This is a genomic window from Bacillus sp. KS1, from assembly GCF_020075515.1.
GTDB lineage: Bacteria > Bacillota > Bacilli > Bacillales > Bacillaceae > Bacillus > Bacillus velezensis.
In genome coordinates this window covers 920,847-978,093 of the sequence record NZ_JACAWW010000004.1, presented here as the reverse complement: position 1 = coordinate 978,093, position 57,247 = coordinate 920,847, and the positions used below count along the sequence as shown (strand labels likewise).

60 protein-coding genes and 3 pseudogenes (2 of these 63 only partly in view) are annotated in these 57,247 nt (G+C 43.5%); 40 read left to right on the top strand and 23 right to left on the bottom strand.

Annotation, left to right across the window (positions count from 1 at the left end; genetic code table 11):
- From rsmG to HWY38_RS05300, 4 genes are all read left to right on the top strand, one after another.
- Nucleotides 1–374: the 3' portion of a 16S rRNA (guanine(527)-N(7))-methyltransferase RsmG gene (rsmG, locus tag HWY38_RS05315; protein WP_014306213.1), read on the top strand. The gene continues 346 nt to the left of window position 1, outside the view; only the last 374 of its 720 coding nucleotides appear in the window; the start codon falls outside the window, past its left edge; its stop codon occupies nt 372–374.
- 121 nt (nt 375–495) lie between these two features.
- Nucleotides 496–1,347, top strand: coding sequence for a nucleoid occlusion protein (noc, locus tag HWY38_RS05310; protein ID WP_007409900.1), 852 nt, complete (start codon nt 496–498; stop codon nt 1,345–1,347).
- Nucleotides 1,348–1,645: 298 nt separating this feature from the next.
- Nucleotides 1,646–2,407, top strand: coding sequence for a sporulation initiation inhibitor protein Soj (gene soj / locus HWY38_RS05305; protein ID WP_007409899.1), 762 nt, complete (start codon nt 1,646–1,648; stop codon nt 2,405–2,407).
- Nucleotides 2,400–3,251: a ParB/RepB/Spo0J family partition protein gene (locus HWY38_RS05300; RefSeq protein ID WP_004392966.1), complete on the top strand. Its 852-nt coding sequence runs from the start codon at nt 2,400–2,402 to the stop codon at nt 3,249–3,251. The genes soj and HWY38_RS05300 overlap by 8 nt, the downstream gene beginning before the upstream one ends.
- A gap of 29 nt (nt 3,252–3,280) precedes the next feature.
- Here the strand turns inward: HWY38_RS05300 and yyaC are convergent, their stop codons facing one another.
- Together yyaC and HWY38_RS05290 are read right to left on the bottom strand one after the other, a co-directional pair.
- A complete protein-coding gene (gene yyaC, locus HWY38_RS05295) occupies nt 3,281–3,895 on the bottom strand; it encodes a spore protease YyaC (RefSeq protein ID WP_004392969.1) in 615 nt (204 codons plus the stop codon).
- Between the two features lie 175 nt (nt 3,896–4,070).
- On the bottom strand, nt 4,071–4,412 hold the full coding sequence (locus tag HWY38_RS05290; protein ID WP_253249846.1) for a GNAT family N-acetyltransferase: 342 nt from the start codon (nt 4,410–4,412) through the stop codon (nt 4,071–4,073).
- A 289-nt stretch (nt 4,413–4,701) separates the two neighbouring features.
- Here HWY38_RS05290 and HWY38_RS05285 point away from each other — a divergent pair, with 289 nt between their 5' ends.
- The 12 genes from HWY38_RS05285 (at nt 4,702) to HWY38_RS05230 (ending at nt 14,053) form a co-directional block, all read left to right on the top strand.
- Nucleotides 4,702–5,727 carry a hypothetical protein gene (locus HWY38_RS05285; protein ID WP_088037176.1) on the top strand — a complete coding sequence of 342 codons (1,026 nt, stop codon included), beginning with the start codon at nt 4,702–4,704 and terminating at the stop codon, nt 5,725–5,727.
- A gap of 85 nt (nt 5,728–5,812) precedes the next feature.
- Complete coding sequence (locus HWY38_RS05280; RefSeq protein WP_004392973.1) at nt 5,813–6,019, top strand: DUF951 domain-containing protein; 207 nt, start codon at nt 5,813–5,815, stop codon at nt 6,017–6,019.
- Between the two features lie 46 nt (nt 6,020–6,065).
- Nucleotides 6,066–8,069, top strand: coding sequence for a molybdopterin-dependent oxidoreductase (locus tag HWY38_RS05275; RefSeq protein ID WP_224181405.1), 2,004 nt, complete (start codon nt 6,066–6,068; stop codon nt 8,067–8,069).
- Nucleotides 8,070–8,195: 126 nt separating this feature from the next.
- Nucleotides 8,196–9,296: a redox-regulated ATPase YchF gene (ychF, locus tag HWY38_RS05270; protein WP_004392975.1), complete on the top strand. Its 1,101-nt coding sequence runs from the start codon at nt 8,196–8,198 to the stop codon at nt 9,294–9,296.
- A 111-nt stretch (nt 9,297–9,407) separates the two neighbouring features.
- The gene (gene rpsF, locus HWY38_RS05265) at nt 9,408–9,695 is read left to right on the top strand and encodes a 30S ribosomal protein S6 (protein WP_004392977.1); all 288 of its coding nucleotides are present in this window, start codon (nt 9,408–9,410) and stop codon (nt 9,693–9,695) included.
- 39 nt (nt 9,696–9,734) lie between these two features.
- A complete protein-coding gene (ssbA, locus tag HWY38_RS05260) occupies nt 9,735–10,253 on the top strand; it encodes a single-stranded DNA-binding protein SsbA (RefSeq protein ID WP_007615071.1) in 519 nt (172 codons plus the stop codon).
- Nucleotides 10,254–10,296: 43 nt separating this feature from the next.
- Entirely contained in the window at nt 10,297–10,536 is a 240-nt protein-coding gene (gene rpsR / locus HWY38_RS05255; RefSeq protein WP_004392983.1) for a 30S ribosomal protein S18, read from the top strand.
- 188 nt (nt 10,537–10,724) lie between these two features.
- Nucleotides 10,725–11,306 (top strand): bifunctional transcriptional activator/DNA repair enzyme AdaA, encoded by a 582-nt coding sequence (locus HWY38_RS05250; RefSeq protein ID WP_069449132.1) that lies wholly within the window; start codon nt 10,725–10,727, stop codon nt 11,304–11,306.
- Nucleotides 11,303–11,860 (top strand): methylated-DNA--[protein]-cysteine S-methyltransferase, encoded by a 558-nt coding sequence (locus HWY38_RS05245; RefSeq protein WP_088037178.1) that lies wholly within the window; start codon nt 11,303–11,305, stop codon nt 11,858–11,860. The genes HWY38_RS05250 and HWY38_RS05245 overlap by 4 nt, the downstream gene beginning before the upstream one ends.
- A complete protein-coding gene (gene xth, locus HWY38_RS05240) occupies nt 11,857–12,615 on the top strand; it encodes an exodeoxyribonuclease III (protein ID WP_015387411.1) in 759 nt (252 codons plus the stop codon). The genes HWY38_RS05245 and xth overlap by 4 nt, the downstream gene beginning before the upstream one ends.
- A gap of 62 nt (nt 12,616–12,677) precedes the next feature.
- On the top strand, nt 12,678–13,616 hold the full coding sequence (locus HWY38_RS05235) for a LacI family DNA-binding transcriptional regulator (protein WP_088037179.1): 939 nt from the start codon (nt 12,678–12,680) through the stop codon (nt 13,614–13,616).
- 56 nt (nt 13,617–13,672) lie between these two features.
- Complete coding sequence (locus tag HWY38_RS05230; RefSeq protein ID WP_004392999.1) at nt 13,673–14,053, top strand: VOC family protein; 381 nt, start codon at nt 13,673–13,675, stop codon at nt 14,051–14,053.
- A gap of 31 nt (nt 14,054–14,084) precedes the next feature.
- Here the strand turns inward: HWY38_RS05230 and HWY38_RS05225 are convergent, their stop codons facing one another.
- Nucleotides 14,085–15,416, bottom strand: coding sequence for an MFS transporter (locus tag HWY38_RS05225; protein WP_088037180.1), 1,332 nt, complete (start codon nt 15,414–15,416; stop codon nt 14,085–14,087).
- 214 nt (nt 15,417–15,630) lie between these two features.
- Between HWY38_RS05225 and HWY38_RS05220 the strand changes: the two genes are divergently transcribed.
- The gene (locus HWY38_RS05220) at nt 15,631–16,527 is read left to right on the top strand and encodes a CPBP family intramembrane glutamic endopeptidase (RefSeq protein WP_046560183.1); all 897 of its coding nucleotides are present in this window, start codon (nt 15,631–15,633) and stop codon (nt 16,525–16,527) included.
- Here HWY38_RS05220 and HWY38_RS05215 read toward each other — a convergent pair.
- The 8 genes from HWY38_RS05215 to HWY38_RS05180 form a co-directional block, all read right to left on the bottom strand.
- Nucleotides 16,524–18,593: a thioredoxin domain-containing protein gene (locus tag HWY38_RS05215; protein ID WP_224181404.1), complete on the bottom strand. Its 2,070-nt coding sequence runs from the start codon at nt 18,591–18,593 to the stop codon at nt 16,524–16,526. The genes HWY38_RS05220 and HWY38_RS05215 overlap by 4 nt on opposite strands.
- Before the next feature lie 168 nt (nt 18,594–18,761).
- Nucleotides 18,762–18,959, bottom strand: coding sequence for a restriction endonuclease (locus HWY38_RS19225; protein ID WP_224181425.1), 198 nt, complete (start codon nt 18,957–18,959; stop codon nt 18,762–18,764).
- 486 nt (nt 18,960–19,445) lie between these two features.
- A complete protein-coding gene (locus HWY38_RS05205; protein WP_224181403.1) occupies nt 19,446–19,952 on the bottom strand; it encodes a hypothetical protein in 507 nt (168 codons plus the stop codon).
- The gene (locus HWY38_RS05200; RefSeq protein WP_025650112.1) at nt 19,945–20,616 is read right to left on the bottom strand and encodes an ATP-binding cassette domain-containing protein; all 672 of its coding nucleotides are present in this window, start codon (nt 20,614–20,616) and stop codon (nt 19,945–19,947) included. Before HWY38_RS05200 ends, HWY38_RS05205 begins: the two co-directional genes overlap by 8 nt.
- Before the next feature lie 14 nt (nt 20,617–20,630).
- Nucleotides 20,631–21,443: a hypothetical protein gene (locus HWY38_RS05195; protein WP_224181402.1), complete on the bottom strand. Its 813-nt coding sequence runs from the start codon at nt 21,441–21,443 to the stop codon at nt 20,631–20,633.
- Entirely contained in the window at nt 21,430–22,236 is an 807-nt protein-coding gene (locus tag HWY38_RS05190; protein ID WP_025650110.1) for a hypothetical protein, read from the bottom strand. Before HWY38_RS05190 ends, HWY38_RS05195 begins: the two co-directional genes overlap by 14 nt.
- Nucleotides 22,237–22,338: 102 nt before the next feature.
- Nucleotides 22,339–22,776 (bottom strand): hypothetical protein, encoded by a 438-nt coding sequence (locus HWY38_RS05185; RefSeq protein WP_025650109.1) that lies wholly within the window; start codon nt 22,774–22,776, stop codon nt 22,339–22,341.
- A gap of 10 nt (nt 22,777–22,786) precedes the next feature.
- The gene (locus HWY38_RS05180; RefSeq protein WP_224181401.1) at nt 22,787–23,362 is read right to left on the bottom strand and encodes a hypothetical protein; all 576 of its coding nucleotides are present in this window, start codon (nt 23,360–23,362) and stop codon (nt 22,787–22,789) included.
- Nucleotides 23,363–23,506: 144 nt separating this feature from the next.
- On the opposite strand from HWY38_RS05180, the gene HWY38_RS05175 reads away from it, so the two are divergent.
- On the top strand, nt 23,507–24,340 hold the full coding sequence (locus HWY38_RS05175) for a hypothetical protein (RefSeq protein ID WP_224181400.1): 834 nt from the start codon (nt 23,507–23,509) through the stop codon (nt 24,338–24,340).
- A gap of 407 nt (nt 24,341–24,747) precedes the next feature.
- Nucleotides 24,748–24,960: pseudogene (locus tag HWY38_RS05170) on the top strand (PLP-dependent aminotransferase family protein); the annotation flags it as partial.
- A 4-nt stretch (nt 24,961–24,964) separates the two neighbouring features.
- Here the strand turns inward: HWY38_RS05170 and HWY38_RS05165 are convergent.
- Together HWY38_RS05165 and HWY38_RS05160 are read right to left on the bottom strand one after the other, a co-directional pair.
- Nucleotides 24,965–25,536, bottom strand: a pseudogene (locus HWY38_RS05165) (HD domain-containing protein); the annotation flags it as partial.
- Between the two features lie 133 nt (nt 25,537–25,669).
- The gene (locus tag HWY38_RS05160) at nt 25,670–26,551 is read right to left on the bottom strand and encodes a DMT family transporter (RefSeq protein ID WP_224181399.1); all 882 of its coding nucleotides are present in this window, start codon (nt 26,549–26,551) and stop codon (nt 25,670–25,672) included.
- A 128-nt stretch (nt 26,552–26,679) separates the two neighbouring features.
- On the opposite strand from HWY38_RS05160, the gene HWY38_RS05155 reads away from it, so the two are divergent.
- Nucleotides 26,680–28,128, top strand: coding sequence for a PLP-dependent aminotransferase family protein (locus tag HWY38_RS05155; RefSeq protein ID WP_224181398.1), 1,449 nt, complete (start codon nt 26,680–26,682; stop codon nt 28,126–28,128).
- Nucleotides 28,129–28,431: 303 nt separating this feature from the next.
- Here HWY38_RS05155 and HWY38_RS05150 read toward each other — a convergent pair whose 3' ends face one another.
- On the bottom strand, nt 28,432–29,217 hold the full coding sequence (locus HWY38_RS05150; RefSeq protein ID WP_224181397.1) for a 3-hydroxybutyrate dehydrogenase: 786 nt from the start codon (nt 29,215–29,217) through the stop codon (nt 28,432–28,434).
- 118 nt (nt 29,218–29,335) lie between these two features.
- Between HWY38_RS05150 and HWY38_RS05145 the strand changes: the two genes are divergently transcribed.
- Both HWY38_RS05145 and HWY38_RS05140 read left to right on the top strand, forming a co-directional pair.
- Entirely contained in the window at nt 29,336–30,244 is a 909-nt protein-coding gene (locus HWY38_RS05145; protein WP_032875365.1) for a LysR family transcriptional regulator, read from the top strand.
- Between the two features lie 104 nt (nt 30,245–30,348).
- Complete coding sequence (locus HWY38_RS05140) at nt 30,349–30,750, top strand: carboxymuconolactone decarboxylase family protein (protein ID WP_007615035.1); 402 nt, start codon at nt 30,349–30,351, stop codon at nt 30,748–30,750.
- 181 nt (nt 30,751–30,931) lie between these two features.
- Here HWY38_RS05140 and HWY38_RS05135 read toward each other — a convergent pair whose 3' ends face one another.
- Together HWY38_RS05135 and HWY38_RS05130 are read right to left on the bottom strand one after the other, a co-directional pair.
- Nucleotides 30,932–31,798 carry a DUF1259 domain-containing protein gene (locus HWY38_RS05135; RefSeq protein WP_004393029.1) on the bottom strand — a complete coding sequence of 289 codons (867 nt, stop codon included), beginning with the start codon at nt 31,796–31,798 and terminating at the stop codon, nt 30,932–30,934.
- A 133-nt stretch (nt 31,799–31,931) separates the two neighbouring features.
- Nucleotides 31,932–32,315 (bottom strand): annotated as a pseudogene (locus HWY38_RS05130) (GNAT family N-acetyltransferase).
- A 110-nt stretch (nt 32,316–32,425) separates the two neighbouring features.
- On the opposite strand from HWY38_RS05130, the gene HWY38_RS05125 reads away from it, so the two are divergent.
- From HWY38_RS05125 to HWY38_RS05095, 7 genes are all read left to right on the top strand, one after another.
- Nucleotides 32,426–32,878, top strand: a complete 453-nt coding sequence (locus tag HWY38_RS05125) for a MarR family winged helix-turn-helix transcriptional regulator (RefSeq protein WP_014306189.1) — start codon at nt 32,426–32,428, stop codon at nt 32,876–32,878.
- A gap of 182 nt (nt 32,879–33,060) precedes the next feature.
- Entirely contained in the window at nt 33,061–33,939 is an 879-nt protein-coding gene (locus tag HWY38_RS05120) for a YitT family protein (RefSeq protein ID WP_015387425.1), read from the top strand.
- 137 nt (nt 33,940–34,076) lie between these two features.
- Nucleotides 34,077–34,511, top strand: coding sequence for a MarR family winged helix-turn-helix transcriptional regulator (locus tag HWY38_RS05115; protein ID WP_004393037.1), 435 nt, complete (start codon nt 34,077–34,079; stop codon nt 34,509–34,511).
- Nucleotides 34,512–34,524: 13 nt separating this feature from the next.
- On the top strand, nt 34,525–35,163 hold the full coding sequence (locus HWY38_RS05110; RefSeq protein WP_057080367.1) for a nitroreductase family protein: 639 nt from the start codon (nt 34,525–34,527) through the stop codon (nt 35,161–35,163).
- A gap of 30 nt (nt 35,164–35,193) precedes the next feature.
- Nucleotides 35,194–35,562 carry a DUF1304 domain-containing protein gene (locus HWY38_RS05105; protein WP_004393040.1) on the top strand — a complete coding sequence of 123 codons (369 nt, stop codon included), beginning with the start codon at nt 35,194–35,196 and terminating at the stop codon, nt 35,560–35,562.
- A 260-nt stretch (nt 35,563–35,822) separates the two neighbouring features.
- Nucleotides 35,823–37,040, top strand: coding sequence for an MFS transporter (locus tag HWY38_RS05100; RefSeq protein WP_014306187.1), 1,218 nt, complete (start codon nt 35,823–35,825; stop codon nt 37,038–37,040).
- A gap of 50 nt (nt 37,041–37,090) precedes the next feature.
- Nucleotides 37,091–37,600 carry a DinB family protein gene (locus tag HWY38_RS05095; protein ID WP_088037184.1) on the top strand — a complete coding sequence of 170 codons (510 nt, stop codon included), beginning with the start codon at nt 37,091–37,093 and terminating at the stop codon, nt 37,598–37,600.
- Nucleotides 37,601–37,677: 77 nt separating this feature from the next.
- Here the strand turns inward: HWY38_RS05095 and HWY38_RS05090 are convergent, their stop codons facing one another.
- From HWY38_RS05090 to HWY38_RS05070, 5 genes are all read right to left on the bottom strand, one after another.
- Entirely contained in the window at nt 37,678–38,340 is a 663-nt protein-coding gene (locus HWY38_RS05090; protein ID WP_088037185.1) for a GntR family transcriptional regulator, read from the bottom strand.
- Nucleotides 38,341–38,419: 79 nt separating this feature from the next.
- Nucleotides 38,420–39,979 carry a glycoside hydrolase family 32 protein gene (locus tag HWY38_RS05085; RefSeq protein ID WP_088005528.1) on the bottom strand — a complete coding sequence of 520 codons (1,560 nt, stop codon included), beginning with the start codon at nt 39,977–39,979 and terminating at the stop codon, nt 38,420–38,422.
- A 61-nt stretch (nt 39,980–40,040) separates the two neighbouring features.
- Complete coding sequence (locus HWY38_RS05080; protein ID WP_014306184.1) at nt 40,041–41,462, bottom strand: glycoside hydrolase family 68 protein; 1,422 nt, start codon at nt 41,460–41,462, stop codon at nt 40,041–40,043.
- A gap of 347 nt (nt 41,463–41,809) precedes the next feature.
- The gene (locus HWY38_RS05075) at nt 41,810–42,727 is read right to left on the bottom strand and encodes an EamA family transporter (protein WP_317986210.1); all 918 of its coding nucleotides are present in this window, start codon (nt 42,725–42,727) and stop codon (nt 41,810–41,812) included.
- 181 nt (nt 42,728–42,908) lie between these two features.
- Nucleotides 42,909–43,838, bottom strand: a complete 930-nt coding sequence (locus tag HWY38_RS05070; RefSeq protein ID WP_004393053.1) for a manganese-dependent inorganic pyrophosphatase — start codon at nt 43,836–43,838, stop codon at nt 42,909–42,911.
- Between the two features lie 206 nt (nt 43,839–44,044).
- Between HWY38_RS05070 and HWY38_RS05065 the strand changes: the two genes are divergently transcribed.
- Nucleotides 44,045–44,416 (top strand): winged helix-turn-helix transcriptional regulator, encoded by a 372-nt coding sequence (locus HWY38_RS05065; RefSeq protein WP_007615010.1) that lies wholly within the window; start codon nt 44,045–44,047, stop codon nt 44,414–44,416.
- A 37-nt stretch (nt 44,417–44,453) separates the two neighbouring features.
- Here HWY38_RS05065 and HWY38_RS05060 read toward each other — a convergent pair whose 3' ends face one another.
- Nucleotides 44,454–44,939, bottom strand: coding sequence for a spore coat protein (locus tag HWY38_RS05060; protein ID WP_007407913.1), 486 nt, complete (start codon nt 44,937–44,939; stop codon nt 44,454–44,456).
- Nucleotides 44,940–45,072: 133 nt separating this feature from the next.
- Between HWY38_RS05060 and HWY38_RS05055 the strand changes: the two genes are divergently transcribed.
- The 10 genes from HWY38_RS05055 to HWY38_RS05010 all read left to right on the top strand — a co-directional run bounded on the left by HWY38_RS05055 (nt 45,073) and on the right by HWY38_RS05010 (nt 55,181).
- Nucleotides 45,073–45,225, top strand: a complete 153-nt coding sequence (locus tag HWY38_RS05055; protein ID WP_004393059.1) for a hypothetical protein — start codon at nt 45,073–45,075, stop codon at nt 45,223–45,225.
- A 243-nt stretch (nt 45,226–45,468) separates the two neighbouring features.
- Nucleotides 45,469–46,404: a YybS family protein gene (locus HWY38_RS05050; RefSeq protein WP_224181396.1), complete on the top strand. Its 936-nt coding sequence runs from the start codon at nt 45,469–45,471 to the stop codon at nt 46,402–46,404.
- 30 nt (nt 46,405–46,434) lie between these two features.
- The gene (locus tag HWY38_RS05045) at nt 46,435–48,414 is read left to right on the top strand and encodes a DHH family phosphoesterase (RefSeq protein ID WP_007407911.1); all 1,980 of its coding nucleotides are present in this window, start codon (nt 46,435–46,437) and stop codon (nt 48,412–48,414) included.
- Nucleotides 48,411–48,860, top strand: a complete 450-nt coding sequence (rplI, locus tag HWY38_RS05040; RefSeq protein ID WP_004393063.1) for a 50S ribosomal protein L9 — start codon at nt 48,411–48,413, stop codon at nt 48,858–48,860. Before HWY38_RS05045 ends, rplI begins: the two co-directional genes overlap by 4 nt.
- 6 nt (nt 48,861–48,866) lie before the next feature.
- Complete coding sequence (locus tag HWY38_RS05035) at nt 48,867–49,565, top strand: kinase (RefSeq protein ID WP_317986209.1); 699 nt, start codon at nt 48,867–48,869, stop codon at nt 49,563–49,565.
- A gap of 87 nt (nt 49,566–49,652) precedes the next feature.
- Complete coding sequence (locus tag HWY38_RS05030) at nt 49,653–50,309, top strand: PIG-L deacetylase family protein (protein WP_007407908.1); 657 nt, start codon at nt 49,653–49,655, stop codon at nt 50,307–50,309.
- Nucleotides 50,306–51,634 (top strand): glycosyltransferase family 4 protein, encoded by a 1,329-nt coding sequence (locus tag HWY38_RS05025; protein WP_224181394.1) that lies wholly within the window; start codon nt 50,306–50,308, stop codon nt 51,632–51,634. The genes HWY38_RS05030 and HWY38_RS05025 overlap by 4 nt, the downstream gene beginning before the upstream one ends.
- Nucleotides 51,631–52,818, top strand: coding sequence for a carbamoyl-phosphate synthase (locus tag HWY38_RS05020; RefSeq protein WP_007614989.1), 1,188 nt, complete (start codon nt 51,631–51,633; stop codon nt 52,816–52,818). The genes HWY38_RS05025 and HWY38_RS05020 overlap by 4 nt, the downstream gene beginning before the upstream one ends.
- A complete protein-coding gene (locus tag HWY38_RS05015) occupies nt 52,811–53,866 on the top strand; it encodes an ecdysteroid 22-kinase family protein (RefSeq protein WP_224181393.1) in 1,056 nt (351 codons plus the stop codon). Before HWY38_RS05020 ends, HWY38_RS05015 begins: the two co-directional genes overlap by 8 nt.
- 22 nt (nt 53,867–53,888) lie before the next feature.
- Nucleotides 53,889–55,181: a glycosyltransferase family 4 protein gene (locus tag HWY38_RS05010; RefSeq protein WP_224181392.1), complete on the top strand. Its 1,293-nt coding sequence runs from the start codon at nt 53,889–53,891 to the stop codon at nt 55,179–55,181.
- An 80-nt stretch (nt 55,182–55,261) separates the two neighbouring features.
- On the opposite strand, the gene HWY38_RS05005 is transcribed toward HWY38_RS05010, so the two are convergent.
- Nucleotides 55,262–57,247: the 3' portion of an ArnT family glycosyltransferase gene (locus tag HWY38_RS05005; protein WP_224181391.1), read on the bottom strand. The gene runs 57 nt beyond the window's last position; only the last 1,986 of its 2,043 coding nucleotides appear in the window; its start codon lies beyond the right edge, outside the window — the gene reads right to left on this strand; its stop codon occupies nt 55,262–55,264.

Here is a 57,247-nt window from a genome sequence, read left to right as displayed (position 1 = left end):
TACAATTAGAGCATACAACATTTGTCCATGACAGAGCGGAGACATTCGGACAGCGGAAAGACGTCCGGGAAAGCTTCGATCTCGTGACGGCCCGTGCGGTGGCGCGTCTGTCGGTCCTGAGTGAGCTTTGTCTGCCGCTGGCCAAGAAAAACGGTATATTTGCGGCACTAAAAGCTGCAGCCGCTGATGAAGAGCTGAAAGCGGGGCAAAAGGCGATTAAAGTATTGGGAGGAGAGCTTGAACAAGTTCATTCCTTTACACTTCCCGTTGAAGAAAGTGAACGGAACATTATGATCATTCGCAAGACGAAAAGCACTCCGAAAAAATATCCGAGAAAACCGGGTACTCCAAATAAATCGCCAATTGAAGGGTAATTTAGACAGCCTGATGTGACAATTCCATCATATTTTCTGCAAAATTGATGAAGATACAGCAGGAAAAACCATGAGAAAATAGAATTATAAAAATGGCAGTTTTTAAAGGTGGTGTAGGTACATGAAGCATTCATTCTCTCGTTTCTTCGGGTTTGGTGAGAAGGAAGAGGAACCGGAGATAGCTGAGCATGATACAAACAAAGAAGAGATACTCGAAATACCGGTACATGCTATCGTTCCCAACCGTTTTCAGCCACGCACCATTTTCTCAGATGAAAAAATCAAAGAGTTAGCAATGACTATCCATACACACGGCATCATTCAGCCGATTGTTGTCAGACATACAGAAGATGAAGGACAATATGAGCTCATTGCGGGTGAAAGGCGCTGGAGAGCGGTACAGACGCTTGAATGGGAGAAGATTCCCGCAATTATTAAAGATTTTTCTGATACGGAAACAGCATCTGTCGCTTTGATTGAAAACCTGCAAAGGGAAGAATTGTCCTCCATTGAGGAAGCTCATGCGTACGCAAGACTGTTAGAACTTCATGATTTAACACAGGAAGCCTTGGCGCAGCGCTTAGGAAAAGGCCAGTCAACGATTGCGAACAAGCTCCGATTGTTAAAGCTCCCGGAACCCGTCCAGGATGCGATTATGGAGAAAAAAATTACGGAACGTCATGCAAGAGCACTGATTCCGCTCAAACAGCCGGAGTTTCAGGTCACATTGCTTGCGGAAATCATTGAGAAAAGCTTAAACGTCAAGCAGACAGAAGACAGAGTGGTGAAAATGCTTGAACAGAATAAGCAGAAACCAAAGCCGAGACGCAAAGCGTTCAGCAGGGATACAAGAATTGCGATGAATACGATTCGTCAGTCACTGTCCATGGTGGAAGACAGCGGCGTCAGGCTGAACACTGAAGAAGAAGAATTCGAAGAGTACATCCAGCTTACCATTCGGATACCTAAATAAAAACTCTCCTGATCAGCAGGGGAGTTTTTATTTTAATCAAAAAACTATTTTGAGATAATAATAGATTTATTGTGCACTATACATTATATATGTAAAATTTTATCTTTTTGTGTCGTGAATTGTCTTTTTACAGTCAAAAAAGTCACTTTATCGGAGAACTTATATTAGAAAGTGTCTTTTTCGTTTACATTTTTTTCACTTGCTGATAAACAAATTATGAAAAAAATAAAACGCTTTACTCTTTTTTTGATAAGATAGAAACAAGACAGTACATGTTCATGTGAAGGTAGGTGACATCGTGGGAAAAATCATAGCAATTACGAACCAAAAAGGCGGAGTCGGGAAGACGACGACTTCTGTTAATCTGGGGGCTTGCTTGGCTTACATAGGTAAAAGGGTTCTTCTTGTTGATATTGATCCGCAGGGCAATGCAACGAGCGGATTAGGGATTGAAAAAGCCGATGTGGATCATTGTGTGTACGACATTTTAGTAGATGATGCAGATGTTACAGATATTATTAAACCGACTTCAGTAGAGAACTTAGATGTCATTCCGGCCACGATCCAGCTTGCGGGAGCGGAAATCGAATTGGTTCCGACGATCTCACGGGAGGTCAGGCTGAAAAGAGCATTAGAATCTGTGAAACAAAATTACGATTACATGATTATTGATTGTCCTCCGTCTCTCGGGTTATTAACGATTAATGCGCTTACCGCTTCAGATTCAGTCGTTATCCCGGTTCAGTGCGAATACTACGCTCTTGAAGGATTGAGTCAATTATTAAATACAGTTCGGCTTGTGCAAAAACATTTAAATACCGACTTAATGATAGAAGGAGTGCTTCTGACGATGCTTGATGCCAGAACGAATCTTGGCATTCAAGTGATAGAAGAGGTAAAGAAATACTTTAGAGATAAAGTGTATCAAACCATTATTCCTCGCAATGTCCGTTTAAGTGAGGCGCCGAGTCACGGCAAGCCGATCATATTATACGATCCGCGTTCGAGAGGTGCGGAAGTATATTTAGATTTAGCAAAGGAAGTGGCAGCGAATGGCTAAAGGCGGGCTCGGAAAAGGGATTAACGCGTTGTTTAATCAGGTTGATTTGTCTGAAGAGACAGTGGAAGAAATTAAAATCAGTGATTTACGCCCCAATCCTTATCAGCCAAGAAAACAATTTGATGATGAGTCATTAGCTGAACTGAAGGAATCCATCATTCAGCATGGCATTCTTCAGCCCATTATCGTGAGAAAATCATTGAAGGGCTATGATATTGTAGCCGGCGAACGCCGTTACCGCGCCGCAAAACTTGCCGGTAAAGAGACAGTGCCGGCTATCGTGCGGGATTTATCTGAATCGCTGATGCGGGAAATCGCTCTTTTGGAAAACCTTCAGCGTGAAGACTTATCACCGCTTGAAGAAGCTCTGGCATATGACTCACTGCTGAAGCATTTGGATTTAACCCAGGAACAGCTCGCTAAACGGCTCGGGAAAAGCAGGCCTCATATTGCCAACCATTTAAGACTGCTGACGCTGCCGGAAAGCATCCAGAACCTCATTGCAGAAGGTACGTTATCCATGGGACACGGCAGAACCTTGCTTGGCTTGAAAAATAAAAACAAGCTTGAACCGCTTGTGAAGAAAGTGGTTGAAGAACAGCTGAACGTCCGCCAGCTTGAGCAGCTGATTCAGCAGTTAAACAACAATGTTCCACGTGAAACAAAGAAAAAAGAACCTGTTCAAGATGTTGTGTTAAAAGAGCGGGAATCGTATTTGCAAAATTACTTCGGAACAACAGTCAATATTAAGAGACAAAAGAAAAAAGGGAAGATTGAGATTGAGTTTTTCTCAAATGAAGATCTTGAACGTATCCTGGAACTATTGTCCGAAAGAGAAGCGTAAAAACCATCTTTTTAAAAAAAGATGGTTTTTTATATACGTCTTGTCAGCTTATGAAACGGACTGAGCCGTTCCTGCCGGCCTTCTGATTTATCTGTCAGCTGTAACCCCTCTGCTAAAACATTTGCCATGCTCATAACAAGATGAAGCCTCGTATTCTGCAGGACAAAATACTCCATAAACCCGCTGACATTGACGATTCCATTGATATGGACGTCACCGATTTCAGGAAGGTCTTTTTGAACACCTGCTCCGGGCTTCAGCGGCCCATCGCCGATTTGAAATGAGCCTACGCTTTTGACGCGGCCTAAACAAGCATCAACCGCTATAATAAACGGATTTTTATGTAGATGTTGAATATCTTTCAGCTTGTCTTTCATATTGACGGCGTGAACAGGATCTGACAGCGTGCCGTAAACGTGCAATCTGCCTAAATTCATTTTTTCTAACTTTGTTCCTACGAGCGGACCTAATGAATCTCCGGTCGACCGATCTGTACCGATACATACGGTGACTAACGGTCTGCCGGCTGCTTTACGTAAAGATGAAGTAAGGATTGCTTGTATTTGATTCGCAGCAGAAGAATCCGTATGAGAAACATATTGTTTTGCCCGTTCTTGAGAAAAAAGCCCGCCTTTTCGATTCATAAGGTTCACTTCCTTGTCATGTCATACGAGTATTACATTGTTGTTTTTGGTGATGTATGGTTGTTTACAGTATATCCAGCGCTGCCTTTTTTTATGCTTATGTCATGATCAGCATGCCGGTTGTTTGAAAAGAGCGGGATAGAAAAAAAGAACCCAGAGCAGTTGTTCTCTAAGTTCATGAAAGAAGTAAGACCATTTGATCTACATCAACATATTGCTGATGATCTAATTCCAGCGCTCTTTTTTCTGCAGAGAAGAGGATAATCCTAACTGAGCGCAGAGTTTTTTTGCGGGTTCCATTTGTTGAAGTAACAGAGAGATGGAGCTGTTCTGTGTCTTTCATCTTTTTTGCCCGGCTGATGGCTTCCGTCATTAAAGCTTTTCCCGCGCCTGACCCTAGGTGTTTGGGGGAAATATACATAGAACCGATAACCGCAATGTGTCTTAGTTTAAACAGCAGATGCTTGGAGATCTTGAGGATTCCTATCAGGCTGTCTTGTTCAAAGGCGCCAAGCAAGATGGCATTGCCGGCTTCAAGCCTGGCTTTGCATTTTTCGGACGGCCTCATAGCTGACGGCGAATGCGTCCGGGTGATCTTTTAAAGCTTTGAGCCTGAATCGGAGTAAGGCTGGGTATCACTTGCGATTAAACGCCTGATGTCCATGATTTGAGCGCCTAACATAAATGAAGTTTCTGAATAGTCAATCGTCGTTATCATACCATATTTGTCCCAATTGTATGAATGTTTGCTGCTGTCACTCAATATAGTAGCAATATGCGGAGATGATCAGAAATTTTATGAGGTGATGAGGGTGTGGAGAGCCGGGATGAAGTGGATGCTGCTCATATTAAGCAGCCAGATTGGGGCCGGGTATGCAAGCGGGCAGGAAATATGGCAGTTTTTCGGTGTCGAAAGCGGACTGGCTATTGTATTGTTTACAGTCATGTTTACGATTTCGGCTTATATTGTGTTGAAGATCAGCTATCGGGTTCAATCAACGCACTTTTTACCTGTGCTTGAGCATCTGATGGGGCAGGCTCTTGCTAAAGTCTATGATGTGCTTATTATGTTTTATTTGTTTTCAATGACGATGGTTATGATTGCCGGCGGCGGTGTGACGCTGCAAATGTACAAGCTGCCGTTTTGGATCGGTATTTTTCTTCTTTGCATTGTGACCGTGGGTTTATTCTTTTGGGATATAAAAGGGATATTATCTCTGAATAGTATTTTGATACCGATTCTTGTAGCGGGGCTGTTATATGCATTGGTCTTTTTTCAGACAACGCATCATTACACGTGGACGATAGACTTGACCCGCCAGTATAATTGGCCGGCAAGCATTACCTTCACGTCCTTAAACATTCTTTCTGTTGTCGCTGTTCTTTCTTCAATCGGGAAAGATATGAAGGGACTGGGAGAAGCCAAAATCGCAAGCGTTGCAAGCGGGCTGATTTTCGGTATGATTTCATTTGTTTACAATGAAACGCTTGTACAGCTTTCAGGCAGTCTTACACAATATGAGATTCCTCTTTTCGCCGTCCTTGAAGGCGCTCCTTATCCGTTATTTGTTTGTATGGCCGCCGTGCTTTTTTTAGCCATCTATACGACAACGGTGACCGGTCTGTTCGGGCTGTCCAGCCGCATGCTTGCATTTGTGAAATTGCCGAGATGGACGCTCGTATCTCTTCTTTTAGCTGTGATGGTGCCTTTTACGACAATCGGTTTTTCAGATTTGATTGCGATTTTATATCCCATTTACGGGCTTTTAAGTCTTTATTTGCTGGTATGTCTTCTTCTTTACCCTATTTTAGGGAGATGGAAAAAAGTATAATGCTCATTTTGAGTGCGGCCGTTGCTCTTATCCTGTCTTTTTTTGTACAATAAATAAAGCAGTCTATGGAGAGAGGTGAAGGGTCTTGGCGGATAAAGACTTTGGCCTGAATGATATTGTTGAAATGAAGAAACCGCATCCTTGCGGTGAAAACAGGTGGAAAATCATTCGGATGGGAATGGATATTCGGATCAAATGCACGGGTTGTTCCCACAGTGTCATGATTCCGAGAAGAGATTTTGAGAGAAAGCTGAAAAAAGTACTCGTCAAGCATGAGGAGCCTACATCATAAGGGCTGGCGCTCATGCTTTTTCATATAGAGGAGAGGAAGAGGCCCGATGAGCAAAGTGCATCAGTCAGCGTGCCCGCTGAATTGCTGGGACAGCTGCGGCTTTTTGGTGACAGTTGAGGATGGAAAGGTGACGAAAGTAGACGGAGACCCGAATCATCCCATTACAGAAGGGAAAATTTGCGGCCGCGGCAGAATGCTGGAGACGAAAACGAATGCGCCGGAACGGCTTCGTTTTCCTTTAAAAAAGAAAGACGGCGAATTTGTCCGCGTTTCCTGGGAGCAGGCGTTAGATGAAATCGCGGAAAAAATGGCGGTGATTAAGGAGACGTTGGGCACTGCCGCAGTGCTGCACAGTCATGATTACGCCAATAACGGTCTTTTGAAGGCGCTCGACCAGCGTTTTTTCAATGGATACGGCGGTGTGACGGAGATTTCGGGCAGCATTTGCTGGGGTTCCGGCATTGAAGCGCAGCGCTGGGATTTCGGGCGTTCTTACGGGCATGGACCGCTTGATATTTATCACAGCAAGCATGTGATCGTATGGGGCAGAAACGTGTCCCGGACGAATATGCACCTCTATCATCATCTGCAGCAGGTGAAGAAAAAAGGAGCGACACTGACGGTCATTGATCCTATTTTTAACCCGACTGCAAAGCTTGCCGATCGGTATATATCCGTCAAACCCGGCATGGATGGCTGGCTTGCGGCGGGTGTTATAAAAATATTATGCCAAACCGGCAGAACCGATTCTGATTTCATTCAAAGGCATTCGGTCGGTTTTGAAGAAATAGAAAAGCTTCTGCAGACGATTTCTTTTGAGGAGATCATTGAGAAAACAGAAACGTCTTTAGAAGTGCTAGAATATCTTGCTGATTTATATGCTGACGGTCCCGCCTCCACTTTTATGGGTCTTGGGATGCAGAGATATAAAAACGGGGGCGGGACGATACGGTGGATTGACGCTTTAGCTGCGGCGAGCGGAAATGTAGGTATCAAAGGCGGCGGCGCAAACTTCGGAAATGTGCAAGTCGGTGAAAGCTTTGCAAAGGCCGAGCTCACCCGTCCTGATCTGAAGAAAAGTTCGAGAACGTTTTCGATGATGACTCAAGCCGAAGAGGCGCTGAATGCAGCCGATCCGCCGATTGAGATGATCATCGTGACGTGCGGCAATCCGCTGACACAGGTGCCGAATACAAAAAAAGTGAAGGAAGTGTTTGAAAAAACACCGGTCACAGTGGCCATTGATTCGGTCATGACCGATACGGCGAAGCTCTGTGACTATGTGCTGCCGACGGCCGTTGTTTTTGAAGAGGAAGATATTTATTATTCCAGCATGTATCATCACTATGTTCAATATGGCAAGAAGCTTGCGGAACCGCAGGGAGAGGCAAAATCAGACCGCTGGATCTGGACGGAGCTCGCAAAGCGTCTCGGATTCGGGGAACTCTTTGATTACAGTACGGAAGATTTCTTAAAAATGGGGCTCTCTTCTTTGGAGAAAGAAGGAATCACCCTTGAGCAATTAAAGGAAAAAGGACATATGCCGCTTCCGGTCAAACAGGTTCCGTGGAGTGATTTTCAATTTTTAACCCCGAGCGGAAAATTTGAATTCGTCTCGTCACTGGCAGAAGAGAAAGGATACAGCGGCCTCCCTCAATTGGAAGTACCGGAGGAGTCTGTTTATCATGACGCCGGACTGGCCGGGAAATATCCGTATACGCTGCTGTCCATTCACCCGCAGCGCTCCAATCATTCACAGCACGTGCCGTTTATTGAAAAGCTTCAGCAGATTCAGGTGGATCTGTCGCCGGATATCGCCGAGGAGCTTTCACTTCAAGACGGAGATACGGCAGAGGTATACAATGACCGCGGCCGTCTGCGCGGCAGGGTGAAAATCATGAAGCAGGCTCACCCGAAGACAGTAAATATAGATGAAGGCATGTGGGCGGCATTCGGAGGCTCCGTCAACATGCTCACAAAGGATTCAAATTCCGATAATGGAATGGGAAGTACGCTTTTTGACTGTCTGGTAGCGGTTAAAAAAGGATAATCTAAGGAGAGAGAGGGCGGGAAATGCTTTTTTCTCAGCTTGTCTTTTCCTATGAACCTCCTTATAATTGCTCTAGGTTTACAATACGTTTATACGATGATGGTTTGATATAGAGGAGATGAAAGAATGGCTTTAACTGCTGGAATTGTCGGTTTGCCGAATGTCGGAAAATCGACGTTATTTAATGCAATTACCCAGGCTGGTGCCGAATCAGCCAACTACCCGTTCTGTACAATTGACCCGAACGTGGGGATCGTGGAAGTGCCGGATGAACGTCTGCAAAAGCTGACTGAATTGGTGAACCCGAAAAAAACGGTGCCGACTGCGTTTGAATTCACTGATATCGCGGGGATCGTAAAAGGCGCATCTAAAGGTGAAGGACTCGGAAATAAGTTTCTTTCTCATATCCGTCAGGTTGATGCGATCTGTCACGTTGTACGCGCATTCGCTGATGACAATATTACGCACGTGTCAGGGAAAGTCGATCCGATTGACGATATTGAAACGATCAATCTTGAATTGATTCTTGCCGACATGGAGACAGTCGAAAAACGCATCACGCGTGTAAGCAAGCTTGCTAAGCAAAAAGACAAAGAAGCGGTTTTTGAATTTGACATTCTGTCTAAATTAAAAGAAGCTTTCGAACAAGAAAAGCCTGCCCGTTCCGTTGAATTTACGGAAGAACAGCAAAAGCTTGTGAAGCAGCTTCATTTGCTTACGTCAAAACCCGTGCTTTATGTGGCAAATGTAAGCGAGGATGAAGTGGCTGATCCTTCAGATAATGAATATGTTGCGAAAATCCGGGAGTACGCCGCGGGTGAAAACGCCGAAGTTATCGTCGTCTGCGCGAAAATTGAGTCTGAAATTGCTGAATTGGAAGGCGAAGAAAAACAAATGTTCCTTGAGGAGCTCGGCATCGAAGAATCAGGTCTTGATCAGCTGATTAAAGCGTCATACTCTCTTCTCGGCCTTGCGACATACTTTACGGCGGGCGAACAGGAAGTGCGCGCATGGACATTCAGAAAAGGCATGAAAGCTCCTGAGTGTGCGGGTATCATCCACACTGACTTTGAACGCGGCTTTATCCGCGCTGAAACGGTTGCTTATGAAGACCTTTTGGCAGGCGGCGGAATGTCCGGAGCGAAAGAAGCCGGAAAAGTGCGTCTGGAAGGTAAGGAATATGTAGTCCAAGACGGAGATGTCATTCATTTCCGATTTAATGTATAGGACACAGTTGTAAAGGGACAAGAGCTTTGGTATAATATAAACTTGTGAGTAATAGAATTATTGCTCCTTGCCCATTATAGGGCCGCTTAGACCAAAAGGAGGTGCAAACAGATGAAAAAGTACGAAGTTATGTACATTATCCGTCCGAACATTGACGAAGAGTCAAAGAAGGCAGTTATCGAGCGTTTCAACAACGTATTAACTTCTAACGGAGCGGAGATCACTGGAACAAAAGATTGGGGTAAACGTCGTCTTGCTTACGAAATCAACGATTTCCGTGACGGTTTCTACCAAATCTTAAACGTTCAGTCTGAAGCTGCAGCGGTTGCTGAATTCGACCGTTTAGCTAAGATCAGTGACGATATCATTCGCCACATCGTTGTTAAAGAAGAAGAATAAGCAATTTGAAATATATAATGTTAAAAGGTGGTCTTTCATATGCTTAACCGAGTTGTATTAGTCGGAAGACTGACAAAAGACCCAGAGCTTCGTTATACGCCAAGCGGTGCGGCTGTCGCCACGTTTACTCTTGCTGTGAATCGTACATTCACGAACCAGTCCGGAGAACGTGAAGCCGATTTCATTAATTGTGTCACTTGGAGAAGACAAGCCGAAAACGTTGCAAACTTTCTTAAAAAAGGAAGCCTTGCCGGCGTAGACGGCCGACTCCAGACAAGAAATTATGAAAACCAGCAGGGACAGCGTGTCTTCGTGACAGAAGTCCAAGCTGAAAGTGTTCAATTTCTTGAGCCTAAAAACAACGGCGGTTCTGGATCAGGCGGATACAACGAAGGAAACAGCGGCGGAGGCCAATACTTTGGCGGAGGCCAAAATGATAATCCGTTCGGCGGAAATCAGAACAACCAGAGACGAAATCAAGGGAACAGCTTTAATGATGATCCATTTGCCAACGACGGCAAGCCGATTGACATCTCGGATGATGATCTTCCGTTCTAATAGATTATCGCTATATTCATAACGAGAAAGGTGGGAAATGACAATGGCAGGAGGACGCAGAGGCGGTCGTGCGAAACGCCGTAAGGTTTGTTACTTCACTTCTAACGGCATTACGCACATCGATTACAAAGATGTAGATCTTCTTAGAAAGTTTGTTTCTGAGCGTGGTAAAATCTTACCTCGCCGTGTAACTGGAACAAACGCGAAATACCAACGTAAATTGACTATCGCGATCAAACGCGCACGTCAAATGGCTTTACTTCCATACGTAACTGGCGAGTAAGCCGAAAGAAAAGAGCAAGAGCCTGCGGGCTCCTGCTCTTTTTTTATATCAGCCCCCCTCCATTCTGCCGAAATGTTTCACATGAAACATGGAAGTGCTTCTTACACCTTTGTTATCTTGCTCCTCTATTCAAATACGCGTACTTATGCAATGAATTTGTTTATACTGAAGAACAGGGGGTGGCTGAGATGGAGACAGACAGAAATATCCTGACTGATGAAAAGTGGAGCGCAATCATACGCAATGATGCTTCTTATGACGGGGCATTTTATTATGCAGTAAAGACGACGGGGATTTTCTGCCGGCCTTCTTGTAAATCGAGAGTTCCGAATAAAGAAAACGTGCTGGTGTTTGATACGGCTGATGCAGCGCTTGATAAACATTTTCGTCCCTGTAAAAGGTGCCGGCCGAACGGTCTTCGTCTTCCTGATGAAGAATGGATTGCTCAAATCATTGAGTACATTGAACGCCATTATCACGAATCTCTGACTCTGAGTGTACTGGCCGAAATGTGTCACGGCAGCCCTTATCATTTACAGCGGACATTTAAAAAAATCAGGGGAATATCCCCGATTGAGTATATACAGAACATAAGATTGGCGAAGGCGGAACACCTTTTAAAGCATACTGATATGACAGTCATGGAGATTGCTCTGACGGTCGGAATTCCAAACACAGCGCATTTTGCCACTCTTTTTAAAAAGAGAACCGGGAATTCGCCCACAGAATACCGAAAAACTGCCGGAATGGGACAGGGAGGTTCAATATGAGTAAAGAGACAATGGTCTATTGGACACTTTTCACACGGAATGATTGGAGCCTGTATACAGCCGCCACATCTAAAGGGCTTTGCTTTATAGGTTCAAATCATGGAAGCTTTGAAGAGCTTGAGCAGTGGGCAAAAAAATCACTGCCGCAATACCGATTGGCACGTGATGATGAGAAGCTGGCGTCTTACACGGCAGAGCTGTCCGAGTACATCGAAAATGGCAGATCAGCTTTTTCAGTGCCGGTGGATCTTTACGGGACAGAATTTCAGCTTGCTGTATGGAAAGCGCTTATGGACATACCGTACGGCGAGACAAACTCCTATACGGATATAGCAGAAATGATTCAGAAACCGGCAGCCGTAAGAGCCGTGGGCGCCGCAATCGGGAAAAATCCGGTATTGATTACGGTTCCGTGCCATCGCGTCATCGGAAAAAACGGAAAACTGACCGGATTCAGAGGCGGTTTAGAAATGAAAAAGCAGCTGCTGGCATTAGAGGGCGGAAACATTGAAACACTGGAATGCCGGCTGAGCCGGACAGGGGGGAACACATGAAACTGATTTCTTGGAATGTAAACGGCTTACGTGCCGTGATGAAAAAGATAGATATCAATACTTACGTTCAGGAAACGAAAGCCGATATTTTATGTCTGCAAGAAACGAAAGTACAGGACGGACAAGTATCATTACAGCTTGAAGGGTATCATGACTATTGGAACTATGCGGTGAAAAAAGGCTACTCAGGCACGGCTGTTTTTTCGAAAGAAAAGCCGCTTCACGTGTTTTATGGATTGGGAATTGACGATCATGATCAAGAAGGACGGGTGATCACACTTGAATTTGAGAACCTGTTCGTCGTCAACTGTTATACGCCGAATGCCAAACGCGGATTAGAGCGAATTGATTACCGTCTTCAATGGGAAGCCGATTTTAAGGAGTATCTGCAGAAGCTTGACCGGAAGAAGCCCGTGATATTATGCGGCGATCTGAATGTCGCACACAGGGAGATAGATTTAAAAAATCCGAAAGCCAACCGGAAGAACGCCGGTTTCTCGGATCAGGAGCGGGAAGCGTTCAGCGCCCTGCTGAACACCGGATTTACCGACTCATTCCGCTATTTATATCCTGATCGGGAAGGCGGCTATTCCTGGTGGTCTTACAGGACGAACGCACGTGAGAAAAACATCGGCTGGCGGCTTGATTACGTCATTGTTTCAGACAGACTGAAGCCGCGGATCAGCGAAGCGGCCATTTGCGCCGATATCATGGGTTCTGACCATTGCCCTGTTGAAATGACAGTGGATTTATGATGAGATAGCAGTAAGAGAAATCCACTCTTGCTGCTTTTTTATCACCAAAAACGGAGGAGCACATGGCAAATATAAAAGAGATTGCGAAACTGGCGAATGTGTCGGTGGCTACCGTATCACGCGTATTAAACCGACACCCGTACGTATCTGAGGAGAAAAGGCGTCTTGTGAATCAAGTGATGAAGGAGCTGGATTATACCCCTAATCGAACCGCCATTGATCTGATTCGAGGAAAGACCAATACAATCGGCGTGATTTTGCCGTACAGCGACCATCCCTGCTTTGACAAAATTGTAAACGGTATCACGAAGGAAGCGTTTGCCCATGATTACGTGACAACCCTTCTCCCCACCAACTATGACCCCGCTATAGAGATGACCTATTTCGAACTGCTGAAAATGAAAAAGATTGACGGACTGATTGTCACGTCCCGCGCGAATGAATGGGAAACCGCTGTGCCTTATCTGGAGTACGGTCCCATTGTCGCTTGTGAATATACGCAGCATCAAGAGATTCCCTGCGCTTATAATGACAGGCAGGCAGCTTACAGAGAAAGCTTTTTGTATTTGAAAAACCGCGGGCATCAAGATGTTGCTTTTACATGTGTGCGGGAAGCGGAAAAAAGCCCGAGTACGGCCGACAAGGTAACCGCATATAAGGCGGTTTTCGGCTCTCTTGATGAAACCCGCATTCTGATCGGATGCCATGATATGGACGACGGAAAGCGGGCAGGTGAACACTTCTGGGGTTTCGACAAGGCGCCGACGGCCATCTATGCGCACAGTGATGATGTGGCTGCCGGCTTGTACCAGTTTGCGAAAGAACAGAAATGGGACGCGGAGATCATCGGCGAGGGAAACCTGAGCGTCAGTCGGGCATTGAATATCCCATCTCTGGAACTTCATTTGGAACGGGTCGGAAGGGAAGCATTTTTGCTGTTTTTGCACGGAGAAACGGTTAAAAAACAAATTATGTATCAATTTCAGCGGAAAAAGTCTTGAGCTGAAATGGGTTTCATGCTTTATAACTAGATTGAGAAAAAAAAGGAGGCGGACATATGCGAATTGAACATGCGGCCATATGGGTGAAAGATTTAGAACGGATGAAAGAATTTTATGAGAAATACTTCGGCGCCAAGGCCAATGACCTTTATCATAATGAGAAAAAAGATTTCAAATCGTATTTTCTTTCGTTTGACTCCGGATGCAGGCTGGAACTTATGAAAAAAGGCGGCATTGATGAAGCTCCGTCACAGAATATGACCGGATGGGCGCATCTCGCATTTTCTACAGGCAGCAAGGAGCGGGTGAATGAATTGACGGAGACGTTTAAAAACGACGGATTTCAGGTTGTAAGCGGCCCGCGCGTGACGGGTGACGGATATTATGAGAGCGTGATAGAGGATGGGGAAGGCAATTTGATAGAAATCACAGTGTAACAGTGCGGGGGAACCCGCACTGTTTTATTGATTAAATTTGCTGAGCATTAGTTTTCGGACCGAATAGAATTAACAAAACGGAACATAGAAGCCAGCAGCCGCCGATGAACAAAAAGACGCTGATGTAGCCGAGCTTAACGGCTATAAATCCGACGAGCAGGGATCCGAATATATTGGAAAAACGGCCGAGCCCGTACGCCAGCCCGCTCCCGGCCGAGCGATATTCCGTAGGATACGGCTCCGATGTATATGCGTATAAGTTTGAGGTGAAAACCCGTTCCGTGACATTGACGACAAATCCAAACACAATAATCATGACGGGAATAAACGTCATGCCGTATAACAGTCCGGCAATGGCAGTCAGAAAAGCGCTTGCGGCCAGAATCCATTTCCTTTGGAACGTCTCGGATATCATGGAACCGAGCAATGCGCCAAGCGGTGCGCCGACAGAGTGAAGCACATTGTACCACAGCGTTTTTTCCATGGTGATGCCGTTGCTTTTCAGCAGGCTGGGCACCCATGAAGCAAAGCCGTAAAAGCCAAAGGTTTCAAGAATCCATACCGTTGACAGGATGATGGTGATCTTTAAATTCCTGCCCTGAAACAGCCCTAAGTAGCCTGCGTGCTTCACTGTATGTACTTCTGCCGCCTCTTTTGGCGCGGGAAGCGGGCCTTTTTCTTTCTCTATACGTGCTTCAAGACGGTTCATAATGGCGTTTGCCTGATCATATGCGCCCCGATTTTCGTGCCAGCGCGGCGATTCCTCAAGCCGGCGGATAAAAAAGAAATAAATGAGACCGGCCGCCCCCCATACGAATACGAGCCGCCACCCCCATGAGCCTAAAGGAATGACAAAAGCGGAAACAACGTTTGTGACGGGAACGCCGATCAGTCCGATCATGGCGCAAAAGGAGATGTATTTTCCCCGTACGGATGATGGAAAAAATTCCGCCAAATAGCTGTTCGTCACAATCATGGCGGCCGCGACGCCGAGCCCGGTCAAGAAGCGGAAAATCATTAAGGACGGAATGTCCCATGCCAGTGCATTCAGAAAAGATGAGATCGAAAAGACAAGGACAAAACAATTCAGCGCTTTTTTCCTGCCGATCCGATCGGACAGTCTTCCGCCGATGGAGGCGCCTAAAAACATGCCCAGGAAGGATGCCGCCGTGATGTCGGCAATGACGGACAGCTTCACGCCCCAATGCTCAATCAGCGCCGGAGCCACGTTGCTGAGCGTAAACAGATCAGCGAGATCGAAAAAATAGATGATTCCGAGAGCGGTTAATACTTGATAGTGCACACGCGAAATGGGGAGACGGTCTAATCGGTTCGCTACATTTGAGAATGTCTGATGTTTCATAAAAAACCCCCTGACTTAGCAATTGTAATCAGAAAATACTGTAAATTCATCTGACGAATACATTATAAAGGTCTTTTTTTGGCAAAAACAGAGTGTAAATAACCAGAGCCAAAGGAAACGGCATAGCGCTTTCTTCTTAAAATATATAACATTTTCTATATCTGTTTCTGTTTATATTGTAAAATGTTGAAGGAAAGGAAGTTGATGCATAAATATGAATACGTTTGTACGGCCCGCAGAGGGAAGAAATAGTGTATCGAGATATCTTCTTTCTCTGTTGCTCATTGTGGGTTTGTTCTTTTTCGGAAGCATACTGACCGTGTTTTATATGTTTCTCACGTCCGCTTTCAATCCTTCACTGACGATAAATTGGGATGAGGCGGCATTAAGTGACCCGCTGGCGGATATTTATTTACAGCATATCGTCTATTTCATAGCGATTCCGGGCATTTGGATAGCGGTTCGTTTCATTATGAAGCGGCGGTTTTTATCCATCATTACACCGAATCAGTCGCTGAACTGGAAGAGAATTTTCTTTGGATTCGGCACATATGTTGTGCTGATGTTTGTCGCGGGGCTGATTGATTTTTTAATTCATCCGGATCGTTTCACGCTTCAGGAATTCCATGCTTCACGTTTTCTGCTGCTGTTAGCGGCGGCCGTCTTGTTGGTGCCGATTCAAACCTCTGCGGAGGAATTTCTCTTTCGCGGTTTTCTGCTTCAGTTTGCCGGAAAATTGACGGCAAACGCGGTGGTTCTGACGGTCATTATCGGCGGATTATTCGGCGCACTTCATTTCGGAAATCCGGAGATGGAAAATGGAGCTCTCTGGGCGGGAATCGGATATGTTACCATCGGCATGATCTGGACCTTTATCACGATTAAAACGGGCAGTCTGGAGATGTCCCTTGGCGGTCACGCTGCCAATAATATGTTTTTATTTATCTTTCTCACAGAGGATCATTCGGTATACGGCGGCATTCCGTCGATATTTACAACAGCAGCCGGCGGCTATGAAATATACGATTGCATATCGACTCTGGTGATCAACATCATCTTCGCATGGCTCGCATTCCGTTTTGTGAAAAAAGAAAAGCAGCAGGCCGCCTAGGCTCTGCTGCTGATTTGTAAGGTGTTCATCGCTTCATCAATATCCGTCGTCGGCCTCCGGCAGGCGAAATTCTCACAAATGTAGACCGTTGTCTTCCCATCGATCATTTGATAACCCGCGGCAAAGTCAGAAATGCCGGCAAGCTCATCCGGATGTTCTGCGGCGAGAATCGTATAGGCGGGAGTGAAATGCTCCTGAAGCGCCTCAATGAAACGTTTTCTGTCCGGGTCATCTTTCCTTCCGAACACAACGATTTCTTTTTGGGGCATTGTGTGTGCCAGTACGCTTTGCATGAAGAAAGCGTTGCTGCTCGGATAGGCCTCTATTTCCCGTTTGAACACGGAAAACATCGCTTCGGCTTTTTCAATCAGTGATACATCACCCGTCAGGCGGCCGAGACGAAGCAGCTGTACGGCAGCCGCGCTGTTTCCGGAAGGCACGGCTCCGTCATAAACTTCTTTTTCCCTGACAAGAAGAGTCTCAGCATCATTCCCCGTAAAGAAAAAACCTCCGTGCCGTTCATCCCAGAACAGCTTCAGCATGCTTGTACATAACGTTTTCGCTTTCTGCAGATAAGACGGATGAAAACCCGCTTCATACAATTCAAGGTAACCCCAGATGAGAAAAGCGTAATCATCGATAAACCCTTTGTTTTTCACTTCGCCCTCGCGGTATCGGACCATGACGCGCCCGTCCGGCATGAGGTGACGTTCGAGAAAGCGGATCGCTGTTTCCGCCATGCTGAGAAAGTCAGGCTCGTGAAATACCTTTGCGGCTTTTGCCAGCCCGGCAATCATGAGCGCGTTCCATGAGGTCAGCACTTTGTCATCTGTATGCGGATAGCTTCTGTTTTCACGCGCTTCCAGCAATTTTGTTCTTGCCTCTTCAAGGCGTTCGGCCAACTCATGTCCGGTGAGGCCGGTCTCTTCGAGGATGGCCTCACGCCGCGTGAAAATGAGGTGCGGGATGTTTTCGCCTTCAAAATTGCCTTGATCTGTGATGTTATACACCTTGCAATAAAGCGGGCCGAGTTCATCACCGAGAAGATTCATGATTTCTTTTTTGGACCATATGTAATATTTCCCCTCACGGCCTTCGGTATCAGCGTCTAAAGCTGAGAAAAAGCTGCCGTCTTCATGCATCATTTCCCGCTGAATAAACGTTACGATCTGCATCGCAATCTGTTTGTAGCGCTCATTACCCGTGACTTGATAGGCTTCCGTATAGGCAGTCAGGAGAAGGGCGTTGTCATACAGCATTTTCTCAAAATGCGGCACGAGCCATTCATTATCAGTCGAGTAGCGGGCGAATCCGAACCCGATGTGATCAAAAATTCCGCCGTTCGCCATGCCGTCGAGTGTCTTGGTTACGCCGGCCAAAGCCTGTTCCTTGCCCGTATAGCTGTAGTAGCGAAGCAGAAACATGAGCATATGCGGCATCGGAAATTTCGGAGCCTGGCCGAACCCGCCGTACACCGTGTCAAACCCGCCGGCCAGCTGGCGATACGTGTCATGAACAGCCTGTTCGCCAAGCATGCCCTCAGCCGGGTGAATCTTGACTTCAAGATGAGCGGCGGCGTTTTCGGCGATATCCTCGACATGCTGCCGGTCATTCGCAAACGTTTCGGACAGATGTTCAAGCACATCAATAAAGCCCGGACGGTTAAATTTGCTCGTCTTCGGAAAATACGTCCCCGCATAAAACGGCTTCTGATCTGGTGTGACGAACACGTTCAGCGGCCACCCGCCCTGCCCCGTCATCAGCTGGCAGATTCTCATATACACGGAATCTACATCAGGCCGCTCCTCACGATCAACCTTGATGGCTATGAATTTATCGTTTAATATACCGGCGATCTCTTCGTCCTCAAAGGACTCGTGAGCCATTACATGGCACCAATGACAAGTCGAATAGCCGATGCTGACAAGAACCGGCTTGTTTTCGCGTTTTGCTTTTTCGAAGGCTTCTTCTCCCCAAGGGTGCCAGTTTACGGGGTTGTGGGCGTGTTGGAGCAGATAGGGGGACTTCTCCGTGATTAATCTATTGGGTTTACTTTTGTTTGGCATGGGCTCACCTGATTTCTCTTAAATTAATTAATCATAATTATATTTCTCAGTGTGTTGAGAAACATGTACCTAGCTTTATGATTGTGCTTTTTCAGTCATTTCTTATTTTTGTGTTTTATTTTATCTGGGCTAATTCTTTTATACAACTAGGTATAAAGGTCAAACCAGTTACTCCAAATTTTCCTCAAGGAAATGAATTAATTCTTGGCCTCCTATTAATTCCAACGTTGGCTTATCCCTTACGTATTCTAGAGCCCCCTTAGTGAAACCTTTATTAACAATCAAACTTGTTGCTTTTGCTAGAGCCTCCCCTAATGCTCTTGCCCTTTTTACATCTACATTCTTTTTGTGTCTTTTACATTCAATACTTATTCTGTGCTATGAACAAGTATAGAAGATATTATATTGTCTATTAGGATGATAGGGGGTTATTGACTTGGATGTGTTGCATGAATTGAGGGCGCAATATGGCAAAGACAGAATTTATGTCGAGATAAATGACCGTATTACAACAAGAGAAAAAAATCGAACCTGTAAAAGTTGATCTTCGACATTACCTTTCAGGCGATGAAAAACTTGGACATCGAGTCTATCTTCAAACTAATCCGCGGCGGAACAGACGGCTCCCAGCTGTATACATGGGGGGCCTTGCCACAAATATCTTAATACCTGCGGGCAAACTTCACGGCAAATACAAAATATATTTCCGCCGACAATATGGTGAAAGCTGTGAATGTTGTTGTGGAAAGTGCGAAGTTGTTTGAGAAAAGAGCATAGCATACTAAAGACAACGACAGCAAAAGATAGAGCTGTCGTTGTCTTTAGCCTAAAAACATCATACTGCTAACGAAACTAATAAACTTTTACAATAAACTTTTGTACTGACACTCCATCACTTCCAATAATATGAAGATCAACAGTCTGATATTTATTCTCACTATCGTTTAAAAATGTGAAAGTTACCGTTCCATTTAATAATTGATAGGGTTTTAAATCCGAAATTTTTTCCCCTGTCTTATTATCAATAAAGTCTATTGTCTCAGTTTCTTCCTCACCTCTCATCATTCTGTAAAATTCAGGGTGAAGTGTAAGCTTATCTTTTGTCGTATTTTTTAATTCGATTGGGATACGATACTCTGTTACTTTATTTCTCATTTCATCAATTGTATTAATTTTCTTTGCTTTTCTAAACGTATGAGATATTTTTAGAAACTCAAACGTTTCATTCGTGGTAACATTTTTTTCGGTTACTTTATAGTTGGAGTACTCCCCATTCACTTGTTGGTATCGAAATAAGCTGATCAAAATGAAAAAAATAAAAAAAACGACCGTTACTAAAATGATTTTTTTTCTAGTCATTTTTCTTTTCCTTATCGATCATAGTTTCTTTAACAATTTTCCCAGACTCAATATCATAAATAATATCAGAAATCTTTTGAAGCGTTTCTCTATCATGGCTTGCAACCAGAATTGTTTTTCCTTCATTTTTTAATGATAATAGCAATTGGTGTACTGTTTTAACCGCTTCTTCATCCAAAGCATTAGTCGGTTCGTCCAAAATAAGCAACTCCGGATTTTCCATGATCGCTTGAGCGATCCCCAAGCGCTGTTTCATGCCGAGTGAATACTTTCTGAACTTTCGCTTGTCATTTGGATCAAGACCCACACGAGAGATTACAGCAGAAACTTCATGATCATTGATTTTATTTTGAATCATAGATAGCAATTTCAAGTTTGCAAAACCAGTATATTCCGGAATAAACCCAGGGTACTCAATTAATATTCCGATACTTTCAGGAAAAGAAATATTTTTGTGTAATACCTTTCCATCAATAATTACTTTGCCTTCACTTGGTTTCACCAATCCCGATAACACACGAAACAACATTGTTTTTCCAGACCCATTAGGTCCACGAAATCCATATATCATTCCCTTTTTCAAAGATAAATTTATATTTTTAAGAACAATGTTCTTTTTGATAACTTTGTTTACACTTTCAACTTTAATATATTCTTCTGACACGAGTTTCACCTCAATCAAAGTTCTTTTTCATTATCGATGCTGTATTCATTAAAATAATCTTGGTTGATTAAACATATATATAGAACTACAGCAAATATTATCCCGAAACCGCCAATTAAATAAATCATTTCTGAAAATAATCCGGGTATCAGCCAAGACGTCATTTCTAATGAAATCGGGTCATTAATTAAAGAAAACTCAAAGTAAGTATGAAGCATCTTATCAAGAATGACCACAGATGTGACAATGATAAAGCTGTATATGTACTTCTTAATAAACACATAACAAACGACTGCAAATAGTCCAATCATATGAAACAACAATAAGCTTGTAATGATATATCTAACCATCATCACATTCGATGAATAGTATTGATCCAAAGGTAATTTATTGCCATATAAAAAATAAGGAGCCCCTTCTGGCGATAGCCATACATTATCCCATCTTCCAGACAGAAAAACGCCGAGAAGGACTCCGCCAACGAGATACAGAATGGTAAACATTAAACAAATCCAAAAAACACGAGATAATAATGATAAAAATACTCTCTCTCGTTTTTGATAACGAATAAAACGGACTGAATCAAAAAAAGGCAGTACCCCGAAAGAAAGGAACATTAAAAACAGGGGCAACACTGGAAAGGCAAATGTATAGGAAGAGAAAAATAAATTAAGCGCCTGAGGCGGTCCCATTATCCCTACTTGCGGAACACCTTCTTTTACCAGATATACTATACAAAGCAAAAAACACAAGAACCAAAAGCTTAAACGCCTTTTATGACGACACATATCTATTAAAACAAAACGAAGCTCGTTAACGAACAACATTTTTCTTAGCTCCTAGAATATATAGTAAAAGACCTAAGATGAACCCAACGATCAAGTGTAAAATAAGACTCTTCAAACTAACACCATCTGTAGCCTGTTCCTGCAAAAAGCTGGTTGAAATCATTTCTTGATGGCCAATCGTTGAAAGCAGCATGTTAATTATGTATAAACTTGCAAAGGGTATAAGTAAAACTATAAATGATCTTTTGATAAACATTCCCGCTCCCAAAGCTATACTTGCAAACATGCCGGAAAAAATGCCAATGATAATTACATATAACATCATATGAACAAAGGGATGTGTATAATATAATTCTGGAAAGAAGGTATTATCAGATGCCAAGGGCATCTCGTTGTTAATAGCTCTATCAGGCCTTATATTTGGAAGTTTCATAAAAGACAAATAGATATTTAACAATAGAGGAAAAATGGCAGTCACGACTCCAGCTAAGAAATTAATGAAAAATAAACTGAAAAAGTATTGTGTATGCTTGCCTCGGATCATTAAAAAACGAATAAACCCAGTTGAACGATCTCTTGCGTAAAGATCCGATAATGGAAGTGTTGCCAGAATTGGGAGCAAGAACATGTAAAGAGCCGGATAATCGGAGATTCCACCTATCCCCATCCATTTTGTATAGGGAGTAAAAGAAACCCCTCCAGTTAGTTCCAAATGTTCTGTTAATGGCATTTCCTCTGTCCAAAAATAGGCCGTGGCCAAAACTGCTCCAATTGCCAATGAGACATAAAAAGACGGTCGTTTTAGTAATCGAAATAGCAGTAAATAAAACATAAATTTCCTTCTCTCGCTTTTATTAAATATAGAAGCGACTCAGAAAAACCTGAGTCGCCGACTTTCATATGATTTTTTCATAATTTCAGTCTTCTGATCTCATCAAGGACTCTTTGGATCATAATCAGGACTCCACTTACCATATGCATGACCAGCTGCATTTTTCTTTGCACCTATTGTAACAGAAGGTGTTCCCAAGCCAAACCATGTGTTTTCAACAGCCAAGTTCCATAGTAGTTTTCTTCCATAGTAGTTTTTCTTTATTGTATAATAGTGCCCGCCTGAAACATCTTTTCCGCGAGATCTTGCCCAAGCTTCATAAGAAGTATTATTTTCTGTATTAAACATATAATAATAAGAATCAGTAAATTTTGTTCTGGATTTGGTTTCGTCATAAGGGTTTCCTTTTAGAAACCGAAAATTATAATCTGCATTCTTATAGTTTGCGGTTGGTTCTCCTGCATAAGCATGCATAATTCCTATAGTAGAAAGAGATAATCCCAGTACTAAAGTTAGTGTAGTTATTAGCTTCTTTATCATGTGTTTCTCCTTATTGTTTTTCTAAAATAAAAAATTTATCTGCAACGCCGATGCAATCACCATTTTTATTTAACCAAATCATTCTTAGCGCTATCTTTGCTTTTTTGCCTTTAAATTTAGGCAAATTGATTAAATAATCATGGTCTGCATCTTCTCTTTCGTAAGACTGTTTCCAACTATATGTATGTCCTTTATCATCTTTAACCTTTCCCAATATGGTTGACGGAAACGGCTCTTTCTGACTAAAGGTCATCGCCAGTTCATAATTCTTAGGAAGCGGTCCGACTTCTATTTTCTTGCCTTTAAAAACCCTATCAATTCTCACATCATTATTTTTTATTTGGCCTTGATAATAATGATTACCCTCCAACTTATTCCAAAATACAACCTCGAATAAACTTCGACCTTGTTCGGTATCAAAATAAAAAATATTCGGTCTTTCTTTATTGTTGTTATCCAAATCTTCAATCCTTATAGAAGGATCTGGGGTTTTATCTTTTATTACGTTATTGTATTTGTTTGTTTGACATGCACTAAGCATAGTTATAGCAATTAGACTAAAATAAACCAAAAATATTTTTTTCACTTTCTTCTCCAAAAAACCCTTAATTTGTACCGGTACTAAATGATTATAACATATATTAAAAGAAAATAATACCTTTTAATTTATTTATTTCAAATGCTGTGTTATGCTAATACCTAGTTGATTTATAGGAAAGGAATTTATTTTATGAATAGTTTATTCTTGCTTTTTAAAAGGGACTTGGCCCTTGGAGTTAATAAAACCACCAGGGTTTTCATTATATTATTTATGATTGCGCTATTGAATTTTCTTTATCCTCTGTATTTTCTTCGTACTAACATACCTGACAGTTCTATTGCCTTTTGGGATCTCATTGGTAAAACCTTTTTAGGTGTCCCTTTTGAACTTGTCCAACAACATACATTTGAGTTTCCTTTTGGGTGGTTACTATTTCAGTTAAGCGGGGCAATATTGATCAACACATACATAAAGGATGATCTATTTGCTCACAGTGCTTTTGTCAGGATCAGAGCAAAATCAATATTCAAATTATGGGTAAGCAAGCTGTTTTTTTCTTGTACTGTAATCATTGTGTTTTACATATCATTATTGTCCTTAACTTGGGTTGTTTGGAAATTGAGTGGGGGTACAACATGGGAGTTGACAGTTTACGGCGAAAGCATTTTGAGATACTCATCATTTCAATTATCCTATAGTCAAATAATTATTTATTCTATTGTTTTAAATATAGGCGGAACATTTCTCATTACTTTTATTTTTGCATTTTTTTCGTTAATCTTTAAAACAATTTATAGCTTCGTAATTTGTAGCTGTATTTTGTTTTTCTCAATTTTTTCAGATAGCCCGATATTACTTGGAAATGAAAGCATGTTGATTAGACATCCTTTATTTGGTTTCTCTCCTGTTGTTTCTATTAGTATTTCATTAGTCACAATACTTACTGTTTGTATTACCCTCTTAATTGGAGGAGGTTTATATCTATCAAAGTGTGAATTGATATCTGATGCAAAAATGGAATAATATATCTTAAACACACTAATCTGGGGTCTAGAAATTTAAAGTAGCTTTTGAATTTATTATCAAACTTTTTTCCTTGGTTTAAAACTGGATCTTCGACTTGCTGAAATAAAAATTCAGCACATGCTGTGTATCTGGAGCCTTTTGTATCCCCCTTTTCTGAATCCGTCAGAACAATACTTACATTGGCGAATGACAAGCAACCCATGATTATACTCTTGTATGAAGTGTGAAATAAAAAAGCTATACCCTACAACGTCAATTCGAATAAGAAACCACGGATAAAAGTATCCCCCATGCCGTCTTCATCTTTTGGGACAATGACTTTGAAATAGTCGGTAAAAAGCGACGGAACTGTTAATTGCAAAAAAGGCTGCCGGCACATCATCTATATCAACGGGAAGTATATCCTCCCGCCGATGCATATTAAAACAATGGATAAGAATGGCCATGTTTTATATTTGGGAAATTTATTGAAAATTTTAACTCCGGGGTTAAGAATTGGATGGATAGTGGGGCCGAACCAGGATATTAAATGCAGATAGATTACGGATCCAGGTTCATTATCCCAAAGGTTGCAGCGGGAGTGGTTTATATCCGATCAATATCAGCAACACTTAGAACATGATAATAAGTTCCTACAAACCATTCAGCAGTTTTTATATCTTTTAAGTATATTTTTCCTTCTTTAATTATTAGATGATCTAAGAAATGATCAACTTCCTCCATTGTGATGTTTTCGTACCGATACATATCTCTTAAGGTATAATCGATTCTGCCAGCGCATAACTCAGGGGCTGGCTGTTCGAGCAAATTCCAATTAGAGTTGTCTAATAGAATGTCTTTATAATTAAATTCATATTTACTAAGAATATGAGGGATTTCTGAATCAGTTATGATTTGTTGAAAAATGTTTTCGTGATAATTCTCATTTTTATTGTTAAACACAAAATCAATAACGTGTGAAAATGCAGTATGAGATACATCGTGAAGTAAACCTGCGATTTGTTCTTCTAAAGAACCGCCAAGTTTTTTTATGAGGAGCATTACGCCTATGGAATGTTCATACCTCGTGACATTCCACTTTTGATTTACAAAATAACTTGCTCCTCCTTGGTAAACCCTTTTTAGTCTTTGCACTGGATGACTGAAAATAAGCTCTCCAAGAATTCGCCATAAACACTATCTGTTATCTTCATTTTCCTTACACCCCTTTATGCGCTAATTGCAGAAACTGAAAGTCAAGCATGGCAAAGAAGTTGCAACCTATCGCATCATGGATTTTCTTCCTTTTAATATTGATATACTTAACATATCACAATTCTGAAAAATTCAGTTGAGCCTGATTATATTTGCTTCCAAATAGATAAAACACACCCCGGCGACTGTGACTGCTCCGCCCAAAAGAGAAATAAAGGCGGGGGCTTCCCCTATCCAAATCCAGGAAATGAGTAAGGATAAAGCGGGTGTTGCGTAAAGTGAAATGGCTGCTTCTGAAGCACCGACGAGTGAAGTGACGTATGCAAGTGCAAAGTAAGGGATAACCGTGGGTAATAAGCCTAAGTAAACGACAGACCATGTGGAATTCATCGATGCGTGAACAACTTCTCCCCATAACCCCGGAAGAAATACCAGCATTGGCAATGTCCCGCCCCAAATAGTGAATGTAACGAATGGAATAAATCCATATTTTTTTATATAGCGGGCTTGAAAAACGAAATAAATACTCTCCGAAAAAGCTGCCAGCAGGATTAACAAAATGCCGTTCACTGAATTTATATAGTTTCCTGCCCCAAATGAAATGATCGACACACCCAATAAACTTATGATAGAGCCAATCCATTTATAAAGCCCAAAATGTTCACCAAAAAAAAGACGAGATAACATTGCAGAAAAAATAGGTGTCATGGTCACGAGTAAGCTTGCTACCCCTGCGCTGACTGTTTTTTCTCCGATATTCAGCAAAATGTGATATAGTGCAAAACCTAAAAATCCTAAAGATAAAATAGCAGGGATATCCTTCATGTCAGGTAAACGCATATGAGTCAAAACAGCAAAAACCACCAGTGCCATTGACCCAATCAACAAGCGAAACAAAGCGAGGTGTTCCGGTGTGTAACTCTCCAAACCCGCGCGAATTCCCGGGAAAGCTGATGCCCACAATCCAATCATCAGACTGTAAGATATGCCGATTCGAACTGTTTTCTTTCGCATCTTTCTCACTCCTCTTTACAAAAACCAACCAGTTATTTAATGTGTTTCTATATTAATAAAGATTTGATGAGATGACTTCAACCAGTTAAATAGATTTTGACCCAACCACTTTAAGGAGGATACTTTTTATGAGCGCTCCAGAAGAAAAAAAGATGAAAAAGCTTCCTAAGTACATACAAATCATTCAATTTATAAAAGAGAAAATAGGAAATGGAGAATGGCCGATTGGAAGTAAGATTCCAAGCCAGCGCACGCTTGCCAAACACTTTGAGGTGAATAGGAGCACAGTCATTACAGCTTTAGAGGAATTGATGGCGGATGGATTAATCGAAGGCAGAATGGGCAAAGGGACAGTTGTTACGAACAATACATGGACACTTTTGGCTAAGAATTCCGCCCCTGATTGGGATCAGTATGTAACCTCTGGAATCCAGCAGCCAAGCCAAAAAATCGTTCAAGAGATCAATAAATCAGAATCAAACTCCGATCTTATACAGCTCAGTAAAGGAGAACTTTCAAAGGAGATTTTTCCTTTAGCTGCTATGAAAGAGATGATGGGAAAGGTATCTCAAAACATAGAGGCATTCGGATATGAGGAACCAAAAGGATATTTGCCTTTGAGAGAGGCATTAAGCGGCTATTTAAGAACAATCGGGATTCAAGCTTCTCCTTCTTCCATTCTTATTGTTTCGGGCGCACTGCAAGCCATACAGCTTATATCAATGGGGCTTTTACAAAGGGGATCAACCGTATTTCTCGATCAGCCGTCTTATCTTTATTCGCTGCATGTATTTCAGTCAGCCGGGATGAAGCTGACTGGAGTTCCTATGGATAATGATGGACTTTTGCCGGAACATATCCACATGGCAAGGGGGGAGCGGGGGAGGGCTATCTTATATACAAATCCCTGTTTTCATAACCCGACAGGTATTTTAATGTCAGAACGGCGACGAGAAGAAATCCTTGCGGCAAGTGAGAATGCACAGCTTCCCATTATTGAAGATGACATTTATCGTGAGTTATGGATAGATGAGATTCCTCCAGATCCTATTAAAACAATTGATAAAAATGGGCATGTGCTTTACATAGGCAGTTTATCGAAAACATTAAGTCCGGGTTTGAGGATTGGATGGATCGTCGGTCCGGAACCAGTGATTGAACGTTTATCCGACATAAAAATGCAAACAGATTACGGCTCCAGTTCGTTATCCCAGAGAGTAGCGGCAGAGTGGTTTACATCCGGTGAATACCAGCAACATCTAGAACAGGTGAGAAGTCAATTAAAGGTGAGAAGACAATTGGTCATGAGTCTTTTAGAAACCAATTTGAAGAATGTCGCTGCATGGAATATGCCGAAGGGAGGATTCTTTGTCTGGGTCAAAATATTGCCTTCACTATCTATGAAATTACTTTATACAAAAGCTTTGACAAAAGGGATACTTCTCAATCTCGGCAGTATTTATGCTCAAGAAAAAGGGAATTATATTCGCTTATCATATGCTTATGCATCTCTTGAAGACCTTCAAAAGGGAATTTATGAATTGGGTTTGATGATTAAGGAATTGGCAAGCAGATAAATTTATCATAATTACTTTAATAGAAAGAGACATGCTATCAATGACAAGAACCGGCTTGTTTTCGCGTTTTGCTTTTTCAAAGGCTTCATCTCACCTCATAAAAACCAGTAAAAAAGCCGCTAACAAAGCGGCTTTTCTTAAGTTAAGATGCAAAATGTAAAAAAAGGTTAATTTCTGCTCTCCTTGTTTTTATTCAAACTTCAATCTGTATGGCTATGTCTCTCCTAGAAGAACAGCGGCTTGGTTCTTGAAGAGTAAATCATTTAATCCAAAGCGCTATGACTCCTGCAGATGAAATTCAGATTATTGGGCTGTATAACCGCCGTCCATTACGACTGCCTGCCCTGTAACTCCTTTAGCTTTGTCACTGGCGAGGAATACTGCGTAATCAGCGATTTCTTGCACGGTTAACAAACGTTTTTGAGGAACCAAGGGGTAAATGACTTCTTCAAACACCTTTTCTATAGAAATGCCTCTAGTCTCTGCAATATCTTGTAACTGGTTTTGCACCAATGGAGTGTCGATATATCCCGGACACAAGGCGTTGACAGTAATTCCGTATTCCGCTCCTTCTAATGCTGATACTTTAGTTAAACCGATCAAACCGTGTTTAGCGCTGCAATAAGCTGCTTTCCCTGAAAAACCAATTAAACCATTTATGGAAGCCATATTGATGATGCGGCCAAATTTTTGTTTTTTCATCAAAGGGAACGCTCTTTTTGTCGCACTAAAAGGAGCAGTAAGCATTAATTTCAGCATAAATTCAAATTTATCAGTCGGGAAGTTTTCTATATCCGACACATGCTGAATCCCCGCATTGTTTACCAGAATATCCAATCGCCCAAAGGTTTCAAGTGTCTTAGAGAAACTTTTTTCAACTTGTTCTTCGTTTGTTACATCACAAACTGCAGAGAGGACTTCGTATCCCTGCCCCTTAAGTTCCTCAGCTGCATGATGCACGGCTTTTTCGTTCAAATCGGAAATTACCACTTTTGCGCCTTCTTTAGCGAATTCACGTGCAATTTCTAAACCAATTCCGCTAGCCGCGCCTGTAACAAGAGCAACTTTACTTTCTAATAATTTACTCATAGTAACCCCTCCAGGAAACATTTTGGTCTCCTAAAAGTTTACACCCGGCAATTGTATAAGTAAAATGAATAAAAAGAATATTATGTATTCGTTAAACTTATGGAATGGAGATCATACGATGGATATACGCCAAATCACATACTTTCTTGAAGTTGCTAAATCCAACAGTTTTACTAAGGCATCAGAAAATCTGCATTTGTCACAGCCTGCCTTAAGTAAGATGGTTAAAAGTTTGGAAGAGGAATTAAAGGTTGAGCTCATTGATCGATCAGCTAGACAAATCGCTTTGACAGATGCAGGCGAAATTGTATTTGAGCAAGGCCAAATGATTATGAAGTCAATAGATGACTTGTCGACGAACTTATACGATCTTTTACATTTAAAAAAAGGAAAAGTGAAAATTGGAATACCGCCGCTTATCGGTGTCTTGTTTTTTCCTAAAATCATTAAAGGATTTAAACAATTGTATCCTGATGTGAACATCAAGCTGATAGAACATGGGGGTAACAAGGTGAAACAGGAGGTTGAAGATGGGGTACTGGATCTTGGAGTGGTTATTGAACCAGTGGACGAAGAGCAGTTTGATATCATTCCATTGCTTAATGAAGAACTGATGCTCTTCGTTCATTCCGCTCACCCGCTTGTTCATAAAGAGATTGTGGAAATGCAAGACTTGAAAAATGAACCTTTCATCCTGTTTAGTGAAGATTTTTCTCTTCACGATCGGATTATTCAAGAGTGTATTAGAGCCGGTTTTCGTCCAAATATCGTTTATGAAAGTTCTCAATGGGATTTTATCAGCGAAATGATTGGAGAAGAACTAGGTATCTCCATTTTCCCTCAGTCTATAGTGAAAAAGACTGATCAAAGTTTAGTTAAGGCAATCTCCATTGTCAATCCATCCATTCCTTGGAAAGTGGCGATTATTTTAAAAAAAGGTAAATACGTTTCACACGCAGTACGCGAATTTATCCGGTATATTTCATTTTTTTGTAAGAGTAATTACGTAAATCAAGATAACTCATGAAAAAAATGAATGGTTTTTATAGTTTTTATGTATTTTACGGTTAGAGAGGGCTGCGATATATTATCTTATGTCAGAAAATAAGTACCTTTCAGGAGGAAATTCAAATGGATCAAAGCCGTTACCAACAAGGTTTAGACAAATTAATGGAGTACACTTTAACAAGCGATGATAAAATCTCTACGCATTTAAAGATTTCTGAAGACTTGAAAGATATCGCTCCAGATGTAAGTAAGTACATTATAGAATTTGCTTACGGAGATATATATTCACGGCCGGGATTAACCAATCAACAACGTGCGCTTGTTACCATTTCATCCCTTGTAACGCAAGGAACCGAGCCGCAGCTTGAACTTCATATCAATACAGGGCTTACATCCGGATTAACACCGACTGAGATTGTAGAGAGTATCACCCAATTGGTTCCTTATACAGGCTTCCCGCGTGTACTTAATGCTCTTTCAGTGGCTAAGAAGGTGTTTGCACAACGACATGTAGAAAGCCATTGAGAAATAAAGAGCTTGTATGGAATGCGCGATGATTTAGTAAAAACTCATCAGTAGAATATACACAAAACGACAGCCTATAAGGCTGTTTTTTAACATTAAAATGTCTGACCTCTTTTTTGTTTTTCGGTTGATCATATGTAAAAGCGATTATATTAATCGCTTTTTGATACTTCAAAACATGCTAACCTTCGACCTCTTTATCAGTAAGCACTTTTAAAGCATTTCTTACTTTTAAGGCGAAGTTGACAGGTTTATCAATCGCTTCGAAATGAATATACATCAGTCTCGGTTTATCAAACAGCCAGTGATTGTGTAGAGACGTTACAATCAGATCATGTTTCCGAAGAGCGCTGATAAATGGATTGATTTCTTTTTGCAGAATTACAGTTTCTCCGCTGCAAAGAGCACGGCCGTCTTTTGTCATTGATTCAAATGAAAACATTTGCGGAATGAGCAAAAATGATCTTCCGGGCCGTCCCAGTACAACCGGTTTTATATTCGTTCGTGATCTCATTACTGTACAAATTCCATTTTCAAACGTATGCATGGTTCCGCCCAGAATATCGTTGAATTCGTCACAAAGACCATGCCGTTCAATCATTTCCCCGTCAGTTTTTGGTACCGCACGCACAGTTTTAGCAGTCAGAACTCTTAGGGCCTCTCTTACTTTTCTTGCAAAATTGAGAGGTTTGTCAATTGATTCAAAATGCATAAACATCAGACGCGGTTTATCAAACAGCCAATGGTTATGAACGGCAGTTACGATGATACCGAATTTGCGCAGTTCACTCATTAATGGGTTCACTTCTTCTTGCAGTAAAACAGTCTCACCTAAACATAAGGCTCTGCCTTCCGAGTCCATGCTCTCAAATGAAAAGGCCTGAGGAATAAAAGGAAATGCCTCGGCTCTTCTTCCGAGTACCACCGGGTGAATGTTGCTTCGAAATCTTGTCGCCGTACATACGCCATTTACGACACTGGGCGTTGAATTGAGAATTCTTGCAAATTCTTTGCAGAGTCGTGATGGCTCCATACTCGTTTCTTCCACTTCATATCTCCTCCTGAAATCAATTTAAACGTACTTAATAGTAAAGATATGTGAAGATAGAAAAAATGTAACGCGGCAGGAGTCCATAATAGAGAGAATCAGCTTTTTTCACCATCTCTTCAACTGTTAATTATTAATAGATTTTAATCGGACTATTTAAGATGTGATAAAAGCCTTCCGCATGTGTTTGTCCATTCAGTTTACATTGGGTGATGCCTTTTTCTTTTACCATGTTTTCTCATTCGCTTATGATTACTTTGCCCAACCCGTATTTACAGTAAGGTTTCAGGATGCAGATTCGTTCGAGCTTGCCTGTTTGGTTTACGATGCGGACGCGTCCTGTGCCGGCAGGCTGATTTTCATGATAAACCAAGACATGCCCGCACTGTTCCTCAAGCGCATCGAACTGATCAAATTCATCGGATTCAGGTACTTGCTGTTCCTCAATGAATACTGCTTTTCTAATCTCAAGCGCTGCTTGTAAATCAATTTCTGTTGTATCCTCATGATCAACCAACCCTTTTCACATATTAGTCTGGACTGCACCGCTTGCTTGTGGTCTTATAGAAGTAACGACAAAACATTTATATTGCAAGTGCAACAAAAACATGAAGGGTTTGAAAAGATATGACTGATATTTTGCGTGAAATCGGCATGATCGCACGGGCATTGGATTCCATCAGCAATATTGAATTTAAAGAATTAGACTTAACAAAAGGGCAGTATCTCTATCTTGTGCGTATATGTGAAAACCCGGGAGTGATACAGGAAAAACTGGCGGAAATGATTAAAGTTGATCGAACAACAGCGGCGAGAGCGATCAAAAAACTGGAAATACAAGGATTTGTTGAAAAGCGTCCTGATGATCAAAATAAAAAAATAAAAAAACTTTTCCCGACCGAAAAAGGGAGAAAGGTTTATCCGTTATTGCAAAGAGAAGGAGAGCACTCTGCGGAAGTAGCCCTGTCCGGCTTTACGTCTGAGGAAAAAGAAACCATTTTCAGCCTTCTTCAGCGGGTGAGAAAAAATATAGAGCATGATTGGGAATATGTGAAGAAGGGAAACAAAAGAGACTATTAATGGATGATAATTCCTTTTACTGAATGATTGCGTTGTGAATGATTAAAGTCATAAATGGATACGTTATCTGTGAAATCTCCTTCCTCGGTTCCTGCTTCAACTAGCCGATAGGCTTATTTTTAACGAAAAGTATCAATTATGGTATATTTAAATAAGACAAAATAATTGAAGCGGGGAATGATATGAGTACAATCGAAAAACAAAGACGTAAGAAATTCAGAGCCAAATCAATCGTACGGGCCATCATGGTCATCATCGGCGGAATTATTGCCGCGTATGGACTGGAAACCGTACTGATTCCGAATAGTGTATCTGACGGCGGTGTAACCGGGCTCAGCATTGTCGGTTCACAGCTCTTTCATTTGCCTCTTGGGATCTTGATTGCGGTGATTAATATACCGTTTGTCTGGTTAGGATATAAGCAAATCGGGAAAGGTTTTGCGTTTCTATCAATTATCGGTATTGTCTCACTTGCCGCGGGCACGAGTTTTTTCCACCACACGCCGGCTATCATTGAGGGAGATACCCTGTTAATCACCGTTGTCGGCGGGATTATTCTCGGCTTGGGAATGGGATTGGCATTGCGCAACGGCGGCGCCTTAGATGGAATTGATATGCTGGCTGTGCTTCTGTCACGGAAATTGCCGTTTGGCACGAGCGATCTCATTTTATTTTTAAACATGTTTGTGTTTATTTTTGTTTCTTTTGTATTCGGGCTGCAAGGCGCATTGCTTTCCGTCATTGCTTACTACATCGCATCCAAGGTGATCCATGTGGTTGAGGAAGGCTTAAGCGGTTCTAAAACATTTCAGATTATCACCAACGAGCCTGCATTAATGGTAGAGACCATTCGTGAAGAATTGGGCCGGAGCGCTACGTATAAAGAAGCATACGGCGGTTTTTCTCATGAAAAATTCAAAGAAATCACATGTGTCATCAACCGTTTGGAAGAAACCAAACTGAAGGAAATTATTAATGACATTGATAATCAAGCCTTTGTGACGGTATATGATGTCGCTGAAGTAAAAGGCAGTAATTTCAGAAAAATCCATAATCATTAAGAAGGAGCTGCCGTTCACCGGCAGCTTTTTTTAAAAAAGGAGAAAACACTTGCAAAAAAAGAATAACGGATGTATATTATTGATACATCAAACATTGACTAGTCAATTAATTGCGCAAAAGAAAGTAGGGATGGGTTTTGACAGCATGTTGTTCAGAGGAAGGCGAGATTTTGTATCAGCTCCAATCACTGCACAAAGTGATCGGCACGAAGTTTGAAGCGTGCACCGGAATCAGCCAATCCCGCCTTGAGCTTCTCGCCGTGCTTTTTTACGTCGATGAGATCAGCCAAAGCGATCTTCAGAAAAAGGTGAATATTGACGGCGCAGCTGTGACAAGACACTTGAAACAGCTTGAAGCCAAAGAAATGGTCACAAGAAGGCGGAAGCCCGAGGACAACCGAATTATACTTGTCCGGCTTACTGATCAGGGGCGGGAGAGAATTGAGGCTTCCAAAAAGGAGAAGGAGCGTTTCATAAAGGAAATGCTTGCCGGTGTCAGCGAGGAAGAACGCAGTATGTTAAAAAACGTATTGTCACAGATGCAGAATAATATAGAAAATATGAAAGCATAGGAGTGTTTTACACATGAAAACAGAACTGAAAACAAACGATTTTATGGACATTATGAAAGGCCGCCGTTCCATTCGGAACTACGATCCGGCCGTAAAAATCAGCAAAGAAGAAATGGCTCAAATATTGGAAGAAGCAACGACAGCGCCGTCTTCAGTCAACGCGCAGCCATGGCGTTTCCTCGTCATTGACAGCCCTGAAGGAAAAGAAAAACTCGCGCCGCTTGCCAGCTTTAACCAAACACAGGTCAGCACATCATCTGCGGTGATCGCGGTTTTCGCAGATATGAACAGTGATGACTATTTAGAAGAAATTTATTCAAAAGCGGTCGAACTGGGCTACATGCCGCAGGAAGTAAAAGACAGACAAATCGCTGCGTTGACGGCGCATTTTGAAAAACTGCCGGAGCAAGTGAACCGTGAAACGATTCTGATCGACGGAGGTCTCGTTTCCATGCAGCTGATGCTTACGGCACGCGCGCACGGCTATGATACAAACCCGATCGGCGGCTATGATAAAGAAAAGATTGCCGAGGTTTTCGGAATGGATAAAGAGCGTTATGTACCGGTCATGCTGTTATCAATCGGAAAAGCGGCAGACGAAGGATATGCTTCCTACCGTCTTCCTATCGAAACAATCGCACAATGGAAATAAGGTTGAAGTGAAGCTGAGAGGAGAGGGACAGTGGACATAATTGCGGCTGTTTTCGTCGGAATTGTAGCTTTAGAACATATATTTATCATGATACTTGAAATGTTTTTTATCAATTCGAAGGCTGCCAAGCGGTCTTTCAAATTGCCGAAGCATTTAGAAGGTGATCGGAATGTGGCGGTCATGTTTGCAAATCAAGGTCTGTATAATGGATTTCTGGCTGCCGGCCTCATTTGGGGACTGATCCTCGGAGCTGATCCGATTGGCCATATGATTCAAATGTTTTTCGTCATCTGTGTGGTCATCGCGGCCATTTTCGGAGGCTTTACTTCAAACAAATCAATTATCGTAAAACAAGGACTTCCGGCTGTTTTAGCGCTTATTTTTCTTTTATTGGCGTAGCAGACGGAGTGAGTGAGGGCTTCCGGAAAGGAAGCCCTCTTTTTTTATTCTGTTTTGAAAATCATTTCTTATATACATCACTATAGATTGGGGATGTCAAATCAGCTGTCACCCCTTCTTAATTGTTATTTGCTGAAAGTCTTCTATCTGCTAATAAAGCCTAATAGATGGAGTGGACTCCATGTCAATCTGTTTTTTTAAAAAAAGCTGATCGGTAAATATGGTATGATTTACATAATCAGGGAGTGGGGTTGCAGAGGATGAATATGAAGAGAGCGTATTACGCTATTTTATACAGCCAGACCGCTATCAACTTGGGGTTTTCACTTTATACGATGGCCGTCATCTTGTTTTTGTTTACAAAAACCGGTTCGACGGCGATGGCCTCTCTTATGACGCTCGTCAGCATTGTATGCCGCGTATTGGGCAGCGCCGTTTTGCCGCTGGTCACCGGTCGGTTCACGCTTCGTTCTTTGTTAATCAGTTCTCAATTGATACAGATCACACTGTTAGTCTGTTTGTTTTTTGTCATCCAAACCGGTTCATCCGCATTCTTTTTTCTGCTGTTTTGTCTGATCGGAGGCATTTCTTTTTGCAACGGATGGTTTGCTCCGATAAAAAGCGCGCTGATTGGGGAAATCATTCCTCCTGATCGAAGGGCGAAAGCGAACAGTTTATTATCGGCGGCGGATCAGACCGTTCAGTTTGCGGGGTGGTCTCTGGGCGGCGTCATCATAGCGTTCCTGGGAGTGAGCGATACAATGATCGTCACTGTCATGTTATTGGTTTCTTCAGTGTTGGGCATCATTCTGTTTCTTCAAGTACGCATGTGTGCGCCGGCAGCAGTCAGGGAACGTTCCCTTTTTGCAGATGCGGCAAGCGGCTGGGTGTATTTATTTCAGCAAAAACAGCTCAAGGTCCTCATTGTGATGGATGTGATCGAATCGTGGGCAGGCATGATATGGATCGGGTCTGTGTCCTTAACTTATGTGCATGACGTCCTTCATAAAGGAGAGGCTTGGTGGGGGTATGTCAACGGAGTCTATTATGCAGGGACGATGATCGGCGGACTGATCATCTATAAGTTATCCGGTAAGCTTCAGCATCATCTCATTCCGCTTATGCTGACGGGAGCCTTGGCATATGGAATGTTCACGTTTATTTACGGGCTGATCACAAGCGCCGTTACGGCCCTTTTTCTGGTGCTGTGTATGGGGCCGGCTTGTGTATTACGAGATCTCACGCAGGAAACATTACTTCAAAATATCACGACCGAAAAGACACGGGTCAATATATTAGCGGCGAGATCAGCTTTAGTTCAGTTCATTTTTATGTTTTCCATTATCGGAACGGGGATTATCTCGGATGTATTCGGCGTGCGGTTTATTTATATTGGCGCAGGCCTTCTCTTATTAATTTCGGCTTTTATCGGATTTTCTCAGCTGCGAATGAAGAAAATGGTACAGAGCGGCATGTAGTGTAGTATAATTAGGAACGTACGTTCTATATCGAGAGAGGAGAGGGTAATGTGGGACATCTGGCACTGCAATTGTATGATTATCATCTTTGGGCAAATCAGCAAATATTCACCCGGCTTAAAGAGCTTCCGGAGGATGTGTACCGTAAGGAGATTCAAAGTGTCTTTCCGTCGATAGCCGGTGTATTGACTCATGTGTATCTGTCGGATAAGGGGTGGTTTGATGTGTTCTCCGAAGAGCGTCTGGAGGATACGCTGAAATCAGCTGAACAGCAAAAAGAGGACATCTTGTCTAAAGAGATAGAAGAGCTGGAAGATCTATTTTTGGAATTATCAGACCGATATCGACTATTTTTGCAAAAGGAGGAAAATATCAGTCTCCCCCTTGAAATAGAGCATCCGTCAGGTGACATCATGAAAACCGCAGCGGCCGATATGATCCTCCATGTTGTGAACCACGGAACGTATCACCGCGGGAATATAACAGCCATGCTCAGACAGATGGGGTATGCTTCTGTGCCGACGGATTACGGTATTTATTTATATATAAACAAAAAGTAAACAAGACAGCCAACGCGGCTGTCTTGTGATATCCGTAAAAGAGCCAAATCATATGAGTGATTTGGCTTTTTCGTTTGCTATGCCATGTTTTGCAGCCGTTCTAAACTGTTTTTCCAATTCGCTTCAATCGCTGTAAAAGCAGCGGCGGCATCTTGCTGTTCTAATGCGTGAATGATATCAGAGTGTTCATTATATGATCTGTTTAAAGCGCCATTTTCACTGAAATAGCGGATTTCCAGTCTCTGAATTTTGACTTTCAGGCTTACTAGCAATTTGTGAAGTTCAGCGTTGTCCGCAAGCAGAATGATGCGATGGTGAAATGCATTATCCGCTTCCAGAACGGCCATTTTATCGCCGTCTTTCATCGTTTGAAGAAGATTTTCATTCAGCTGTTTCAATTCTTGAATCACGGCATCGTCCATACGCGGGAGGGCTTGCTGCAATGCGAGTTTCTCAAGCGTCCAGACGATGGAATACAAGTTTTCCGCTTCTTTTAACTCAATCGGAGCGACAAGTGTCCATCTGTTCGCTTTTGTTATCACCAAGCCGTCATCTTCCAGCCGCAATAAGGCTTCCCGTATCGGGGTGCGGCTGATTCCCAATGTTTCCGACAAATCCTTGTCCTTTAACTTTGTTTCCGGTTTGAGCTTGCCCGTTATGATCCAGTTTCTGAGTGTGCGATACACTTCGTCCCGCATGATGGTTCTTTTCAGCACAGGTTCTTTGTTTTGATTATCCAATGGAACACCTCATGAATCGTAGTATACATATTTGCATTTTACCACAGTCCGGGCGCCGGTTAGAAATGAAGAGGGACGTCTAAGAATGAATCGAACCGAGATGCTTCATCTCAATATGCTGAAAGTCAGCGGAGCCGCCTTCAGAAAAGAGCGTGATTCCCTGATCTTCGTGTTTTGGGAACACTTCATTTGTCAAAACGGTTTTTCCGTCGTCTGCAAATACTTCAATACTGGTTTTATCCACTAGAATTTTCAGATGGACGCGCCCTTTGTTTCCGTCAAATGGAGCTTTGCTTTCGACGTATGCGCCGGTTTTATCAGGCTGGTCTGTAAACGATCTGTTCACATAGGCACAGCCGTCTTCTGCTGAAATACCGACATCAATATGCCGGCTTTGGTCTGCTGATTCTCTGAGTCTGACGCCTGCATTTTTGATATCTGACCAAGCGATATCCATATCAAGCTGATATGTATCACCTTTGATCGGCAGTGTCTCTGAACCGTTCACCTGTTTGTGTTCTATGCTGTCAGTTGAAGAAGTTAATTGGTTCAATGCTTCAATCGGCTCTGACACAAGGCTGTATGTGCCGCCGTCCTGTTGCTGAAGACGGATTTCACGGACGATAGAATCCGTGCCGTTAAAGCCGTTTTTTAGTGTCGGTGTTTCATTCGGATAATCCCAATTGTTCATCCATGCCAGCGCATAGCGTTTTGTCAGCGGATCTTCGCTATTACCGTCTTCAAATGTGACGCCGCCGTACCAGTCAAAGCCGTAATCAAGCCATTGCGGTTCTTCTTGATCGGCGGTAAATTCCTTCCCGTCAAAGTTTCCGGTCCAATACGCGTACGTATTCGGTTTGCCTGCGGGTTTGCCGTTTGCGCTTGCGCCCAGAACCCACTTGGCTGTGCCGTCATCTGCACGCATCATATAAAGGTCGGGGCATTCGATGAGGCCGATCTGCTGAGTGATAAAACCGCCCGTGTATTTCCAATTTTTTAAATCGGGTGATTCATAAAAACCGATTTTTTCTCCTTCGGCCATGGCCATCACCCATTTGTCATCCTGTTCATCCCAGATCACTTTCGGGTCCCGGAAATCCTTAGTTCCCGGGTTTTTCATAACGGGCTGATCACTATAGGAAGTAAACGTTTTTCCTTTATCCGTGCTGTACCATAAATATTGTTCCTGGGCTTTTGTTTTGGCTGTCGGCTGCGTTGTGACGGCGACCAGCGCGTTTTTGCCGAAGCCCGCGGTGTTGTGTTTATCAATGACGACAGAACCGGACCAGATATCGCCGTTTTCGTTGGTGTATTTCGGAATAGCCGTGCCTTCGTCCGTCCAGTGCACCAAGTCCTCTGATACGGCGTGCCGCCATTCTGTGCCGTTGCCGTTCGGGTAATCCCGATTATAAAGATAGTAGTAATGATATTTCCCCTCGAAAAAAATGGGCTTTTGAGGGTCGTTTTTCCATTTGTCCGGAGTCGTAAAATGATACGCCGCCCGGTAATCCTTCTTATGCTCCGTGTTGTTTGTGTCAGAGGAATTGTGGTTTTTGTTCGGCAGTAAGCCGACAAACAGGAACGCACCCAAAAAGATCAATATTACAACGGGCCATTTTCGTGCCATGATTGAATTCACCATCTTATTGAGAAATAAAAGAAAATGCCAATGAAGTATCGGCATTTTCTTTTTGTTGTTATTAGTTGTTAACCGTAAGCTGTCCTTGTTCAAGGATGCTGTTTTTAACAACGGATGTTTTCTTGCCTTTGATGTTCATTAAGAAGCTTGGCGCAAATGTCGCCTTTTTATCCTCAAAGAAGCCTCTGTTTGTCATGTAGCTTGTGATCACGACATTGTTGCCTTTGGCTTGCGGCACTGCGAAGTGAGAGTAAGTGAACGTTACGTCGTTAGGATCAAGACCCATTTGCAGGACAAGACCAGTTTTGTTCAGCGGCTTGTAAGGACCTGTTAAAGAGTTTGATACATAACCAAGCATGTAAATATCGTTTGAGTTAATACCGTCGATCGTCATTTTTGAACCGCGTGAATCAGTGAACAGGTACCATTTGCCGTTCATTTTGAAAACATTCGCGCGCTCGATTTCATCAGTTACCGTGTTTGAAGTGATCAGCGGCTTCATGACTTTTTTCAATGTGTAATCATCGTTTAACTCTACCATACCGAGGGCGCCGTTCGCTAATTCAGCATCGCGTTTTTTAGCGCTTTGCTGAAGCTTCTGACTTTCTTTACGGAAGAAGTTTGTGCTGCCGCCGTAGTACGCTTTGTTAAATAAAGATTCTTCGCCTTGGTATCCGTTTTCTGTTCCCGTGTTGGCTTCGAATACAAGGTATTTATGTCCTTTGTCTTCAACGTAGTGAGGGTCTCTCAGCGTATGGTTGTCGCCGGATGTATAGTTCCCTTCATCGATAAACTGCTGAACGTTTTGATATGTTTTTCCGTCGCCGTCAAAAATCGTTTTATGATCTTCCACTCCGTTGATCTTGAGCGTGTCATCAGATTTTGACACATTTACCTGCGCTGTTGTCAGGCTTTGTTTGCCGTAATGTTTACCGGAAAAGTCAGTGTAGAATAAACGGATTTTTCCGTCAGATGTAAAGGTTGCAGAACCGGACCATTCTTGTGTCTGTTCTTTCAGGATTTCATCGTTGGCGTCGAACTTATCGCTGTCTTTAAAGACACGGCCCGCGTTTTTCCAGCTGTCGATCGAGTTGTCGCCGACTTTTTGATAAAACATGTAGATGGATGTGTCATCAGCGTCTTTCGGGCTTCCGGCAAGAGCAAACACGACGTGATAGCCGTTGTATTCAGCTACTGTTCCGTCAGCGTTTTGGAGCGGCCAGCTGTCCCACACATCCAGTCCTTTCGCGGACTCGATATTTTTAATTGTTGATGGGTCGAATTGAGGCACTTGGTATTTTTCACTTTGCTGCTGTTTAGGGATCTGCAGCATATCATGGCGTGTGATATGAGAGACGCCGTACGTTTCTTTGTAAGGTTTTTGGGTATTTTCTTTCGCGAAGGCTTGAGTCGCTCCCCCTGCCAGAAGTGCAGTCGTAAAAGTTAGAACTGTGGCTCGTTTTGCAAATTTTTTGATGTTCATGTTCATGTCTCCTTTTGTATGTACCTTTTTTTGCGATCTGCCGATTCGATCCTCCTGCATTCATGGATGACAGGTTTGTTACAGAAAAAAAGACCTAAAATATGTATGGGGTGACGCCAAAGAATACACTTTGCCCTTAACACATTTTAGGTCTTGCCTGCTTTATCAGTAACAATCCTGCATGATTTACTTGTCGACATCATTCTATTAGACTCTGATTCTATTGACAACTGGTCTATTTTCCTCTTTTGGATGATAGTAAAATGAAAAAAGGCCTTTTAATATATGGGTAATTGAGACTAAGGGGTGCTCTGGGCCTAGGAAAAAACCTCTCTAAAAAAGAGAGGTTATTTTTTCTTGATAGATAATAAAGCGATAGTGGCTAAAATCAGCAAAGTACCCAGCCATTCTGATATTCCGAAGGGAACATGCAGCCAGATAACAGCTAAAAAAGCTGCCGACAGCGGCTCTGCACAGGCGAGCAGGCTGGTTTCAGAGGCACTCAGATATTTCAGGCTTTCCAAGTAGCAATAAAAAGCGATGAGCGTTCCGAAAATGATGATAAACACAATCGCGGCATATGCAGGAAAGGACCACTCGCCTTCAAATGTCCAGGGCGGGCGGATCAAGCTGAGGGCGGCTCCGCCGATCAGCATGCCCCATCCTACAACAATGGCGGATCCCCATTTTTTCAGCAGACGATGCGGCTGAAGGGTGTAAAACGCCAGTGCAAACGCCGAACTGATGCCCCAAAAGACGGCCAGACCGGATATGGACAGGCTTCCGACATTCCCGTGCGTGACCAAAATGAATGTGCCGGCAATCGCCAATAAGACGGCCAGAAGCTCTTTTGCTGAAGGAATTCTCTTTGCGCGAATCGCTAAAAAGCATGTAATGATCGCTGGTCCTAAATACTGAAGAACGGTAGCAGCGGCCGCGTTGCCGTACTCAATTGCCGCGAAGTAGGTGTATTGGACGCCTAACATTCCGAAAATCCCGAATAAGAGAAGGGGAATTCTGTCCCGTCTGTCTTTCCAAACAGCCCATATCCGTCCTTTTTCTTTGCGGTACGCGATGCCGAGCAGAAGCGCCCCTGACACCAGAAGGCGCACCGAAGTCAGCCATTCTGTATTAAAATGGCGGTGCTGGAACAGATACTGGGCAACCGTTCCCGAGACCCCCCATAAGATAGCTCCTGTCAGCACAAGCCAAATGCCTGTTGTTCGTGAATAAGAAAGAGCAGCGTGTTTTTCCAGGATAGACACCCCCGATTCTGATGTTGCGATATTAACTTACAATAATTAGAAAATGAACATCTTCCATGTGATATATTATATATTACATATTAGTTTTCGTCAAAATGATTTTTGGAGAAAGCGCTTACGAAACGACCGTCTGATGATGAGCAATAAAAAAACACCCCGGCGGGTTTCCGGGGTGTGTTGGTTATTCTGCAATCGCGTCTGTTAAAACAGGAACGACTTGTTTCTTTCTGGATACGACGCCTTTTAAAAGAGCCGTGTTGTTTTCTAAAGTCACGTTGAATGCTTTTTCCACTTTTGACGCTTGATCACCGATGGCAAGCGCAAGGGAATCGTTTTCCAGAATATCCGTAATCACGAGAAGGAACAGGTCAAGGTTCTTCTCAGCAATTACTTTTGAAAGAGCCGCTTCTAATTCCGGCTGCCGCTTTTTAACATCTTCAATATCAACTGTGTTGACTTGGGCGATTTCGACTTTTTTGCTGCCGAGCGTGAACTCTTTCGCATCAAGAGAAATCAGTTCTTCCACAGTTTTTTTGCTTAAGTCGGCGCCCGCTTTCAGCATGTTTAAGCCGTACTCTTCCGCATCTACGCCGGCAATTTCAGCAAGCTCTTTTGCCGCTGCGATATCTTGCTCCGTGCAAGTCGGAGATTTAAATAACAGAGAGTCGGAAATGATTGCTGACAGCATGAGGCCCGCAATTTCTTTCTCGATTTTCACGTTATTTTCTTTGTACATTTTGTTTAAGATCGTAGCCGTACAGCCGACCGGCTCAGCACGGTAGTAAAGAGGTTCCGCTGTTTCGAAGTTGGCGATACGGTGGTGGTCGATAACTTCAAGAACCTGAACGTCTTCGATATCCTTGATGCTTTGCTGGCGTTCATTGTGGTCAACAAGGATGACGCCGTTTACTTCGTTTGCGGCTGTTTCCACCAAACGCGGGCTTTCCTGTTTGAAATAATCAAGCGCGTATTGTGTTTCGCCGTTGACTTGTCCGAGGCGGACGGGCTCAGCATTGAAGCCGAGTTTATTTTTTAGATCAGCGTAGGCAATGGCAGAGCAAATGGTATCTGTGTCTGGGTTTTGATGTCCGAAAATAAGAATTTTTTCCATAATAACTCCTTGTCCTTTTTTGTAGTGTAAACAATCTTTTTATAGTTTAACACGTCTTGAGGAGGGTGTAATCTTCAAAACCTTAAAAATTGATGTGAAAAAGAAGCATTTTTGTTGAGAGGTGGGGAGGGTTGCGAGTAAAATACTGGGTAAGTCAGATGCTAATCAGCATATAGTATCAAAAAAGGTACTATGGAGGATGAAAAATGAACATATATCCGAATAAAGAAGGTTGTCCGGTTGAACTGACGCTTTCCGTTATCGGCGGAAAGTGGAAGGGTATTTTGTTTTATCATATGATCGGCGGAAAAAAGCGGTTTAATGAGTTTCGGCGCATTTGCCCCAGCATTACGCAGCGTATGCTGACGCTTCAGCTTCGCGAGCTTGAGGCGGACGGCATCGTGCATCGCGAAGTATATCAGCAGGTGCCTCCAAAGGTGGAGTATTCTCTTACCGAATTCGGCAGGTCGCTGGAACCGATCGTTTTGCAAATGAAGAAATGGGGAGATGCCAACCGGGAGTTTCTCGAGGCATACCGGGAAAAAACGTCTCCTCAAGATCAGTCCGCTCAAAAATAAGAAGCAGCAAAGGATTAAATTCCTTGCTGCTTTTTTTTTATTTCATCGCGATGGCCTTTCTGGCGTTGCGCACGTCATTCTTCAGCAATTCGCTCAGGTTGTAAGCCGGATATTGACCGCGTTCTTCCATATACTCAAAGACCATTTGATGCCACTTGATGGCCGCGTTTAAGTGCTTGACGAAAACGTGTCTTAATTGAGGTGTGGCCGTCTCTGTAATGGCTCCGGCATAATTGCGCACAGATGTTTTGGCCAGGATGAGCAGGCCGCCGCTGTAAAAGGAGGAATCAGCGCGCTCTTCTGTTTCATCCTCACGAAAAGCGGGAGCTTCAGGGAAGAAAGGAAGCAGTTCACGCAGATTTTGTTCCAGCGAATGGATGGAAAATCTGTAAAGCTGTTTTAATCTGGCATCGCTTACGTCCCGCTCTGTTCTTTTTAATTTCACAAGTCCGTTTGCCTGGAACGCCACTAACTCATGCAGTTCTAACGTTTCATGCCATGCTAATGTTCTCCGCTCAGTCATGGTGTAAGAATCTCCTTTATCCTTCATTTTCACTTTCAGCATATGCCCCGGTCCCGATGTTGTTCCTGATGTTTTGAAGTTTCCAGAAAGGGAAAATCAATGTAAAGGAAATACGAAATAGAGGTGAAACTATATGTGGGACATGATAAAGAACTTCTTCCTTTTCAGCAGCGGGGTTTTGCAGGCGACCACTCTCTTACTTATCGTTATCGTCTTGTTATATGTACGAAAAACCAAAAAGAAAAACAGAGATACTTCTGGTTTCATGGATGATCAGGATCACTGATACAACGGGCATTCTTTCACTGGGATGTCCGTTTGTCTGTTTTCATGTTTCACATGGAACATTGCGGCTGTCCGCGCTCATTTTACTTGCGATTTCGACTTATGTTAAAATATATACGTGTATTTTGGAGAGTTTATGGAAAATTCAGGTCTTGAAAGAGACATTGCGGCGTCAAAAGAGCAGTCGTCTAAGCTGCTCTTTTCTATTCGTATGTTCGAATGATACAAGGTTTGAGGTGAGTAAGTGAAAAATACAAGGGCTCTAATAGAAGGCGCCATTTTGATCAGTATTTTTGCAATCATTTCCCTTTTGGTCGTGTACCTCCCTTTACTGGGGGCAATTCTTTTCTTTGCTTTGCCGCTGCCGATCATTCTTTACACCATTCGGCACGGTCTGAAGCCCGGGGTATGGATGGGGCTTGCCAGCCTTCCTGTCAGCTTTATTGTAAGTTCGTTTACCGGGCTTACAGGCGCTTTTACGGCGGCCTGTACGGGAATCGCCATGGGATATTATTTTAAAAAGAAACAGCCCGGCTATGCGGTTGCTGCCGGCGCTATGGCGTATGTGTTGTGCGGCGTCGTTTTTTTTGTGGTCAGCATCGTGTTTCTTAATATGAATGTGGTTGATACCACCATGTCCCAGCTTCGGGAGTCGCTGTCTGTGGCTGATACCATGTCAAAACAGCTCGGTTACGGAGACCAGTTCGGGAAGCAGATCAAGCTGATGGAAAGTCAGCTGAGCACGGTTCAATATCTTTTTCCGGCAGTGCTCGTATTGACCGGCATCGTTTTTTCTTTCCTCAGTTATGCTATGGCAAGGCCGCTTTTACGGCGATTTTCCCCTGATCTTCCGAAGATGAAGCCTTTTAGAGAGCTCAAACTCCCACAAGTCGTTGTTATTTTGTACTTTGTTGTGACGATATTAGGGTTTCTGCATTTAGAAAAAGGGCATATGATGTATTCGGTTTCATTGAATGGGGGACATATTCTCAGCTTGCTGATTTGTATTCAAGGATTAGCGTTTATTTTTTTCTATTGCCATGAGATGGAGATGCCGAAAGCCGTGCCTGTATTAGCAATTGTGCTGGGGGTGCTTTTTCCGCTCATCTTGTCCGTGTATCTCCTCTTAGGCATCATTGACATAGGCTTTAACATAAGAAATAAGGTGACGCGAAATTGAGTGTGACTTACAGGTGGGGAGTTGATAGAAATGCCTAGTTTTTATGAAAAACCGTTGTTTCGGTATCCCATCTATGCATTGATTGCATTGTCAATCATCATAATCCTCATCAGCATTTACTTTAACTGGCTGATAGGAGCCATCGGCGTTGTGCTGCTCGCCGTGATCTTGTTTTTCATTAAGCGTGCGGATTCTCTGATCAGAAAAGAAATTGACGATTATATCTCCACGTTATCGTATAGATTGAAAAAAGTAGGCGAAGAGGCATTAATGGAAATGCCTATCGGGATTATGCTGTTTAATGATCAATATTACATTGAGTGGGCGAATCCGTTTTTGTCTTCCTGTTTTAATGAAAGCACGCTCGTCGGACGCTCGCTGTATGACACATGCGAGGCCGTCGTGCCGCTGATCAAGCAGGAGGTCGATTCGGAAACGATCACCTTGAATGAGCGGAAGTTTAAAGTAGTGATTAAAAGAGATGAGCGCCTGCTTTATTTCTTTGATGTGACAGAACAGATTCAGATTGAAAAGCAGTACGAAAATGAGAGAACCGTGCTGGCATATATCTTCTTAGATAACTATGATGACGTCACACAGGGGCTGGACGACCAAACGAGAAGCACGATGAACAGCCAGGTCACCTCATTATTAAATGCGTGGGCGCAGGAGTACGGCATTTTCCTGAAACGGACGTCCTCGGAGCGGTTTATCGCAGTGTTAAATGAACACATTTTAACGGAGCTTGAAAACGCGAAATTTTCGATTTTGGATGAAATCCGAGAAAAAACATCCGTTCACACTGTATCTTTGACCCTCAGCATCGGGATCGGCGCATCGGTTTCTTCCTTGAAGGAGCTTGGAGATCTGGCGCAGTCCAGCCTCGATTTGGCTCTCGGCCGCGGAGGCGACCAAGTGGCGATCAAAATGCCGAACGGCAAGGTGAAATTTTACGGCGGCAAAACGAATCCGATGGAGAAGCGCACAAGGGTGCGCGCCCGGGTGATTTCTCACGCGCTCAAGGAAATTGTCTCAGAAAGCAGCAATGTCATTATTATGGGGCACAAATTTCCTGATATGGACGCGGTCGGAGCCGCAATCGGAATATTGAAGGTGGCGCAGGCCAACGGCAAAGAAGGCTACATCGTCATTGATCCGAACCAGATCGGATCAAGCGTTCAGCGCCTGATTGAAGAAATTAAGAAATATGAAGAGCTGTGGTCGCGGTTCATCACGCCGGAAGAGGCGATGGAAATTTCAAATGATGACACGCTGCTTGTCGTCGTTGATACACATAAACCATCCCTTGTGATGGAAGAGCGTCTCGTGAACAAAATCGAGCACATCGTTGTGATTGACCACCACCGCAGAGGCGAGGAATTTATTAAAGACCCGCTGCTCGTTTATATGGAGCCATACGCTTCATCCACCGCAGAACTCGTGACGGAGCTGCTTGAATACCAGCCGAAGCGGCTCAAAATCAATATGATTGAAGCGACGGCCCTGTTAGCTGGTATAATAGTGGATACGAAGAGCTTTTCCCTTCGCACGGGCTCGCGGACGTTCGACGCCGCTTCTTATTTGAGAGCGAAAGGCGCAGATACGGTTCTGGTGCAGAAAGTTCTCAAAGAATCCGTCGGTTCTTATATCAAGCGGGCGAAGCTGATCCAGCATACGTCTCTTTATAAAGAACATATCGCGATTGCTTCTCTTCCTGAGAACGAAGAGGAGTACTTTGACCAAGTGCTGATTGCGCAGGCGGCTGATTCCCTCTTATCGATGAGTGAAGTGGAAGCTTCATTTGCGGTAGCCAGACGGGATGAGCATACGGTGTGCATCAGTGCGAGATCGCTGGGCGAGGTCAATGTGCAGATTATTATGGAGGCGCTGGATGGCGGAGGGCATTTAACCAATGCGGCAACCCAGTTATCGGGCATTTCTGTCTCAGAAGCGCTCGTCCGGCTGAAGGAAGCTATTGATGAATATTTTGAGGGAGGCGTTCAGAGATGAAGGTTATTTTCTTACAAGATGTAAAAGGAAAAGGAAAAAAAGGCGAAATGAAAAACGTAGCAGACGGTTATGCACATAACTTTCTCATTAAAAAAGGCCTCGCTGTCGAAGCAAATGCGACAAACATCAGCGCATTGAAAGGACAGAAAGAAAAAGAGAAAAAAGAAGCGATTGCCGAGCTTGAAAGAGCCAAAGATTTGAAAGAAACGCTTGAACAGCTGACTGTTGAGCTGAGTGCCAAATCCGGTGAAGGCGGCCGTCTATTCGGATCTGTCACAAGCAAACAGATTGCAGAAGCGCTGCAAAAAACGCATAAGATTAAAGTGGATAAACGGAAACTGGAGCTCCAAGACGGTATCCGCACACTGGGATATACAAACGTCCCTGTAAAGCTGCACCCTGAGGTTCAGGCTGTCCTGAAGGTTCACGTAAAAGAAGAAGCGTAATAAACAATGAAAAACCCGCCGATCCGGCGGGTTTTTTTCATGTCAGCAGACGGCGCAGCGCAAGAAAATGATGAGATTGTTTCATTTCCGATCATCACCAGAGTGCATATTATATTACATCATAACGAAGGATGTGTCGGTATGAAACGATTTTTTTCTGAAACATATTTTAATAATCCGGAGAATAAAAAGGCGCTGGAGCACTATCCGCTGATCGGAGACGGAAAAGACGGGGAAGTCTATCGTTTGGCACACAACAAATGTATAAAATATTTCTTTGATCAAGAGACATGCAAGAAGGAATTGGCAGCTTTAAAGACCGGACAAGGTTCCCCGGTGATTCCAAGACTGTATGAATACGGAAATCGTTATATTGTGATGGAATATGTCCAAGGCACCTCTCTTGCCCGCCATATCAAACAAGAAAAATCCCTGTCCGTCAAACTGACTGCTGATATTTTAAATATGCTGGATGAATTAAAGAAAATCGGTTTTACCAGATGGGATGCCGAAATCAGGCACATTCTGATCAATGAATACGGCAATCTTAAAGTCATCGACCATAAAAGAGCTTTTTCCGCCATTACCCGGTTTCCCGTAAAACTATTAAAAGGACTGGACAAATACGGCTTGGCGGATGAGTTTTTGAACACTATAAAAAAATTAAATCCGTCACGTTACCTGGAATGGCAGCCGCACATGTAAGTTTCTGAAAATCCGCACATGTAAGTTTCCTTTTTTTAGGGTCGTCATATGATATTTGTAACATTTGTTTGGTGGAGTGTGGAAAAAATGGCAGAATACATTATGGTTATCGGCGCTCATCCCGATGATGAACTATTGGGATCAGCGGGCACCATAAAACGGCTGATCAATGAAGGATATAAAGTGATTTCCGTTATTACGGCATTAGGAAGAAAAGAAGAAGCTCATCATATTAAACAATTAGGCGAACGCGCGAATCAAGAGCTTGGAATTGAGAAAGTCATCTTTTTGGAGCACACGAATTTAGAGCTGGAATGTATCCCTCTTCATAAGCTTGTTAAAGAATTAGAGCAGCTCATTCGCGTCTATCAGCCTGATAAAATCTTTACACATCATTACGGCGATATCAATATGGACCACCAGAGAACATTCCAAGCAGTTTTAACAGCCGCCAGACCGCTTCCGAATCAAAAGCCTATCGAACTGCTTACGTTTGAAACGTTATCTTCAAGCGAGTGGGAGAGAAATACGGCTGATAAACTCTTCAAGCCCAATTACTTCGTCAATATCACAGACACAATGGATGCCAAACTCGCGGCGCTTCACCACTATGACGTAGAAATGAGGGATTACCCTCATCCCCGTTCATATGAAGGCGTAAAACATTTAGGAAAAGTCAGAGGGATGACGGCGGGTGTGGAATACGCTGAAGCTTTTGAAGTCGTGCGGAGGATCTGGAAATGAACAAGACATTTTCCGTCCCCTATCCGTATATGATCCAGACGCTTGACCGCTACTACGGGGTCAAAACGCGCCCTCAAAAAAAGGCGGCAGTAAAGACACAGTTGAAACATGAACATCATATTCCGCGGTTATACAGGAAAAAAAAGAAGTTATCCATTTTGATTGCCACGTTTTGGGACTACCCGCACACGGGCGGTTTATCAAACTATATTAAAACGCTTAGTGAAGGCCTGAAAAAGAGAGGTCATAAGGTGGATGTCATATCCCCTAATCTGTTTCCATCCGCACAGGTAAAAGAACTGCGGGCGGCTGTTGTTCCGAAATTAAAAGATTTCTTTAAAGACAGATATGGGGATTATAACGATCATATTTTGAAAAATAATCGGCTGATGTTTATATACGAGCAAATGCTTCAGAAGATTCATTTGGAAAGATATGATGTGTTCCACGCTCAAGATTTATTTACAGCCAATATGTTAGGCAGGTTCAATCAAATCTATAAAAAACCTTTATTTTTCACACCGCATGGCATGTTTACTTTCAACAGACTTAAATTTCACATCTTTAAAAAAGGCTCGGTAGAAGAGATTTATTATAAAACATTAGAGATGAAAGCCATTGAATACGCAGATCGCCTGATTATTATCAGCGATACGTTCCGCAGCCCGCTCATGAAGCTCGGAGCCGAACAGGAAGACATGACAACGGTGGTCACAGGAATCGATTACGATGCAAAAACAGGCGGGAAAAGAAAAATCCCGGTACCGAAAAATAAGATCATCATCTCGTGTATTGCAAGATTAGGCCCGAGAAAAGGTCACAAATATTTACTGGACGCACTTTCGAGAATTCCATCTGATGTACTTGAGCATGTTGAAGTGCTGATCGCAGGCGACGGAGAGATGAGGAGCGCCTTAGAGGAACAGGCTCGAAAACTGAATCTATCTATGGTTTCCTTTTTAGGAAAAAGAGATGATGTTCCCGCTATTTTGAATATGACGGACATATTCGTACTGCCGACCATTAATGATAGTCTGCCTATTTCGATTATTGAAGCTATGTTCAGCGGCTCGGCTATCATCGCGACCGATTGCGGGGGTATTCCGGATCTGATCCGCCATAACAAAACGGGGCTTATTGTCGAGCCGGGAAATGCAAAGGTTCTTGCCCGGGCTTTAGCGTTTTTTATCACTAACAAATCTGCGCGGAAGATAGCTGCTTCAAACGCAAAGGCCTACGCGGAGAAATATTTAAGCAGTGAGACGATGATAAAAAATATCGAATCGATTTATCAAAATACCATCAAGCTCGGAGGGAGATCATGAAACATGAACATGCAGCCGTTGTACTTGATTTCAGTGCAAACGGGATTGGGATCATTCGCAGCCTGGCCCGAAGAGGAATCGATGTTTACGCGTTTGACACGGAGGGACCTTATCGTATCGGAAAATCAAGATTGGCAGATTGCGGGATATGTCCCAGCCCTTTAACACAAGAGGAAGAACTGCTGACATTTCTGACTGATTTCGGGAAGCGATTCCAAGCAAAGCCGGTTCTGTACGCAGGATCTGATGATTATGCGGGATTTATATCTAAATTCCGCGAGACATTAGCCGGTTTTTTTTTATTTTTGCTCCCGAGCCACTCTCTGTTAGAAACGGTTTTAGATAAAAGCAAAGCATATGAATTAGCGGTCAAGCATAACATCCCCTGCCCGAAAACCTTTTTTCCGAACAACCAGGATGAGCTGGAAGAGGCCATCGCCAATATTGACTTCCCGTGTATTTTAAAACCGGTGGCCGGCCATGAATACAGAAAAAAAGTAAACAAAAAAGCAATTGTAATGAAGGATGCCGCACAATTGCGCAAGGAGTTCAGCTCCTACAGAGAAAATGGAGAACTGCTCGTGCAGGAGATCATCCCCGGAGACAACCAGTGTTTTTATAAAGTCGCCACTTTTTATGATGACCAAATGAAATTAATGGGCTTATTCTCTCTGCAAAAGAACCATCAATTCCCTGCAGATTTTGGCGCGGGGGCCCACGTCGTCAGCAAACGGCTTCCTGATTTAATCGAGAAGACCCTGCCGTTTTTTGAAGCGATTCAGCTGAAGGGAGTAGGCATGGCGGAATTTAAAAAGGATCCCCGGGACAATGTTTACAAGTTTATCGAAATTAATCCGCGCTTTTGGCTCAGCCATAGCCTGACAGAACCGGCAGGCGTTCATTTCGTTTACATGTACTATCTGTATTTGACCGGACAACATGTGAAGCCCCAGCTCGAACAAAAAGACGGAATCAACTGGATTTATGAGGTGCGTTACTTCTTAACGTTTTTGAAGAAACGAAAAAGAGGAGAAATGACGTTCCGGGATTTTTGGAAAGGGTGTAAAGGAAAAAAAGAGTACGCTCTTTTTGCTTGGAATGACCCGATGCCATTTATCAGAAACACTTGGTCTCATCTCAAAAACAGCTGGAAACGGAAGCGGAAGGAAGATCGGCATGTATGAAAAGGATCTTTTGTATGGCGCATTTCAAAAACTGAGAATTGACGAAAAACTGTCGTATTCGTTCGGTGAAAGGGCCGCGGTGAATCCGGATGACATCACGTGCCTGAAATCGACGGACAGAAGCGCCATTTATAAACTGTCTGTAAAGAAAAAATCCGGCACTGTTCCGCTGATATTGAAGGTATATAAATCTTCCCGTGAAAAAAATAAGGTCGAGATTAATATATACGGGAAAGCCCGTTCTGTTTTAGGGGATTTGCTGCCGGACATCTATCATATAGAAGAAAGTGACCATGAAACGTGGATATTTATGGAGTTTGTCAGCCAGATCAGGGGACAGCTTACATTTCAACCGAAGCATTTCAAGTATATTATTCCGTCTGTCGCAGAACTGCACAGCCGCACCTTTGAAAACAAGAATATTTCTGACGGTAAATGGCGGTCGTGGCTGCCGGTATACGAATCGGAAACCATGAGAAAAGAGCGTAAAAAGCAGATCAAAAAGACAGCGGAATTATTGGATAGAGCTCTTAAAGATGAGCGCACAAAAGATATCGTGAAGCCTCATTATCGGCAAATCACAAACTTGCTTGAGCAGGAGGAGCCGGATTTTTTCCCTGAATTGATACAAAACGGCTCAGCCATCACACACGGTGATCTTCATATGCAGAATATCTGCACCCACGATGCGTCCGGACATGAACCGTGGGATATTCAATTCATCGATTGGGAATCCGCAAAATACGCGCCGGTTTGGTTTGATATGACGGTGCTGGTCGAAATTCTGCTTGGCTTCAGAAAAGATTGGAGCCGGCACGCAGAAGATATTCGGACGTATTGCGTAAAAGTGTATACGAAAGAAATGAAAAAGCGGGGCATTCATTTTCAGACCCCTCCTATGACGCTTTATAAAATGGCTTATTTGCAGAGAACACTTGAGAAAGGGCTTCATACCCAATTGCGGAGAATCTTCGACAATCGGGGAGGGGAACTGCTGCCGTATCATGTTGACAAAGTGTCAACATGGGGACGGGAATTAGGATTATAAGTTTGAGAGAGGGGGAGCGGATGTGAAAGAAGAGATCGGCAAGCCGAACGGTCTGGTGCCTCCAGCCTTATTGCGCGTCATGGATCAATTTTACGGGATCGAACATCAAGGTGAGCCAGAGATACTGTATTCGTTCTGTGCGGAAGGAAAAAGCTCCCCCAAACGAAAAAAGCCATTGCATATTCTGTACGCAACCTTTCTCCGTTACCCGAATGTCGGAGGGTTGGCGAGTTATATCACGTCAATTAAGACGGGTTTTGAGCGCATCGGTCATCAAGCGGATGTCATCTCGCCGCTCCAAATGCCGCCAACTTTTTTTCAGGAAGATATCCCGCGGGCCGCTGACGAGATCAGAGCGTTACTTGTTGGCAGATACGGCGCCGCAAACGAAAAGTTAGTGAAGAATCTCAGCTATTTACATGTCTTTCAAAGATTTTTGAAGGAGAAAGACTTAGAACAATATGACCTGTTTCACGCGCAGGATTTATTTGCGGTATTTTTGCTGGGATACCTTAATCAAACGTATCGGCGTCCTCTTTTTTTTACGCCGCACGGACATTTTACGAAAAGCCGGATGAAGTTTCATAAAATCCAAAAGGGTTCAATAGAAGAGGCATATTTCAGTGAAATAGAAAGGCAGGGTATTCGGGCTTCGGATAAAATCATTACAATCAGCGACTCCTTTCACGAGCCCTTGCTGGAGTACGGAGCGAAGGAGACTCAGCTGACGACTGTTCATACCGGTATTCACATTCAGGATGCCCCTGAGCCAAAACGTGCTGAAAAGCTCGTGATTGCGTGCGTTTCCCGTCTGACCGAGCGAAAAGGACATGATGTGCTTTTGGACGCCCTCGCACACATCCGGCACCATTTATCCGGAGTCGACATATGGATCATCGGAGACGGAAACATGAGAGGGTTTCTGGAAGAAAAGAAACGGAAACTGGGCCTCTCGAATGTGTTTTTCCTCGGAAAACGCCGTGATGTGCCGGCGCTTTTGGCTGAATCATCTATATTTGTCCTGCCGACATTGAATGATAATTTCCCTATAGCGATCATCGAAGCGATGTTCTCAGGTCAAGCCATTGTCGCAACTGACTGCGGAGGAATCCCTGAGATGATCCGGCATGAGGACACAGGACTTATCTGTCAGCCCGGCAACAGCCGCGAACTTGCTGATGCTCTCGTAATGCTGATTACGGATCAGTCTCTCAGGGAACGGCTTGGAAAAGAAGCGCGCTCCTATGCCGGCCGGCATCTGCGTCAGGAACTGATGGTTTCAAAAATAGAAAGTATTTATCAATCATTTTTCTGAATGATACCGGCGCCGCATGGCAGGTGCTTCCAAGAGCAAAATAAAGAGGCCGGCGTTTAACTATCCAGCCTCTTTGCGAACTATTTTTTCATCTCATACAGAGTCTGCTGACTTTGTCCGCCCGGGCCGCCTGTCATTCCTTGCCGGGCTGAGGTTGTTTTTCCGGTGCTGTATTGGTCAGCTGAGATTTTTGTGCCGTTCTTTTTAATCCATGAGACAAGCTTTGTGTTGCCTGAACTGTTTCCGGATAATAAGAAATACTTCACTTTTCCATCATCAACAAGTTTTTTCAGCTGTGAGACGGTTAAAATCGGATCGGTTCCGTTAAATCCTCCGAGTGCCATGACTGATTCATTCGTATGGATGATATAAGGCGCCGCAGTCACCGTGGTGAGCGTTGCAAACAGATATTCCTCACCTGTCTGATGCTTTTTCAAATAAGACAGCAGGCCTGTATCCACTTCAGAGGTGAACATATTGCCGCCGTTTGAGCTTTTCAGCTGCGGGCCGGATTCGGGTATGACGCTGTTTCCGCCGTAAAGGATCGGCGTGGCTGACCAGTACAGCGGCGTGAGCATCAACACACACATGGTGATCACGGTCAGTTGTCTGCCGAACGGCTTGTGTTTCATCACAATGAGGGCAATGACAGTGCCGAGCCCCAACAGTCCGAGGATGTACATCCAAGCGCTGCCGATCTGGTTTGTATACCCGCTTACGATGAAGACCTGAAAACCGGCGGTGAGAAAGACACCCGCAGGCAGCAGCCAGCCCGTCCAGCCTTTATCATGCTTGTATAAATCATATAAGGCCCGCCAGCCGATTCCGGAAAGGGCTGCGATCGGAGGCGCCAGCATGATTAAGTAGTACGGATGGAAAAAGCTTGCGATGCTGAAGAAACCGGCGGCAGGCACAAGCCATGCTGTCCAAAACATCGTTTCTTTCATTTCCTCCGCTTTTTCCCGGCGGTTTCTGTACCAGCTGATGACGGCGCCGAACAAACCGGTGAGCGCAAAAGGCAGCATCCAGCTGATTTGCCCCGATAATTCAGATTGGAAAAGCCTGAGCGCACCCGGGGTACCGTTGCCATACATGTTCATACTCATGCTTTTGCCGCCGCCGGGGCCTTGTGAGCCGCCGTTTTGTGGCGGAGGAGTTCCGCTTCCTTGCGGTGAGGCCGCGTTCTGTCCGGATGGCTGCCGGGGCATTTGAACCTGCCCGTTTTTTCCCTGAGGAGCGCTGCCGCCCATTGCCGGGCTGTTCGTTCCCGGAGGCTGCATGCCCATCCCTTCCTGCATCACGCTTTTTCCGCCGGTCATGCTGCCGTGAGAAAGGCCCGTCGTCTGCCCGAGCAGCCGTTCTGTCCCGTTATATCCGAATGCCAGCTCCAGCACGGAGTTTGTCTGGCTGCTGCCGATATAGGGGCGGCTTGATGCGGAAATGGAATCAACGGCTGCCGCCCATGAGACGGAGAGCGCCAGTAGAACGGCTGAAGAAGCGAGAAGTGAGATCAGTTTTTTCTTAATGGATGTGTGTGATGCAATGAGATAAAAAAGCAGAAAAGCCGGAAGCACGATGTAGGCCTGCATCATTTTCATATTAAAGGCAAGACCGACAAGTGCGAATGCGGATAAGAGCCAAATGATTTTGCCGCGTTTCACCGCGCGCATCAAACACCAGGAACCGAGAAGCAGTGTAAAGACGAGCATGCTGTCGAGATTATTCGTCCGGCTGACGGCCGCCGCAATCGGCGTCAGCGCCATGACAAAAGCGGCGATTCTGGCCGCGCCCGTGCCGAACGAAGGCTTTATCATGAAATACAGCAGCAGAACGGAACCGAGCCCCGCCAAAGCCTGAGGAAGAATCACGCTCCATGTATGTACGCCGAAGACCAAAGCGAAAATCGTTTGAATCCATAAAGCGACAGGCGGTTTGTCTACCGTGACAAAGCCGGACGGGTCAAAGGATGCGTAGAAGAAGTTGTGAAAGCTTTGCGTCATGCTTTTGACGGCAGCCAAATAATACTGGTTGGCGGCATCATCCTGCCAAATGCCGTACATATTCAA

What these genes read in the sequence shown, in the direction of transcription:
- HWY38_RS05055 (WP_004393059.1), top strand. Translation starts at nt 45,073, where the DNA reads ATGTGGGACATGATAAAGAACTTCTTCCTTTTCAGCAGCGGGGTTTTG.
- HWY38_RS05125 (WP_014306189.1), top strand. Translation starts at nt 32,426, where the DNA reads ATGACTGATATTTTGCGTGAAATCGGCATGATCGCACGGGCATTGGAT.
- HWY38_RS05080 (WP_014306184.1), bottom strand. Translation starts at nt 41,462, where the DNA reads ATGAACATCAAAAAATTTGCAAAACGAGCCACAGTTCTAACTTTTACG.
- ychF (WP_004392975.1), top strand. Translation starts at nt 8,196, where the DNA reads ATGGCTTTAACTGCTGGAATTGTCGGTTTGCCGAATGTCGGAAAATCG.
- HWY38_RS05235 (WP_088037179.1), top strand. Translation starts at nt 12,678, where the DNA reads ATGGCAAATATAAAAGAGATTGCGAAACTGGCGAATGTGTCGGTGGCT.
- HWY38_RS05275 (WP_224181405.1), top strand. Translation starts at nt 6,066, where the DNA reads ATGAGCAAAGTGCATCAGTCAGCGTGCCCGCTGAATTGCTGGGACAGC.
- rplI (WP_004393063.1), top strand. Translation starts at nt 48,411, where the DNA reads ATGAAGGTTATTTTCTTACAAGATGTAAAAGGAAAAGGAAAAAAAGGC.
- HWY38_RS05070 (WP_004393053.1), bottom strand. Translation starts at nt 43,838, where the DNA reads ATGGAAAAAATTCTTATTTTCGGACATCAAAACCCAGACACAGATACC.
- HWY38_RS05285 (WP_088037176.1), top strand. Translation starts at nt 4,702, where the DNA reads ATGAGGGTGTGGAGAGCCGGGATGAAGTGGATGCTGCTCATATTAAGC.
- HWY38_RS05300 (WP_004392966.1), top strand. Translation starts at nt 2,400, where the DNA reads ATGGCTAAAGGCGGGCTCGGAAAAGGGATTAACGCGTTGTTTAATCAG.
- HWY38_RS05155 (WP_224181398.1), top strand. Translation starts at nt 26,680, where the DNA reads ATGAGCGCTCCAGAAGAAAAAAAGATGAAAAAGCTTCCTAAGTACATA.
- yyaC (WP_004392969.1), bottom strand. Translation starts at nt 3,895, where the DNA reads ATGAATCGAAAAGGCGGGCTTTTTTCTCAAGAACGGGCAAAACAATAT.
- HWY38_RS05250 (WP_069449132.1), top strand. Translation starts at nt 10,725, where the DNA reads ATGGAGACAGACAGAAATATCCTGACTGATGAAAAGTGGAGCGCAATC.
- HWY38_RS05030 (WP_007407908.1), top strand. Translation starts at nt 49,653, where the DNA reads ATGGCAGAATACATTATGGTTATCGGCGCTCATCCCGATGATGAACTA.
- HWY38_RS05140 (WP_007615035.1), top strand. Translation starts at nt 30,349, where the DNA reads ATGGATCAAAGCCGTTACCAACAAGGTTTAGACAAATTAATGGAGTAC.
- HWY38_RS05100 (WP_014306187.1), top strand. Translation starts at nt 35,823, where the DNA reads ATGAATATGAAGAGAGCGTATTACGCTATTTTATACAGCCAGACCGCT.
- HWY38_RS05110 (WP_057080367.1), top strand. Translation starts at nt 34,525, where the DNA reads ATGAAAACAGAACTGAAAACAAACGATTTTATGGACATTATGAAAGGC.
- HWY38_RS05160 (WP_224181399.1), bottom strand. Translation starts at nt 26,551, where the DNA reads ATGCGAAAGAAAACAGTTCGAATCGGCATATCTTACAGTCTGATGATT.
- HWY38_RS05205 (WP_224181403.1), bottom strand. Translation starts at nt 19,952, where the DNA reads ATGACTAGAAAAAAAATCATTTTAGTAACGGTCGTTTTTTTTATTTTT.
- HWY38_RS05025 (WP_224181394.1), top strand. Translation starts at nt 50,306, where the DNA reads ATGAACAAGACATTTTCCGTCCCCTATCCGTATATGATCCAGACGCTT.
- HWY38_RS05150 (WP_224181397.1), bottom strand. Translation starts at nt 29,217, where the DNA reads ATGAGTAAATTATTAGAAAGTAAAGTTGCTCTTGTTACAGGCGCGGCT.
- xth (WP_015387411.1), top strand. Translation starts at nt 11,857, where the DNA reads ATGAAACTGATTTCTTGGAATGTAAACGGCTTACGTGCCGTGATGAAA.
- HWY38_RS05015 (WP_224181393.1), top strand. Translation starts at nt 52,811, where the DNA reads ATGTATGAAAAGGATCTTTTGTATGGCGCATTTCAAAAACTGAGAATT.
- HWY38_RS05035 (WP_317986209.1), top strand. Translation starts at nt 48,867, where the DNA reads ATGAAAAACCCGCCGATCCGGCGGGTTTTTTTCATGTCAGCAGACGGC.
- HWY38_RS05220 (WP_046560183.1), top strand. Translation starts at nt 15,631, where the DNA reads ATGAATACGTTTGTACGGCCCGCAGAGGGAAGAAATAGTGTATCGAGA.
- HWY38_RS05045 (WP_007407911.1), top strand. Translation starts at nt 46,435, where the DNA reads ATGCCTAGTTTTTATGAAAAACCGTTGTTTCGGTATCCCATCTATGCA.
- HWY38_RS05215 (WP_224181404.1), bottom strand. Translation starts at nt 18,593, where the DNA reads ATGCCAAACAAAAGTAAACCCAATAGATTAATCACGGAGAAGTCCCCC.
- rpsF (WP_004392977.1), top strand. Translation starts at nt 9,408, where the DNA reads ATGAAAAAGTACGAAGTTATGTACATTATCCGTCCGAACATTGACGAA.
- HWY38_RS05020 (WP_007614989.1), top strand. Translation starts at nt 51,631, where the DNA reads ATGAAACATGAACATGCAGCCGTTGTACTTGATTTCAGTGCAAACGGG.
- HWY38_RS05245 (WP_088037178.1), top strand. Translation starts at nt 11,303, where the DNA reads ATGAGTAAAGAGACAATGGTCTATTGGACACTTTTCACACGGAATGAT.
- HWY38_RS05065 (WP_007615010.1), top strand. Translation starts at nt 44,045, where the DNA reads ATGAACATATATCCGAATAAAGAAGGTTGTCCGGTTGAACTGACGCTT.
- HWY38_RS05190 (WP_025650110.1), bottom strand. Translation starts at nt 22,236, where the DNA reads ATGTTTTATTTACTGCTATTTCGATTACTAAAACGACCGTCTTTTTAT.
- HWY38_RS05185 (WP_025650109.1), bottom strand. Translation starts at nt 22,776, where the DNA reads ATGATAAAGAAGCTAATAACTACACTAACTTTAGTACTGGGATTATCT.
- ssbA (WP_007615071.1), top strand. Translation starts at nt 9,735, where the DNA reads ATGCTTAACCGAGTTGTATTAGTCGGAAGACTGACAAAAGACCCAGAG.
- HWY38_RS05175 (WP_224181400.1), top strand. Translation starts at nt 23,507, where the DNA reads ATGAATAGTTTATTCTTGCTTTTTAAAAGGGACTTGGCCCTTGGAGTT.
- HWY38_RS05145 (WP_032875365.1), top strand. Translation starts at nt 29,336, where the DNA reads ATGGATATACGCCAAATCACATACTTTCTTGAAGTTGCTAAATCCAAC.
- HWY38_RS05225 (WP_088037180.1), bottom strand. Translation starts at nt 15,416, where the DNA reads ATGAAACATCAGACATTCTCAAATGTAGCGAACCGATTAGACCGTCTC.
- HWY38_RS05230 (WP_004392999.1), top strand. Translation starts at nt 13,673, where the DNA reads ATGCGAATTGAACATGCGGCCATATGGGTGAAAGATTTAGAACGGATG.
- rpsR (WP_004392983.1), top strand. Translation starts at nt 10,297, where the DNA reads ATGGCAGGAGGACGCAGAGGCGGTCGTGCGAAACGCCGTAAGGTTTGT.
- HWY38_RS05195 (WP_224181402.1), bottom strand. Translation starts at nt 21,443, where the DNA reads ATGTTGTTCGTTAACGAGCTTCGTTTTGTTTTAATAGATATGTGTCGT.
- HWY38_RS05120 (WP_015387425.1), top strand. Translation starts at nt 33,061, where the DNA reads ATGAGTACAATCGAAAAACAAAGACGTAAGAAATTCAGAGCCAAATCA.
- HWY38_RS05060 (WP_007407913.1), bottom strand. Translation starts at nt 44,939, where the DNA reads ATGACTGAGCGGAGAACATTAGCATGGCATGAAACGTTAGAACTGCAT.
- noc (WP_007409900.1), top strand. Translation starts at nt 496, where the DNA reads ATGAAGCATTCATTCTCTCGTTTCTTCGGGTTTGGTGAGAAGGAAGAG.